Origin of the sequence: Coprococcus sp. RTP21204st1_G4_RTP21204_210225, from assembly GCF_040915385.1 — a bacterium.
Taxonomy (GTDB): domain Bacteria; phylum Bacillota; class Clostridia; order Lachnospirales; family Lachnospiraceae; genus Allocoprococcus; species Allocoprococcus comes.
The window spans coordinates 114,011-170,468 of record NZ_JBCPDP010000006.1 but is presented as its reverse complement, the minus strand read 5'-3'; the positions used below and the strand labels follow the sequence as shown (position 1 = coordinate 170,468).

Here is a 56,458-nt window from a genome sequence, read left to right as displayed (position 1 = left end):
TGAAAGTGAATTTAAATATGCGGCTGTCTCTCTTTCATTTACCCCCACATATTCTCCCATACGGTAGAGATAACGCAGATCGGAAAGATCTTCATTCATGATCATATTCACAATGAAGCATCCTCTTTCCGGATCGATCTGGTCTTTGATGCGGTCTGCCGCAAATACATCACAGTAATCACTTGCATACCAGTAAAAGATTTCCTTCAGGCTTTCCGGCTGCGGCTGCTTTTCTTCTTCAAATTTGTTGTAGATTTCAATCAAAAGCTCTGCTCCGATCACAACATACTCCATACGCTGTTCCTGAACATAAGAAATGCTTCCGCGAATCTCGGTGTAAACCGCAGACAAAAAGCTTCCCAGTTCTCCTCCCAGCACCAAAACCGCATAAGCCGGATTTGCATAAGATTTCTCATAGTTTGCTTCCAGTTCGTCTGCATAAAGATCCTTCATCTCTTCCTGCAGCTCTTCTTCTGACATCTCTTTCTGCTTTCCGCTTTCCACATTCTGTTTCAGCTCATCAAGCTTTAAAATAAACCGAGCCACATGCTGGAAATACTCCCGATATGGCTCTGCTACTGTTTTTTCTTCTATTATTGCTTTTATTCTGCCAATTGCCAGATTATATCTTTCTTCCATTTATACACATCCTCTTATAAATACTAAGATCAGGGCAAGTAAAATAAATCCGTTTACAACAATTCCGATCTTGCAGGTCAGATAATTTTTATCTCTTTCTTTAAATCCTTTTACACCTGTTACAATACCGATGCAGGCAAGAATCATATCGAAAACCCCAAAGCTTCCTACCATTGCTGCTGATTTCCCTTTATTCATAAATGCCATTACAATCAATCCCGCTATCACTGCCGTAACAAGTACTGCCATCACACAGGACCAGATTCCCTTGCGGGAATGCTTTCTTTTTATCTGACCATACTTCCGGCTTCTTTTATTTCGATCTCTTTCGCGTGCTCTTTTTTTATCTCTCCTGCTTCGCATCGTGCCATCTCCTTATCATATTACAAATCGCGAAGACGATATACCCGATCACACCGCCAAAGGTGTTGAGCAGCATATCATCCACATCAAAACTCCCCACTCTTGTTACCAGCTGAAAGCACTCCACAAAGAAGCTCACTCCAAAACTGTAGAAAAGGGTAAGAAAAAAGCTGCGATACCGGCTTGCCATCGGCATAAAAAATCCAAATGGTATGAAAATCAGGACATTTCCGAACAGATTTGCATAAGATACCCATCCTAAAACATCTCGATACAGCCAAAATCTTTTTATTTCACAGAAAAGAACCAGGTTATAATGATATTCCCCGGTTCCTTCCCGTCCATACCAGTCAGAAAAAATCAGAAAGTAAAATAAAAATCCAATATACAGGACAAATAAAATCTTCCCAAGAACCCGAAGTCTTTTTCTGTTCTTTGCTTTCAACTTAAAGCGCCCTTCCTAAAATGTCAGTCCCTTTTTCGCACCAAGCAGCTTTCCACCGCTGACAAGCAAAATGATCCCGGTTGTCACACCAACAACAATAGAAATAATTCCGATCGCAATATTGGCACCGCCGGCAAGTCCCATCACCTTATATGTCTTTTCTGTCACTGTAACTCCTCCTTATTTTGCACCATACTGCTCATAGTATGCGTCGATTGCAGCCTTGATGTTGTCATCGATAACAATTTCACCATTGCATGGTTTGTTGTACAGATGCTCTACTACATCCTTCATGGTTACGATTGCATTAGTTTCAAATCCGTAAAGATCCTTTACTTCATCGAGTGCGCATTTCACACCGCCTTTTCCTACTTCCATACGGTCAAGGGATACCATCAGTCCAACAATTGTTACATCAGCGGCTCCTCTTACCTTCGGTACAGTCTCTTCCATGGATTTGCCGGATGTGGTAACATCTTCGATCATAACCACGCGGTCTCCGTCCTGAAGCTTGCTTCCGAGGAAGCTTCCCTTATCTGCTCCGTGATCTTTTTCTTCTTTACGGTCTGAGCAGTAACGGATCTCTTTTCCGTATAATTCACTGTAAGCGATCGCGGTTACAACTCCAAGCGGGATTCCTTTGTAAGCAGGTCCGAATAATACATCAAAATCATCCCCGTATTTGTCATGGATTGCTTTTGCGTAATATTCACCGAGTCTTTTGAGCTGTGATCCTGTCACATAAGCTCCTGCATTCATGAAGAAAGGGGACTTTCTTCCGCTTTTCAGTGTAAATTCTCCAAATTTAAGCACGTGGCTTTCTACCATAAAATCAATAAATTCCTGTTTGTAGCTTTCCATTTTATTTATCCTCCATCTCTTATATGTTCTTTATTTTACAATTCCAACCATATCTTTCACAGACTCAAAGCCATTCTTCTTCATGTAGGCTTCAATTCCATCGATCACTTCCATCGTCACTGCCGGATTGTGAAAGTTGGCTGTTCCTACAGATACGGCACTTGCTCCTGCAAGAAGGAACTCGATCGCATCTTCTGCGCAGGAAATACCGCCCATCCCGATGATTGGGATGTTCACTGCCTGTGCTACCTGATATACCATGCGGACAGCGATCGGTTTGACGATCGGTCCTGATACACCTCCGGTCTTATTTGCCACCGCAAATGTCTTACGATTGATATCAATCTTCATACCGGTCAGTGTATTGATCAGGGAAACTGCGTCCGCACCGCCTGCTTCTGCCGCTTTTGCTATCTCAGTAATATCGGTTACATTCGGTGTCAACTTCATGATAATCGGCTGCTTTGCGATCTTCTTGATCTGTCCGGTCAGCTCTTCTACATGCTTTGCATCCTGTCCGAAAGCAAGGAATCCTGCATTGACATTCGGGCAGGAAATGTTGATTTCCATCATATCGATCGGTTCATCCGCAAGGCGTTCTACCACTTCAAGATACTCTTCCGGTGCATGTCCGCAGACATTCACAATGATCTTGGTATCATAATTTTTCAGATACGGAATATCTCTTTTACAGAACAGATCGATTCCCGGATTCTGAAGTCCTATGGCGTTCATCATTCCGCCGTAAACCTCGGCTACACGCGGAGTCGGATTGCCCGGCCACGGTACATTTGCCACACCTTTTGTTGTCACAGCTCCAAGCTTGTTCAGATCTACAAATTCAGAAAACTCTTCTCCTGATCCGAAGGTTCCTGATGCCACTGTTACCGGATTCTTCCATTCTACTCCGGCAATATTTACACGCATATCCATTAGATTTCCACCTCCGTAGAAAGAAATACCGGTCCGTCTTTACAGATACGTTTGTTGTGCACATTGCTGTGCGCATCCTTTTCCTTTGACTTGCACACGCACGCAAGACAGGCACCGATTCCACATGCCATTCTCTCTTCCAGAGAAATATAGCATTCGATTCCGTTTGTTTCTGCATACTGTTTGATCGCACGGAGCATCGGAGTTGGTCCACAGGCATAGATCATATCTGCTTCCAGCGCATTCTCACGGATTGCATCCATGACATTTCCTTTTGTTCCGACACTGCCATCTTCGGTTGAAATATAAAGCTCTCCTGCCTGTTCAAATTCTTCTTTCAGGAAGGTATGTGCATCACGGTATCCAACCACAATCTGCTTTTTCTCACATTTCATCTGTTTTGCAAGCTCCAGGATCGGCGGCACACCGATTCCTCCTCCCATCAGAAATACATTCTTTCCTTCGGCCTTCTCAAATGGGAATCCATTACCAAGTGGTCCGATCACCGGAATGGTATCTCCTGCCTTCATCTGTGAAAATTCTTCTGTTCCGGTTTTTTCCCCTGTTACACGGTAAACCACACGAAGTTTTCCACCTTCTTTATCGATCTCACAGATACTGATCGGGCGTGGAAGAAGCTTGCTTCCATCATTGGTATACATGGAAATAAACTGCCCCGGTCTTGCACTCCCTGCTGCTTCTGTCTGGATCCACATACTGAAGATTCCATCTGCAAGCTGCTCCTGCGATACAACCTTTGCCTGTTCTTTTTTCTTTGTAGTCATCTTCTATTCTCCTATAATCCGGATTTGCCGGTATGTCAGAAGCTTCTGTCACACCGGCTCATTCTTTTCTCTTATCTGTTCTCAAGCGCGCCTTTGATATCTGCTACCATGGCTTCTACTGCTGCACGGGATGCATCTCCAAAGTTCTCTGCACCGTATTTTGCATAAGCTTCCTGCTTATATGCTGCAATGATTCCTCTGGATGAGTTTACGATTGCTCCAAGTCCATCTTCATTGAAGAAATGAACCAGATCTTTTCCTTTTCCACCTTGTGCACCGTATCCCGGAACCAGAATGTAGGATTTCGGCATTACTTTACGAAGGACTTTTCCCATCTCCGGATAAGTAGCTCCCACAACTGCTCCGATGTAGCTATAATCATCACCCATGCAGTCTGCTCCCCACTCGGCAACCTTTTCTCCGACCAGTTCGTAAAGCGGACGGCCATCGATCAGCCGATCCTGAAATTCTCCACTGGATGGATTGGATGTCTTAACAAGGATAAAAAGACCTTTCTTCTCTTCTTTACATACTTCGATAAATGGCTTTACTCCGTCAGATCCAAGATACGGATTCACAGTAGCGAAATCTTCATCGAACGGTACATAGGATTTGCTTCCTACCTGAACTCTTCCAAGATGTCCAACAGCATATGCTGCTGAAGTAGAACCGATATCACCTCTCTTGATATCTCCGATAACAACAAGTCCCTTTTCTTTACAGTAGTCTACCGTCTTCTTGAATGCCTGAAGTCCCGGAATTCCGAACTGTTCGTACATAGCGATCTGCGGTTTAACTGCCGGGATCAGATCATAAGTCTTATCCACGATCTCTTTGTTGAACTGCCAGATAGCTTCTGCTGCTCCTTCCAAAGTCTCTCCATACTCTGCAAATGCCTTTTTCTGTACCTGCTCTGGTACATAGGAAAGCATCGGATCCAGTCCGACAACGATAGGTGCTCCTGTTTTTTTAATGTTAGCGACTAATTTGTTAATCATCTTATTCCCTCCAGTTTTCTATTTATATTTTTGCTGTAACAGAAAGTATTGTCCTTTTGTTACCTGAAAAAAAATATTCTTTACTTATGATATCATATTAAAAACTAAAAGGGAATGCCGTTTTCGGCATTCCCTCCGGATTTCTGTTATTGATTGATTTTATTTCTCACCTGTTCCAATGCTGCATCAAGCTGATTATCTGCATTCGGATTATTCTCATCCTGCTGATATTCAACTTCTACGTCCGGCGTAATTCCTTTTTTGTGAATATTTCTTCCATTCGGAGTATAGTACTCAGCCATTGTCAGCTTCACACAGGTTCCGTCTCCAAGATCAAAAATCTGCTGAACGATTCCTTTTCCGTAAGTTGTGGTTCCGACGATCGATCCAAGTCCGTAGTCCTGGATCGCTCCGGCAAAAATCTCGGAAGCACTTGCACTGTTGCCGTCAACAACAACCGACATCGGCTTCGTAAACTGGTGTTCATCATCCGATGAGATCACCTCTTCGTGACCACTCTTGTCTTTTGTTGACACGATCGTACCTTTTGGCAATAACAGATCCAACATCTGTGTGACTGTCGCAAGATTGCCTCCCGGATTCGCCCGAAGATCAACCACAAGTCCTTTCATCCCCTGGTCCTCCAGACTGCCGAGTGCACTCTTGAACTGGTCATAGGTCACACTGTCAAATTCCGTAACCCGGATATAACCGATCTGGTCATCCTTCATTTCAGACTTAACTGTCTCCACCTGGATTTTTCTCCGGGTAACCGTCATTGTCACTTCCTTCGCATCATCCCCACGCAGGACTGTGATATCAACAGTCGTATTCTCTACACCGCGGATCAGCTGTACAACATCGGAAAGATCCGTTCCACTTACATCCTTATCTCCAACCTTATACAGAATATCATTTACCTGGATACCTGCTTCATTCGCCGGGCTGTTCTCATAAACCTGAACTGCAGTGATCACCTTAGTTTCCTGATTCTGTGAAAAAACAACTCCGATTCCCGAATACTCTCCCGAAGTTGATTCCTGCAGGGATTTAGTCTGTTCTTCATCATAGTATACGGAATATGGATCTCCCAGTGCATTAATGTATCCACTGTAAAGTCCGTTCTCCAGATCTTCTTCTTTCAAATCATCTGTATAAAGATAATTTTCATCAATCAGCTTTTTCAGTTTATTCAGTTTTTTCTCTTCCTGCGCATTTACAACCTTTTCCTGACTGGTTCCAAGGTCTACACCTGCAACATTCATAATTCCAAGTGCCGCAGCACCTACCATAAACATGGCGAGGGCGCCTGCAAGCGCCCCCTTCCAAAAATTCTTTTTATTATTTTCCATCATTTACTCTTTCATACCTGTTATGTATTATCTTACAGATAGTTCAGTGGATTGACCGGTACACCACCTACATGAACTTCAAAGTGAAGATGTGGTCCTGTGGAAATTCCGGTCGTACCGACATTTCCGATCACCTGACCTCTTGCCACCGTCTGTCCCACGGTAACATTCATCGAACTCAGATGCTGATACCATGTCTGCATTCCATTACCGTGATTGATTACGATGTAATTTCCACGTGCACTGTTGTACTGTGCGGTAATAACGGTACCGGAATCAGCCGCATAAACTGCTGCTCCGTATCCTGCACCATAATCGATTCCGTCATGACCGGTTGTTGCACCTGCAGTCGGTGCCACACGTCCGCCAAAGCCACTGGTAATCGCTGCTCCCGGTACCGGATGTGTAAGTGATCCGGTTCCCGATGCACTTGCATTGCTGCTTGTATTGCCTGAGCCGCCTGAACTGCTTGTGCCTGACGAAGCTGATGCCTGAGCTGCCGCCGCTGCCTGTGCAGCCTGAGCAGCTGCCGTTGCTTCTGCTTCTTTTCTGCGGGCTTCTGCCGCCTCAGCTGCTGCAATCAGCTGCTTCAGCTTGTCAGCATTACTGCTGATCTCAGATGTCAGGTTATCGATCTGAATATTTTTATCAGCAAGAAGCTTTTCTACATTTGCCTGTTCTCCCGCAAGTTCATCCTGCAGGCTTTCCAGCTCTGCATACTCTTTTTTAAGTGCATTTTCTCTGTTCTCGACATCTTTTCTTGTATCTTCGTATTCTACAAGAAGTTCACGGTCGCATTTGGAAATCTTATTGATGTATTCTGCTTTGTTCAGCAGATCTGCAATACTGTTAGCTTCCATCAGGATCTCCAGGAATTCATTGCTCCCGTTCTCATACATATACTTGATACGCAGCTTCATCGTCTGGTACTGGTCATCTTCGTTGGCTTTCGCAGTTACCAGCTCTGTCTCTGCATCATTGATCTCAGTCTCTTTTGCAGTCAGATCTGACTGTGTCTTCTCCATCTTTGATACAATGGAATCCAGTTCCGAAGAAAGTTCCGACTTCTCCGCCTCAGCCGTATTCTTCTGCTGTTCCAGCTCCTGCTGCTTCTTTTTCGCATCCGAAATATCATCAGCCTGTGCCGGAATTACCATACTGAAGCAAAGCGTAAACGCCAGTAACGCCCCAAGTATCTTTTTCCCTCTTATCATATTCGTCTCCCTTAAATATTATGCGACTAGACTCTTAAGTGCTTTCTAATCGTAAAGAAACTTCCCACAAAACCAATTCCGATTCCCAGTAAAAGTCCGACCGGAAGCAGTGTCTTGTATACCTGCCCCACCGGAAGGAAATCCAGAATATTATTCAGCAGACTGAATTTTGTAAGAATATAAGTAATTGCTCTATTATAAAGTACATAAAGGATACCAAGCGGAATCGCCGCACCGACAAGACCGATCAGGATACCTTCAATGATAAACGGTGCCCGTACAAAACCATCCTTCGCACCGATATATTTCATGATTGCAATCTCTTCCCTTCGGACAGTAATACCCATTGTGACCGTATTGCTGATCAGGAAAATGGATACTGCCAGAAGAATCGCGATGATAACAACCGATACATACCATACCAGCTTGTTCACGCTGTTCAGTGTATTGGCTACGGTATCTGATTTGTTAACCTTGCGAACCCCGTCAAGGCTTTCCGCAAAGGAAACCAGCTTCTTCTGTGAAGCCACATCTGTCATATATACTTCATAGTTGTCAGATCCTGCCAGAGGGTTATCATTTTTAAATCCTTCTGCAAGGTCACTTGATTCGCCAAAATACTGATCTTTAAATGTCTCCCATGCTTCGTCCGCAGACACATACTTGATATCTTTTACACCATCCTGCTTTTTAAGCTGTGCGCCAATATTATCAATCTGCTCCTGCGTTGCATCATCATTAAAAAATACAGTGATTGCCACGCCTTCTTCTGCTTTGTGTACAATATACTGGAAGTTCATAATAATTGAGAAAAACAGTCCGAACACAAAGATACATGCAGCCATAGTTGCAACAGATGCCAGTGAAAACATCTTATTTCTTCCAATATTCTTAACTCCCTGTTTCGCGGAGTATCCAACTGTACTAATCCTCATGCTTATACCCACCTTCTTGTTCGTCGCTGACAATGACACCCTTCTTCATCGTAATAACGCGCTTTTTCATCTCGTTTACAATTTCCTGGTTGTGAGTAACTACCAGAACTGTAGTTCCTCTCTCGTTTGCTTCTTCAAGAAGTTTCATGATCTCCCATGAGTTGGTTGGATCCAGGTTTCCTGTCGGCTCATCAGCCAGCAAAATAGCAGGCTCATTGACAACTGCTCTGGCAATTGCAACTCTCTGCTGTTCTCCACCGGACAATTCCTTCGGGAACGCTTTGTACTTCTGTGCCAGTCCGACAAGTGACAGAGCCGCCGGCACTTTCTTTTTGATGACACGGGTTGATTTTTCTGTAACCCGCTGTGCAAATGCAATATTCTCATAAATATTGCGGTCTTTCAGAAGTCTGAAATCCTGGAATACAACGCCGATTCCTCTTCTGTACTGCGGAATCTGGCGATGTTTCATACGATTCAGATTCTGACCGTTGACAATAATCGTACCTGACGTTGGTTCGATCTCCTTCATCAGAAGACGTATCAACGTAGACTTTCCGGAACCGCTGTCTCCAACTACGAATACGAACTCTCCCTGTTCGATCCGAAGGTTGATACCATTGAGTGCAGCAATACCCTTCGAGTATTCCTTGGTAACTTCTTTAAGTTCTATCATATGCTCCTCCTAATTATCCATACTCCGATATAACTTAATACTCCAGTGTTTCCATGTATTTCATATATTTGACTACCATCAGCGCGATCTTAAATGTGATTGCGTCCTCAAATACGCGCAGATCCAGTCCTGTGCTCTTCTGCAGTTTGTCAAGACGGTACACCAGTGTATTTCTGTGAATATACAGCTGTCTTGATGTCTCGGAAACATTCAGGCTGTTCTCAAAGAACTTATTGATGGTCGTGAGCGTCTCTTCATCAAATTCGTCCGGAGATTTCCCCTCAAAAATTTCGCGGATAAACATCTTGCAGAGCGGAATTGGAAGCTGATAGATCAGTCGTCCGATTCCAAGCGCACTATATGCAATAACTTCCTTCTCGTCGAAGAAGATCTTTCCTACATCGAGCGCAAGCTTCGCTTCTTTGTAAGACTTGGATACTTCTTTGATGTCATTGACGATCGTACCATATGCGATACGGACATTCTCTTCTCCTTCTGCTTTCAGAAGATCAAGAATCTCATGTGCAGTCTTGTCCATCTCCGGATATCCATCGCCAGGACCTAATTCTTTTACTACGATGATGTTCTTCTCATCAACAGCTGTAATAAAGTCCTTGCCCTTTCCACCCAGAACAGAACGGAGACTGTCAAGCGCACTGACATCTCTTTCCCGAGAAGTCTCAACTATAAAGATATCACGTTTTACCTCTGTGTCAATATGTAATTTTTTGGCGCGATTATAAATATCCACCAGAAGAAGGTTGTCAAGAAGAAGGTTTTTGATGAAATTATCCTTGTCAAAACGCTCCTTATATGCTACCAGAAGATTCTGGATCTGGAAGGCTGCAATCTTGCCAACCATATAAACATCTTCACTGCCGCCATTGGCGATCAGAATGTACTCCAGCTGGTGTTCATCATAAATTTTGAAAAACTGATACCCCTGAATCACCTGACTTTCTGCCGGAGATTCTACAAACGAAAGAACGGCATTCTCATAATCTCCAGGCTCCGGAAATGTTGTCGCCAAAGTCTTTCCATCTGTATCCATCACTCCAAGATCAATCCTTGTAATTGATTTCAACCCTTCAATCGTATTCTGCAGTATCTGATTTGATATCATATTCTCTCTCCTCCATCCTCCGTGGTTCTATACACTTTGTACAATCTTCATCCCCCGCAACTGTGGACTTAGCCATATACATATAATACTTTAATACATATTACCAAAAAAATAAAGAGGAAATCACATTTTTTTATGCATTTCCTCAATTGAGTTTATTATAAAATTTATTCTATCAAAAAAGATTTTTTGATTTTTTTTATTATTTTCAGTCTTTTGTCGCTTCAATTATACTTCTTTTCTTTTTTGCTCTTTTTTGATCTCCCGTTTTAAAATCCTTTTACCGATAAAATTTTTCAGGTGATCTGCCCAGTTCTCACCATTTGCAAAGGAAGCAATACTATGTCCTGTTCCAAACCACATTCTGGTATTCAGCTGCTCTTTGCACCGGTAAACAAACTGTTCCTGCCAAGGGAAATCCATGCTGGCAATCACACAGTCTACTTCTCCGCCGTTGACCAGATTGGTGATCCTGTCATCCTCACTTTCGTCTGCCGGTACTGCTTTCATACCGACAACCTGAATCCCACTGTATGCCTCATGCAGATAGCCCTGCAGTCTGTCTCCTTCTTCCTCAGATCCTGCCAGTATAAATATCTTACAGCGGTTCTTATGAAAATAATGGAATACCATCTTCAGCATCGTCTGATCCTCCATCTCCTGGATCCGCTTTCTATCTGTGATCTTTGCAGCTTCAAGAATCGCCATATCTCCCGGAAGCAGAAGATCCAGTTTCTCCAGCTCTTCCTTCATACCGTCAAGCTGTGTCGCTCTCATCAGGGTATCCACCGTAACAATATCTACTGTGTTAAGTTCTTCTGTCTGCATATATTCTGCAATGATCTTCATCGCATCTTTTGCCGTACAGTTATCAAGCTGTACGTCCAGTACGTTCATTTTTTCATTCATTTGCCTCACCCGTTCCATTTTCTCGGTTTTTGCGGTCAAGCGATTATATCAAACATACAGTGCTTTTTCAACAAACGTTGCAAAATATTCACATTTTTTAAAATTTGTAATATTATTGTAAATTCCCAGTCTCATTCTTCCTGGATTTTTTTGAAATGATTCCTCCGATCCGCCCGGTTTCTTTTGATGACAGACTCTTCCAGCCATCTTCCAGAACCTTATCGAGAAGTCCAAGCTCCTCAGCAATCTCGTATTTTACCCGCTCACTTGTTTCCAGATTGGGGATATCTTCGCGTCTGATTTTCTTTGTCTTTGTGCTTTTCATACCTTTCAACTCCTTTTTCAGAGTGTTTCCCCAATTACGGATTTTATACATTTATACCTGATTATTATAAAAGAAGCCGAAAACATTACTTCCGACTTCTTCTCCTTCTGCCTTTTCTTTATCGGCAAAGCTCTCTTATTTTTTATTCTGGATCCGGAATGATAACTGCTGCAACAAAATAGGCAACCACGGCAGTCCCACAGCTTACGCAAGCCAGCAAAACACCTCCAAGCCGGATCAATGTAGGATCGATATTAAAATATTCTCCAAGACCTCCACATACACCGCAGATCTTACGGTTTGTTACGGATCTGTATAATCTTTTCTGTTCCATAAAAATTCCTCCTAAAAGTTTCTCCTATTTTTGTGTTTCTTCTATTATATATGTGTTTCATCTGATAGATTTTTCTGTCTATGTTAATTCTAATGGAAACGGATCTCCACGCTGCCTGCTCCGTTCGATATCTCAATCGTGCGTTTACTGCCATTATCGATTGACTTCTCTGTGCTTAAGCCGCCAAGATCTATATCTTCTCCAATTTCTATCGAACCGGCACTACTATCCAGTTCATAATTATAATCCTCCACTTTTCCTTCCAGATTCAGTGTGACGCTTCCAGCACCACAGTCAATGTCCACTTCTTTTTCCACTGTTCCATAAAAATCCAGACTTCCGGCACCTGTTTCTACATCTAACTCCTCTATATCTGCATTTTTTATTGTACAGCCTGATGCCCCGCTTTCAATCTTAAGGCTTTTCGCATTTAGTCCATCGATCTCTGCTGTTACTGCACCATATTCCATGTCCACCTGATCGAACTTGTAATCTCTTGGAAGATAGATCACAAGTATTCCCTTTACGTTTCTCACATTTTTGAAATCGAAACTGCTGCGCATTTTCATTGTTATTTCCAGAGTTTTCCTGTCATCGGACAGTCTTTTCTGCACTGCATTTTCCGTTTTCATCCTGGAATCATCCACATGGATCTTATCATCCGTCCCCGTCTTGATCTGTACCTCACTTGCACCGATATCAAGCTTCAGATTCTCTACGTTCGAAAATGTCTCCTCTGATACAACATTTTCTGTCTCTTCCGGCTCATCATCGTCGTCATCATCATCCCAATCTTCCTCGAAAGAAACGTAATCCTTTCTTATAATACCAATTCCATTCGGATATGCTTTTTCAAACTGTGAAAATGTGACTCCAAGACATAACGCAATGATACAAAATACAACTCCTGCCCCTGTCAGGCTTATAATAACTGTCCAGAAAATCTTCCATCCTTTTTTCATCTGCATTCACCTCTCTTTTTCTGAAATGGTATGCGACAAAGATTTACAAATCCACGGAACATCATTGGAATCAGTTTGATGCATCCCCATCCGATCAATACTGTAAATACTGCCCCAAGTGCCAGCAGCAGGCAGCCGACACCAAGCATTCCGATTCCAAGAGCCGGGGAATAAAACAGCTGACCAAATCCGTGAATCCCCAACAGAATCCCTACGGCTGCGGTTGCAACTGCTGCCACCCAGATCGCTATTGCTGATATTGCAAGTACGACCAGAACTCCAAATGCCGCCAAAAGAAGACCAAGTGCTGTCGGAACTACAATTGGAAGCCCAATCAAAAGGATACAGATGATCAAAATGATCTTGCCGGCACTGGATTTCTTCCGTGGCATTTCTGTCGTCTGACCCGCACCATATCCCTGATTTCCCGCATATGTATATCCCTGATTAGAATTGGCTGTATAAGAATACTGTCTTTCTGAAAATGGATTCCTGTCATTCTGTGACTGGCTTTCTCCACATGTCTCCGAATAGCTGTCTTTATAATAGCCATCTTTTCCCGCCGGATACTCACTGGTATCAAAACGTCTGTCCTGATATCCTCTCTCTCCGTACTCTCCATAACTTTCCGCCTCATCGGTATTGCCATTTATCCCGGCACGGATCGTTTCTGCAAGCTTTGCAGGACTTCCCAGCTCTTCGATTACTTTTTCTTCATTCTCGCTTCCGGCGTCATCAAAATAATCATTGTAATACTGCATTGCTTCTTCTCTTTCTTCTTTCGAAATTCCATGAAGCAGTGCATCTAATTCCCTCATATACTCTATACGGTTCATTCGGCTGCACCTCCCTCGAACATCTCTGTAATCTTCCTTGTGTAGTTCTTCCATTCGACTTTATATAAATTAAGCTGTGCCATTCCTTTTTCTGTAACTTTATAGTATCTGCGGTTTCTTCCGTCAAACTGCATATCGTAGACTTCCAGGCATTCATCTTTCTGAAGTCTTCTGAGTACCGGATACATCGTTGATTCCGATACATCCAGAACTCTCCGGACATCCTGTGTGATCTTATATCCATAGGTTCCTTCCTGTTCCCGTGATACAACGGCAAGCACGATTGCATCAAGAAGGGCAGCTCCGGTGTTAAATACCATATGATTCACATCCTTTTATTGTTTGTTATATTGTTTTGTTAAGCATATTATACGTTATATAATATAGTGAGTCAATATAATATTGTATAAGACTTTCTGAAGATTTCCTAAAGAAATGGGTGGGAGACGGATGGTGGGAGGGAGGTTGTGACAGCTTGCGGATAGAAATAAAGTCCCCCTCTTCCCACGGGGCGAAGGCATTCCGATGAGCCTCTGAATGCGAACATTGTGTCAGCAATGGCTTCCACAATGTTTGAGTCTCATCTCCATTGCCCCTCAAGGGAAGTGGTGGACTTTATTTCTATCTGCAAGCCGCTCAAGGTTATCGAATGACCAACCATCCGCTTGGGCGGGCTGCCAGGGCTGATGCTGGGGCGAAATTTGAAGGATTGTGAAAAGGGGACACACAGCGCCTGTAAGGCGACTGTGCTGGGGGATCAAATATTTTAAATATGGGGGTAAAGAAAATATGTAATTACTATTTGAATGATTAGAATAATAGGGATTCCTAATTTGAATTTCAGGTGGCGGGTTTTGTGGTGGTAGTGTTTCATGGCGAGGAGGGCGGCTGGGGAGCCGCCCAGAAGGGCCAGGAGGATGAGGGTGCGTTCGGGGATTCGCCATTTGTTTTGGCGGGCTTTGGTTTTATCGGCGGCGTAGGTGAAGTAGGTGATGATGTTGATCAATAGCAGGTATGCAAGGAGTATTATTTTAATCATTTTTGTAGTCCTCCAGGTGGATTTCTTTGCGAAGGGTGAAGGAGTAGATGATCTGTTCTTTTACTTTTTTCCGAATGATCTGTTCAAGGGCTTTGGTGTAAAGGCGGAGCTGTTCCCGGTAGCGGTCTTTTAGTTCGGCTTCGGTTTGTACACGGTCGGTTTTATAATCGAGTACGATGATTTCTCCGTCTTCTTCAAAGTAAGCATCAATAATTCCCTGGATCAGTACCATTTCACCCTTTTTCTGATCCGGATAAAATTCTTTTGCATCTACACCGAGAACAAACGGCTGCTCGCGGTAAAGTGTTTTTGCCCTGGCTGCATTTTGCATTCTTTTTCCCACATTCGTATTAAGAAACTCCATAATTTCTTTTTTTTGAATACACCCGGCTGTTCCCGCATCCAGGTATCCTTCGTTTTTCAGATTCTCTATGTTTTCCCGCAGTAAATCCATCGTATATATTTTCGAAAAATCGAGAAGCTCCATTACTTTATGATAAGCTGTTCCTTTTGTTGCTCCTTTTACCTCTTCTTCCTCTTTCATAAAATTCGGAAGGATTGGAACAATCTCCTCTTCCGGAATCAGTATTTCTCCATCTTCTTCTTCCGAAGCTGCCGCATATTTTTTCAGCTCTGACACGGTGTACTTCATTTTCAGCTGATCTTCACCCTGATACGGATATCTGTAGGAAAATGCTTCCTCGATTTTTGCCCGAAAACGTTCATCTGTCACAGACATCGGATGTTCTTCTGCTTCTATTTTTTCAAGGAACACCTCTTTTTCCAGATAATCTGCTGCTTCCTTATCCACTTCACCTTCTACAAGCGTATCAACACCAATCACTTTTAATTCGATTGGAACTTCTTCTGTTTTACGCACTGCCGCCGGAAGGATCCAGTCATAATAAGACGTTGCACGTGCAAGTTTTGTAAAGTCCAGTGTTTCTTTCTGACTATTTTCCTGTTCCAGCTGACAGGCTTCCAGTTTGTCTGCCGCATGTGGAACCGTTCCGGTAAGAATCAGCTTTTCCTTTGCACGTGTAAGTGCTACATAAAGCACACGAAGCTCCTCACCAAGATTTTCCAGACCGATTTCATTTTGAATAACTTTCTTTAATAGTGTCGGAGATTTGGTTCGCCGCTCCAGATCGATCGCATCGATTCCAAGCCCCAGATCCGGATGGATCACAACGCTTGCCGTGGTATCCTGAATGTTGAACCTCTTTCCCATTCCGGTCACAATCACAACCGGGAATTCCAATCCTTTACTCTTATGGATACTCATCAGACGAACTGCATCCGTCTGCTCATCGTAAAGCCCGGCTTCCCCAAAGTCTACATTATATTTCTTGAGCTGATCAATATAACGGACAAAATGATACAGTCCCTTATAACTGGTTGCCTCAAATGCCTTTGCCCTGGTGATCAGCATATCAAGATTCGCGCGCCTTCCTTTTCCTCCTGGCATTGCCGCGATATAATCCCGGTATCCTGTCTTTTTCATGATCTCCCACAGGAGATCATGGATTGCCGTGTACGGTATCCTCTCCCGGAAATAAAAGAGCCATCCAAATACATCGCGCACTTTTTTCAGAATGCCCGCCGGAAGATCTGTCTTTTTTTCCGGATCCGCTGTTTCCAGTACATTCTGATAAAATGGTACTTCTGCATTCAATTCTCTGATCTGTGCCAGTTCCTCATTTGTCATTCTTCCAAACGGAGATTTCAGCACCGCAACGAGTGGAATGTCCTGACGAAAATTATCAAGTACACGCAGATAGTCCATCATCCATCCAATTTCCAGAGTTTCAAAATACCCATCTGCCGATTCAGCCAGAACCGGTATTCCCTCATCCTGCAAAATTCGTGTAACAGTATCGGTCCACCCTGCAGGGCTTCTTGTCAGGATTACAATATCCTGATAGCGTATCGGTCGCAACATTCCCGTTTCTTTATCTACAATCTGCTGATTTTCCATCAGCTCTCCGATTCTTTGTGCGATCAGACGGACTTCCAGCTCTTTTGCCGTCTGGCTTCCGCTTCGCACAGAAAGCCCGGTATCTTCTTCCTCACTTTTTGTATCCAGAAGAAGGATTTCTGTCTCATTCTTTTCGGATTCCGGGTAAGAAGCTCCCACATAAAGTGCAGCATTCTCATCGTATGTGATCCTTCCAAGCTCTTCGGTCATGATCTGTCGGAAAATGAAGTTTACCGCATCCAGCACTTCTGCCCGGCTTCGGAAATTTTTGTGCAGATCGATTCGCCTGTTTCCTCCGTCCGTCAGACTGTAGGTATTGAATTTTTCCATGAAAAGCTCCGGCCTTGACAAACGGAAACGGTAAATACTCTGCTTCACATCTCCTACCATGAAGAGATTATTTTCCCCTCTGCTGATCCGGGACACACTGGTCAGGATCGCCTCCTGAATCAGGTTACTGTCCTGATATTCATCGATCATTACTTCCTCAAATGTATTCTGATACTCCTTTGCCACCTCAGAAGGCACTCTTTTTCCGTTTTCTTTTCTTGTCAGGATCTGCAAGGCAAACTGTTCCATATCCCGGAAATCGATCAGATTTTTTTCTGCCTTCTTAGCTGCAAGTACCCTCTGGTATTCTTTTACCAGACTAACCAGCTCATGCATCACCGGAATGCAGATTTTCCGGTCTGCTTCCATCTCAGATGGCGACTGGAAAAAATAATTGTTTCGAATATCATCGATAAGTTTCTTCCAGGTATCCCGATAGGCTCTTACCTGCTCTCTTTTTGTCGGATCTACTGCGTCATCTTTCTTTCTGGACAGAGTTTTCCATGCCGGCTTTTCTTTCAGTGCCTCATACATTTCTTCATAGCTCTTTGCCGCAAAAAGCTTTCTCAGAACTTTCTGATCCGCTTCCAGCATTTCTCCATACATATACGGTCCGTCCGGTTCCATGCAGATCTGGTCCGCTTTTTCCATCAGCATCTGCATATCCGCAACTGTTCTCCGGATATACTCCATCACCTTTTCAATATAAATGGCTTTTTCCCCGCTCTCTTCGTACATCCTTGCACAGTCATCCAGCCACTCCTCCGGATCCGGATAACTTCCGGCAAATTCATACAGTCTGCTGATGATTTCTTCCACCTGCAGATCTTCCCTTCCGGTTGCAAAAGTCTCCACAAAACGCAGGAAATCCTCGTTTCCTTCTTCATATTTTGCTTCCAGAAGCTCTTTCATCACGTCCTGCTTCAAAAGCTTTAATTCTCCTTCTTCCGCAATACGGAATCCCGGATCCAGATCGATCGTGTGAAAATACTCCCGGATCACAGACAGGCAGAAGCTGTGGATCGTTGTAATCTTTGCTGTATGGATCAGGGCAGACTGCCGCTTCAGATGTTCACTTGACGGATCCTCCTCCAGCTCCTTCTCAATCGCAGCACCGATCCTTTCTTTCATCTCAGCAGCCGCCGCCTCAGTGTAGGTCACGATCAGCATATGATCGACATCCACCGGATTTGCATCCCTTGTCAGCCTCGCAATAATCCGCTCCACCAGAACAGCAGTTTTCCCGGAGCCAGCGGCTGCTGACACCAGAATATTATGATCGCGCAGGTCGATCACCTGCTGCTGTTCTTCGGTCCATTTTACTCCCATGTCTGCTTCTCCTCTTCCAGCTTCGCCATAATTTTCTCCATTACAATTTCCTTCGGAAGCTTCTCAAGCTTCCGGTATTCATATCCTTCGATCTGCTCATCAAATCCGCAGATATCCCGGTATGGGCAATACGTACAGCCATTTTGTGTACCCATCTCATACGGCAGTGCCTCCGCCTTTCCGCGGTACATTGCTCCCTGAAGATCAGTCCGTCTTTTCTGTGCATAAGTCAGCACTGCATCAAACTCTTCCGGCAGGAGCATTTTGGATGCTTTGGAATAGCCGCTTTTCGTCTTTCCTGCCGGAATCACAAGCGAATTCCCCGAAAAATCCGCATCCAGTCTCTGAATCACGGCATCCTCCTGACGGATGATTCCATCCAGCCGAAGCTCCTTTAAAATTGCCTCTTCCAGTTTTTCTTCATCCAGCTCTTTCCCGACGATCGGATCCTTCATCCGATAGTAGAAAATGCCTGCCGGCACAATCTTTTTACCCGGATGTTTTCTTTCCTCCAGCCGGACTGCTTCTTCCATATACACCACCAGCTGCATCTGCAGACCATGATAAAAAGCTGCCATATCAAAACTCTTTGCCCCGGTTTTATAATCCAGGATCTTCACATAGACCTGATCTTCCGTCTCACATGTATCGATCCTGTCAATCTTTCCGCTTCCAAAGCTTACCTCATAGCCCTCCGGTTTAAAGCTTCCCTTCCGAAGCTGCTTTGTCATCGCCCAGACCGTCCGGTTCATCATACGTTTCATACGTGGCACGATATACGCGTTCCGCGCACTGCTGTAGATTACGGTATTGCTGTAATCTACGATACTCTCATCCACGCTTTCCGACGCAAACTGTTCCTGCTGCTCCTTTGTAACCTCAGTCCATTCCAGGCCTTCCCGTTCTACCCGTCGGGCATATTTTTCCAGTGCTTTATGAAAAATATTTCCAAAATCAAGAGCAGCAAATTCATAGACCTCTCTCTCCTTAAGGCGAAGTCCATAGGTCAGAAAATGCGCACAGGCACAGGCAGCAAATTTCTCCAGTCTTGAAATGCTTGGTGCCCAGTCTCCATAAAGCTTCCGTGCGGTCTGCAAAGTCAGATTGTCCTCCGGCCTGCGGTATCTGCTGATCCTTGCCAGATCGTGCACCTTTTCGTTCCAGTCCTCCTGCGCACAATACCAACGGTACAGCTCCTGCCAGCTGCCTTCCTCCATCTTTTTCGGGTTCTGTAATCCTTCGATCAATGACCCGATCCCGGTCTGTGGAAGCATTTCTTTTGTCTCCATCCCATACTGATCCATATTAAATACAGGAAGCTTTGTATACATCCGCTTCAGATCCCCGATCAGATATGCCGCCCTCCTGCTCTTTCCATCGGCCGATACTTTACTGTAGGTCAGCATCAATTCTTCCGTCGGCTTTGTCATGTGCAGATACAGATAAAATTTCTGGATGTAACTTTTTTCTCTTGTTCCCGGTGCAAGCGCAATTCCTCTTTCTTCAAAACGCTCCCGGTCTCTGTCTGAAATCAGTCCACCTGCGGATGCATTTCCCGGAATCAGAGAATCATTGACTCCCAGAAGGATCAGCGCCCGGATATCTTTCAGTCTCGTTCGCTCAATATCTCCTGCCATCACTTCATCCAGACTTGGCGGAATTACACCGATCCTTGCCTCTTCCATTCCGGCATCCAGAAGCTCCCTGTACTCTTTGAGCGCAATCCGCTCATCTCCAAGAAGACTTACAAACTTGTCAAACAGCTCCATCACCACACGATAGATCTGTGCATATTCTTTTGCAAGTGCAAGCTCTCCTGCTTCTGTAAATTGATTCTCCAATACTTTTACCTGCTTCTGGATTTCTTCTTTTTCCAGAAATTCACAGATTGCAAGCGTCACATCCCGCACTGTCTTCTGACGCTGCTTTAAGACAAACACCAGCTCTTCTGTTTTTTCCACAAAGCATACCCGGAGATGATTCAGTACCTCCAACTCTTCCTCGGTCGTATCCTTCGCTCTGCGGATCCATTTTTCCTGCCATTTTTTGTAACCACGGATGCCCAGCGCAAGTACATAATTTTCCAGAAGATCCAATTCCTCACCGGTAAATCCGACCAGATCCGTTCTTAAGAAACGGAACACACTTTCTGCAGAAAAATTCTGTTCTGCCATCGCAAGAAGACTCCGGATATACTCCACAAAAGAATTTAAAAGTACATTCCGCTTATAATCCATGAAAACCGGAATCTCATACTCCCGGAAAGTCTTCTCGATCTCATCCGCATAGAGATTCATGTCACTTGCGATCACCGCGATCTCCCGGTAACGATATTCTTTCTTACGAATTAAAAAACGTATCCTCTGGGCAGCGCATTCTACTTCCATCCTGGGATTTGCCGCTGCATAAACCCGCACATTTGACTGCTTTTCCCTGTAAGTCCTGCCACTGTAACGGAACAGTTCCTTCTCCAGAAATGCAAGTGCCGGCGCATTTCTAAAACGCCAGACCGGCTCCTGGTACAGACAGACCGGCTCTTCGACCAGCACCTTTTCCTCCCCTGCAATCTTCACAAGAGACGTCACCATCTGCTTACTCAGCGCAAACAGCTGATACTTGTCTTTCATCACGTAAGGATCTTCCCTCTTATCCATCGTGACAGTAATCATCACCTTCTGACAATGATGCAGCATTTCCCCCAGTACCTTGTTCTGAAGCGGCGTAAATCCGGTAAACCCATCCAGCGCGATCACACTGTCCTTCAGCATTCTCGATTTGTCCATCACATTGCAGAGAATGTCCAGAATTTCTTCTTTTGTAATATATTTATCTGCAAGATATTCTTCAAATGCCTGATACATCACCTGGATATCCTTCAATTTCCAGGCAAGATACGAAGACTCATCTGCCTCCGTGATCATATCATCCATGCCATCCGGGGAAATGTTGTACTGCGTCAGCTCGGAAATAACGGATTTCACCTCACTGATGTAACCTGGCTTTTTGATATTTCCTTTTAAAACCTTTAGCGAATCTTCTTTTTTCCCCGCGAGTCGCCTGAGAATCAGATTCTTTCCTTCATCATCCAGAATCTCCCTGCTTCCATTCCCTGTTTCTTCCAGAACACGAAAAGCAAGACGTGCAAAACTCAGCACGTCTATGTTCATAATTCCATGTCTCGGATGCCGCAGGACCAGTTCCTTCTGCGTCTGCATCGTGAACTGTTCCGGCACCAGAATAATATAATTAATATCAGGATGTTTCATTGATTCCCGAATGATATGTTCATATAGATAATGTGACTTGCCCGAACCCGGATTTCCAAAAATAAACTGTAAAACCATCTGTTATACCCTCCCGTCAAGCTCTTTCGGCACGTATGCAGATACATGGATTCCATCTTCTTTGTATTCTTCCTCCAGCAGTTCTCCATACTTCCGGATGAGCTGGATTTTCCCGGATTCCTGATAGGAATAAACTCGTTCGATATAAATTTTCTGCTCCCGCAGGATCTCTTCTATTGCCTGAAGAAGCGCCTCCAGACCTTCTCCGGTCTTTGCAGACACCTGTACGATCCGGTCTGCCTTAAAGTCACGTACCGTCAGGCTTTCCCCGATCCTGTCCATCTTGTTAAATGCCGTGACCACCGGTTTGTCCATTGCCTCCAGACGCTGCAGTGTCTCATACACCACATACATCTGCTCATCCATCTGTGGATTGGATGCATCGACTACATGCAGGATCAAATCCGCATACTTCGCTTCTTCCAGCGTACTTTTAAATGCATCGATCAGATGATGAGGCAACTTCCGGATAAAGCCTACCGTATCTGTCAGAAGAATCTCCTGCCCACTTGGCAGCTTCCGGCTTCTTGTCGTCGGATCAAGAGTTGCAAAAAGCTGATCCTCCTGCAGCACACCGGCTCCGGTCAGTGTGTTGAGAAGCGTGGACTTTCCGGCATTGGTATAACCGACAATTGCCACGACCGGGATCCGGTTCTTCGTCCGCTGTTCGCGTGTCAGTTCCCGGTGTCTCTTCACCTCCCTGAGTTCACGGTTCAGCTGTGCGATCCGGTTCTTGATGAGTCTCCGGTCCATCTCCAGCTTCTTTTCTCCCGGTCCTCTGGTTCCGATTCCACCTCCCAGACGTGACATCGCCCTTCCTGCCCCAGTAAGCTGTGACTGCCGGTACTTAAGCTGTGCCAGTTCTACCTGGATCTTTCCTTCACTTGTAGAAGCCCGTCCTGCAAAAATATCCAGAATGACCATCGTCCGGTCCATTACCTTCACATCCAGAATATCCGTCAGATTGTTCATCTGTGCCGGAGACAGCTCATCATCACAGACGATCCCGGTTGCGTCAAGCTCCCACAAAAGCTCCCGGATTTCCTCAATCTTGCCTTTTCCGACATAAGTTCCCGGATGGACAAGCTCTCTTTTCTGGATTACCCGTCCGACCGCTTCCGCACCTGCGGTCTTCACCAGATCCTTTAACTCATCCAGAGAATCTTCCGTGTCATCGTTCTCCCTTGTACTGACACCGACCAGAATTACCCTTTCCTTTTCTTCTTTTATTTCATAAAGTGCCATATTATTCTCCCCTGCCAGATTTCTTTCCGTCCCGGATCAGATCTGCTCATCCGATCCGCTCTACTGCTGATCTCCTTCCGAAATCTGTGTATTTAAAAATTCCTGCTCTTTCAGCGCTTTTTTGTCATCTGGATTTGCTTTCAGATAACTGTCCAGCTTCTCTTTTGCAGACTGGTAATCCCCTGCTTTTTCATAGGCAACTACCAGATTATATGCCATTTCTTTTAGCAGCTCTTTTCCTGCGCCTGAAAGCTCCTGCCCATTTTCGAAATAATACACTGCCTTTTCCGGTTTATCCAGTTCCAGATCGCAGATTCCCAGAATATTATAAAGAGTTGCTGTCTCTTCCGTTCCATTCTTCAATGCTTTTTCCAACGCCTTCTCTGCCTTTTCATACTTTTTCTGTTCCCAGTAGCAGAGTCCGAGTCCGCGATAAGCCTCTCCCAGATTCTTCTTTTTGTCTACCGCATCCTGGAATTCCACCTCTGCATTTTTATAATCTTTTTCTTCCAGATACTTCGTTCCTTTTTTTACAGAACCAGCACATCCCGTTACTGTCATACAAAGTGCTACAAGGATCCCTATGATTACCTTTTTCTTTCTTCCTGCTGTCACTGTTATCGTTTCCTTCCTTCTATATTGATATATCATCTGTTATTCCAGAATATGCTCCATTCCCTGGTTCATGATGGTCTGGATATGATCATCAGCAAGGGAATAGAACACCGTTTTTCCTTCCCGTCTGTTCTTCACAAGCTTCATCTGCTTGAGCATCCGGAGCTGATGGGAAATCGCGGACTGCGTCATTCCAAGAACTTCCGCCAGATCACAAACACACATCTCAGACTGAAAAAGAACACATAAAATCCGGATCCGCGTGGTATCTGCAAATACCTTGAAAAAATCAGCAAGATCCTTCAAAACCTCTTCATCCGGTATATGCCCCTCTGCCTTATGTACAAGTTCTTCGTGTATACAAAATGTATCACAACATTCTACTTCTGTCTTTTTCATAGTTACCCCTTTCATATGAACAAGTATTCATATATCTATTATGCCAAATGATCTCTTTACGGTCAACTGTTTCCATTGATTCCGGCATGCAAAGTAAAAAAGAAGTTACTGTTCACTCCCCAATGTCATTTAGTTAAGTTACAGGGTTAGCCCCTAATTGTGGGTCTAACCCAAATTTTTTCAAAAAAGCTACCCAAAGGGTTGACATAGGGTGCAAAATGTGCGGCCGCTCTCGCTACTGATAAATTTGTTGAGGTAGCGAGAGCGGCCCTTGAATTAGTGGTATATCACTTTCTCAAGGAGGCACATGATCATGATCCATCAACAAATCAAAGAACTGTTTTTTTCTTCTGTGGAACACATTGTTTCTGATATTTCACAGTATGCTGTCCATCCCGATTCCGATTTCAAGAGAAGCAAAAAAATCCCTGCCCAGAAACTTATTTCCTTTCTCGTTTCACAAAGCTCATCTTCCACCAGGGTTGAAATGTTTTATCCCCAATTAGGTGTAAAACTCTGCTCGATGGCGGGCGGCGGCGTACAAAAAATCTATATGGTGTTTTTAAGAGAACCGTCCCGGCGGGACAGGTCAGGCAGTGACCTGTTCCACCTCCGGGATGGGTTTGAGATTAAAATGAATTTCGATAGAAATGTGTCTTGTTTTATCTTCGTCAATGCGCTCATGCACGACGATTTCTTTGATTAAGCGGTTGAGGGTGGCTGCGTCCAGTTCTGTAATGTTGGCGTATTCCTGAATGGCTTCCACCCATTGTTTTGCGTCATTGGCAAGCTGGACTTCATCGGACAGCCGCTTTCTGCCCTCGGACACTTTTGTTTTAAGTTCCGTCTGCTCGGTCTGTGTCTTTTCCAGCATGGTGTTGAAGTTCTGCTCACTGATACGCCCTGCAATCATATCTTCATAAAGCCGCATTACCATTTTGTCCAGAACCTCAATCCGTTCCTCGTCCCTTGTAAGGGAGCGTTCCATTGCTTCCCGCTGTTCCCGCTGCTCGGCTTCACAGGTATTGGTCAGGCGGTCAGCAACCGCTTTCCCGTCCATCAGGGCGGCTCTGGCACATTCCCGGATTTTCCGCAGCACATGGCTGTAAAGGGTGTCATAGTCAATCCGGTGCTGGGTGCAGTGGTTCTTTCCAAAGGCATTGTAGGTCTTGCAGGAATAAATCCGCTGGGGATGTTTTGCGTTTGTGTAGCGTATCGTCAGAGATTTCCCACACTCGCCGCATTTTATCAATCCGGCAAACAGGCTGATTTCATTTGTCTGCCCCGGACGCTGGCGGGATTTCAGCTTGTTCTGCACAATGTCAAAGCTCATGCGGTCAATCAGCGGTTCATGCTGTCCCTCCACCACAATCCAGTCCTCCGGCTTCTTTTCCCCAATCGTTCCGATTTTGAAACGGTAGTCTTTTTTCTGGGAAGCAATCGCCCCGGTGTAGACGGGATTCATCAAAAGATCTTTGATAACGGAGAAGTCCCACATATACCGCCCGTTTTCCGGGTCTTTCTTTTCCCATTTGGTGCGGGTATTGCGAAACCCCCGTTCCCGGTTCCACCATGTAGGGCAGGGGATTTTTTCTTCCTCCAGCCGTCTGCGGATATAGTTCGGACCATGACCGTTCAGGGCATATCCGAAAATCAGCCGCACAATCGGGGCTGTTTCCTCGTCAATGAGCAGATGGTTCTTGTCCTCCGGGTCTTTCCGATACCCAAACGGGGCAAGACACCCGGTAAACTGTCCTTTCTGCGCTTTCAGAAGATAAGATGAATGGACTTTCTTGGAAATATCCTTGCTGTACATCTCGTTCAGGATATTCTTGAACGGGGCAATATCGTTGTTATCCCGCAGAGTGTCGATACCGTCATTCATGGCGATATAGCGGACACCGTTTCTTGGGAAAAAGTCCTCAATCAAATGCCCTGTTTGCAGATAGTTACGCCCCAGTCGGCTGAGGTCTTTCGTGATGACAAGGTTGATTTGCCTGCGCTCAATGGCTCTCAACATTCTCTGTAAATCAGGACGCTCCATGTTAAGACCTGTGAAGCCATCGTCCTGATAGACTGCCACAACCTCCCATCCCTGCTTTTCGCAGTATTTTTCCAGCATATCACGCTGGTTTGCGATACTGGCACTTTCGCCTTGCAGGTCATCGTCCTTTGACAGCCTGCAATAGACCGCTGCACGATACCCTCCGGCAAGTGCCGAACCGATTGTTCTGTATTCCATTTCGTTCATCATAGCCATTTACCCACACAATCCAGACGGTATCTGGCTCTGTTGAACCTCATCTTCATTATACTTCAAATCTTTCTTTTTAGCAAGATATTCTTTTGTATTTGTTTTGCCGTATTTCTGGGAAATCAGGCTGACGAACACATCGGTGGCGTCCAGTTCCCCGTCAAATACGGTTGTCACTTCAATCTTGGTCTTATTTTTCGCCATAGGCAGTTATCCTCCATACATGAAAATAGCCAGACAGAGAACGGTCGGCAACGAAGTCCGGCAACGGGCTTCAAAAGACCTTGCAAACAATCTCAATCTGGCGTTGATTACTATTTATACTTTTCTTTTATTTTTCTGTTGTTTTGGTTGTCAGAGAGGGAAAAAGCCCGGAAATAAGGGATTTTCCCCGGCAACCGGCTCGGCAACGGGATAGCAACGAAGTCGGCAACGGGCTGTCATTTTCAGAATGGAAGCTCCATCTGCTCTGTGACCTCCACAAAACCGTCCATAGATTTTTCGGGCGGGTTGTCGGTGTCCGTTGCCGGGATTTCACGCTCCCAGCCCTTTTGTCTGCCGTATTCCGCAAACATCCTCGGATTGGAAAAGTAGTTCCACCCGGTAATGCACTGGTTCATTATCTCGTTGATTTCCCGGATTTCCCATTGCTTCGGCTCATCAAAGGTGTGGTTTAAGGCTTCCTTGTAGAGCTGCTTGGAGCAGACCGTTTCCCCGGTGTACTTATCAAGGTAAGCCTGTATCATCCCGGCTTTGGTGTCCTCCGGCATAAAATCCCGCTGGTGTTCTTTGAGATACCGCTGCATGGCTGGGCTGAATGACAGCTTGAACATGCCGCTTCGGTAAATCTCCATTGCTTCCGCCCACATCTGGCTGATATAGGCTCTGGAAGCGGCTTCGTCCTCCAAAATGTGAACCTCGGCTTGCTCCGGGTACACCATGACCGGGATAAATCGGCGGTTGCCGGAACGGTCAAGGGGGAGAAAGTCAAGGGCGTTGGAAGTGCCGCCGAACACGCATTGACGGGGGCGGTCTGCCGGGTGAGTTTCATAGGGAATTTTGTAAACCTCTTTCTGGCGGCTTAGAAAGGACTTGATTTCCTCAATGCTCTTGGCATTGGCGGTTGCCATCATTTCCGACATTTCAATTATCCAGTGACCTTGCAGCTTGCGGTACACGTTATCATCGTCCAGCTTCCGCAAATCATCGGAAAACCACTCGTCCCGGACTGCCAGCAGCCGGAAGAAGGTGGATTTGCCAGCCCCCTGACCGCCTACCAGACACAGCATGATTTCAAACTTGCTTCCGGGCTTAAATGCCCTTGTAATCGCCCCCAGCATGAACAGCTTCAAGGCTTCATAGGTGTAATCGTCCACATCAGCTCCCAGAAAGTGCCGCAGACAGAAGCGGATGCGCTCAGTCCCGTCCCATGCAAGGCTGTTCAGAAAATCCCGGATGGGGTGGTACTTATTCTCATTCGCCACAATCCCGATGGCGGTTTCAATCTTTTTCTCACTGGTAAGCCCGTAGGTTTCCTCCAGATAGAGAAGCAGATACTTCATGTCCGTATCGGTCAGGGCTGTGCTTTCTCTGTGAAAACCGATGGGCTTTATGATGTCCTTGCGGTCGGTCAGGATGTTGTAGGCGATTGCCCCGGCAAGCACAGGGTCACGCTGGAATACGGTCAGGCAGTTCCGTATGCTCTGGCGGACGCCGCCTTTCTCGGTGGTTTCCAGAGTTGCCTTTACTTCCTCAACGCTCTGGGGCGGCTGCATGGCGTTCATGGTGTTTTTTAGTTCTTGCTGCGTCTGCGGCTGCAAGCTCTGCCATTCGCTGTTCAAGCTGTATCACATCCTTTCCGTAGTCCATAATCAAAACCGCTTTTTCCTCTGTCTCCCCGAACAGCAGCACATCCAGCAGATATTCCACATGGGCTTGCTTCTGCAAGGCTTCCACGAACCGGGGATGAAACGCTTCCTCCGGGGAGTGCGGGGCATAGTCGGTTTTCCATACCCGTAAGAGGTGTAGATAATCGGCAAGGACACGGAAGCAATGTGCCTTTGCTTCCCGGAACTGTTCTTCCGGGGATTTCTGCCGGGGCTTGGGCTTCCTTGCCCTGCCCGGTGGCTTCCAGTCCTCATAGGCAAGCCCGAAGTCACTCGCCAACTGTGCGGCGGCTTCCTTTTTCCCCAGCCCGTACAGGGCAGCTACAAAATCAATCACATCCCCATCTGCACCACATCCGAAGCAGTGGAAACGCTTGTCCAGCTTCATGCTGGGGGTCTTATCGTTGTGGAACGGGCAGCAAGCCATCCCGTTTCTGTTTACCCGGATTCCGTAATGCTCCGCAGCCTGTCTTGTCGTAACGGACTGCTTCACAGCTTCAAATACATTCAAATCAATTCCTCCTTGTAAAAAAGAAAAGGCACTTATCATTCTCAATCTGAAAATGACAAGTGCCTGTTAAAGTTCCATATCCTGTTGTTTGTGTTTCGTCTGCGCCGGGGCGTTTTTCTGTGCTTTCTTCTCGTCAGCCTTATCCTGCAAGACTTCTTTGAGGGGCTGCTTCTTGGGCGGCTCTTTGCTTTCCTCTGTGCCGGGTGTGGCTTTCCGTACCCAGTAGCGGATGTCCCGCAGCTTCTTCAAATCTTCCTGCACCTCGGTCAACGGTACTTTCAAGTCTGCGATTTCGCCCACAAGCTTCGCCTGTTCCTGCAAAAGCTCCTTTTTCGTGCTGTCCTTATCATCCGGGTGCTTGGCAAGGTAGGCACTGGCTTTCTCAAACCGGGCAACCTCCGGGTGTTCCAGCTTGAATTTTTCCTTAGTTTTCTTGAAAAATATCTTCTGGTATTTCTCATAAACGGGCTTACATTCCTTACAGTCCGTCCGGGCGGCAAGGATAGCGTCAATCACGTTGCTGCGGGTTTCCTTTGGCTTCATCTGCTTTCGGTAGTCGGCGGCAGATTTCCCGGACGTTTCTATAAAGTTTTCCAAATCCTCCACGGTGGAAAGTCCCTTTCTCTGAAGATAGGACAGGGCTTCGCTGACTGCCTTTAAGTCTTTGGAAGTTCCACGGTTTTGTCCCGCCCGTGTCCAGTCGCTCCGTTCTGCCTTTCGTACCTCCATGTACTTCATCAACAGATTGGGAAGAAATACCGCTTCCTCCGCAGCTTTTTCCGCAAGCAGTTCTTTTCGTTTTTCACTAAGCTCGATAATCCAGCCTTTGAGATTTTTAATAAGCTGCCGGATAGACTTCATCAGGCTGTTGGCGGCTTTGATTTCCCGGTTCAGATTTCCGATGTTGGTCTGAATCCCTCGCTTTTCCATCTGCCGGACAGCAGCACCCTCATGGACGGTAGGGATAATATCAAGCCCCTGTCTTTCATAAGAACGGAGATCCACCCGCTCCGGGCGGTTGTTGGCTTCCAGATAGCGGTTCTGGATGATCTCCCATTCATGCCGCCAGATTTCACAATACTTGCGGTCGTTCCAGTCAACCGTATCTTCCTTGTGACTTTTCCATCTGCCGGACGGAAGTTTTATCCGTTCCCCGTTCTCGTCAAGGTCATAAACCTTGCGGCTCTTGGGAAGCCATTTCCCATGTTCATCCATTGCCCGCATAGTCAGCATGACATGAGCGTGAGGGTTTCCGTCCCCTTTGTCATGGATGGCAAAATCCACGCACATTCCTTTGGAAACAAACTGCTGATTGCAGAAATCCCGGACAAGGGCGGCGTACTGGTCGGGCGGTATCTCTCTGGGAATGGAAAGCACCCACCGCCTTGCAAGCTGGGAGTTCCATTGCTTCTCAACAGCTTCGGCGGCGTTCCATAAGGTATTGCGGTCTGCATACTCTGGCGGGGCATTTGCCGGGAGCAGGATTTCATTATGGACGATACCACGCTTTTCTGGGTAGTGCTTCACTTGCTGGTCGTATTCACAGAACAGCTTTTCGCCGCTTTGGTAAGCAGCGGCGGCAACAGCAGACTGGCGGTTGCTACGCTGGACGATGGAGATTTGATTGTGTGGACAGGGCATTTAGTGTTCCTCCTTTCCGATTTTAGGTATAAAAAAAGCAGGAGACCTTTTTCAGATTTCCTGCTTGGTGTGCCGCTGGGGGCGGCGGGTATTTAGTTAAAATTCAAGATTACTTAACTTTATAATAGTTTTCTATTGCCTGTGCAAAGAAATCAGAAGCCCCTTCACCGTATTTTTCGTCTATCATTGGTTTGATTTGTTCATTGCGGTAATACTGCGTCTGTGCCATCATAAAGCCTTTTTCTTCTTTTATCTGGGCAAGCTGTTTCATAACAAAGCCATATTCTCCAACAAGCTCTTTTACTTCAAAAGAATCTATGTCACAATTCTGTTTTGCAATCAGTTTTTGCAAAATCGCTTCTATCCGTTTGTTATAGCTTTCTGCAACTTCTTTGCTGACGGGAGTTCGGGCAACAGACAGAAACTTGTCCTTTCCACCATACCATTCAACTACCTTTGCATAGCCTTTCTGCATTTCTTCCGAAGATACGACTTCCATATAATGCTTTTTCCATTGTTCAATGCTACCAAATTCTTTAATTGCAATGTTTCTCATATTCTCCGGCATATGCTCAAGCATGGTTTGGAACATTTCTTCTACTTCTGTTTTGGTAAAAATTGTAAAATCCATTTTGTTCTCTCCTTTCAGAATGTCATCAATGCTGGCAATCAGACGTTCCATTCGTTCTTTCTTTGTTACCAACATTTTTCGCTGTACTTGTAGAATCTGATTTCTTTCAAGAGCCGGATTGTCCAAAACAGCTTTGATTTCTTTCAAGGAGATATCAAACTCACGGAAAAATAAAATCTGTTGTAATGTTTCCAGTGCCTTATCGTCATAAAGCCGGTATCCCGCATCACTTTTTTCTGTTGGCTTTAACAACCCGATTTCATCATAATAGTGAAGCGTGCGAACGCTGATACCTGTTAAATCTGATATTTCTTTTACTGTCCTCATAGCTGCTGACCTCCTGTTCCTGATAAGGTAACTTTAATCTATGACGTTCCGTGAGAGTCAATAGGCATTTTCATTTTTTAGTATAACATTTTTCATTTCTTCTCAAAAGACAGAAAACTGATTCTGTAAAACTTGTCGGCTGGGAACAGCTTGCAACGCAAGGTGTCCCCAGATGGCAAGTCCACAAAAGGGTAGCTGGCGAAAGCCAGCGCAGGGGAAGTGTAGCGTCCCCTGTTTGATTTGGAGCAGTCCGTGGCTGCGGAAAATCACAGCCCTCCGGCGAGGAGCCTTCGGAGAACGCAATGCACCAACCTTTGGGTGGTGTATAATTGCGCCCTTAGTAAACTAAGGGGTTTCCAGCTTCTCCCGTTCCAGCAGTTTTTTCAATAGTTCCTGCGTGTCCTGCCTGTGAAAAATGAGTTTCAACAGCAGCATGACATCATCATCTGTCAGGCGTTCCGGCTCTTGCAGAAAACTTTCCAGCATACCGCCACGAGTACAGAGCCGATGCGTCCGTTCCTTTCGGGTAAGCTGCTTCAACTGGTGCTGCAATGCCTTTTCATCATTGATGGCTTTCCGCAGTTTCTTTTCGCTTTTTTCCAACTCCCGGTTGAGCTTTTCCAGTTTTGAGGTATCAGGCAAGGGCAGCGTCCTCCTTTCCCGGTATCAGCACATAAATCCTGTTTGGTTCTCCAATGCCCTGACGCACCCGCATGATAAGTCCGGCGGTTTCCAGTTCATTCAGAGAACGCTTGACCGTCATGGGGCTGCGGGACAGGACTGCGGCAATGGCTGTGATGGGGAAGCAGACAAACAGGATTCCGTTCTCGTCCTCCTTCCCTTTGGATAGCATAGCGTCCAGCATCCGGCAGTACATGACCTTTGCGGTGCTGCTGACTGGAAATCCTGTCAACGCTCTGGGAAATGGCATACAGGGCGGTAATGGTGTGTCTATCGTCATAAATTCAAAATTCATTCGGTGTGTTCCTCCTTTTTCTTTGCTCGTTTGGATAAATAACAGGGGCAGTCAATCACAACCGCCCGGAAGCTCTGCTTGCACCCATGCTGGCATTTCCGGCATAATTCGTTGTAAGTGACACGCCCCCGGTCATTGAGGTAAAAGGAAAGCTCATGCTTCCTCTTTTTGCTCATTCTCGGCATATTGTGTTTCCTCCCGTTTTAGTGTATGGTCTCGGGGCGATTTTCGGCAAAATTACAGCCATAGAGCCGCTTAAAATCTCCCGAAGTATCAGCGATAGGGTAGACTATCCCCCTATCAGATTGTCGTGTTTCGGTATCATTTCGGTGTCAGTTCGCCAGTTCTCCCCGGTGTCGTTCCTCCCCTGAATCTCACAGCGGCGTATCGCTCCCTTTGGTACGCTCGTTTCGGTCAGGGTTCCTCCATATCCCTGCCAAAATTCATGGCGCTACATCGCCGGGGAAGCATATCCCACACAGGCTGGTCATTCGATTGGAATAATCCATCGATGAACTACCTGTATCATAGAACATTTTTGTGCCCTGTGCCGTATGTCCACAAAGTAGGAATTAAGGGTAAAAATCAGAAATTTCCACGATTACGGAAAGTGTGATATAATCCAGATAAGCGGCAGCAATGAAACCGTTGGAAAGGAGCGTGTGCCCATGAAAGGAGCAACAAGCATACAGGAACGCCTTTGGGAACTCCGCAAGGACAAAGGCTTAAATCTGGAAGAACTATCAAAACTAACGGGTATTTCTAAATCAGCCCTTGGCAGTTATGAAAAAGAAGATTTTAAGGAAATCAATCATGGCAACCTTATCACGCTGGCAGACTTCTATGGGGTTTCCGTCGATTATCTGCTGTGCCGGACAGAGAACAGGGAGCAGATCAACACGCCACTGACGGAGCTGCATTTGAACGATGAAATGGTTGCACTTCTGAAAAGCGGACGGATCAACAACCGTCTGCTCTGCGAACTTGCCACCCATAAGGACTTTATCAAGTTTCTTGCGGACATTGAGATTTATGTGGATGGGATTGCCACCATGCAGATTCAAAACCTCAACACCCTTGTCGATACTGTCCGGCATGAAATCATAGAACGGTATCGCCCTGGCGAAGATGACCCACATTTGAAAGTGCTGCAAGCCGCCCATATCAGTGATGATGAATATTTCAGCCACATGGTTCTGGATGACCTAAACCTGATTATCCGGGATATTCGGGAAACCCATAAAAAGGATAGTGAGAGTGCGCCCCAGACCACTGTTGCCAATGAACTGAAAGAAAATCTGGAAGCGGTCGAAAATTTCAAGGGCAGCCGTTTGGAAAAACTGGCAGTGCTTTACTGCAAGCAGCTCGGTATCAACTACAAAAATTTATCGGAAGAAGAATTTCGCTGGCTTATTCGGATTCTCCAAAAATCAAAGAAAACGGGAACGCCTATCAACCAGAGGAAAAAACGGTAAAGGAAAACCGCTGTTGCATGGTTTGTTGGATTCCATGTAGCAGCGGTTTGTGCTGTGGTTATTACTTCATTCGTTTTCTTAATATTCGGCGATAATTTGTTTCTCCCTTTGGTGCGTCCTGTATAATTTCCAACACACCATCTTCAAGCATTTTATCAATGCGATTGGAAATCCATACATCACTAATTCCAAGTTGATATTTTCCTAAAACATTACCTATGACAATAGCCATTTTGAATTGCTCTGGCTGTTCCGCAATTTCACGAAGAATGAAACTATCATATATATCTTCTGAAACGCTTTGCAATTTACCATTTAACATTGCACGCAAAGGTGCATTTTCATTTTGAAGTTGATTCCATTTCATAGCACAAGCTGAAAGAAATACAGGATTAGCTTTCTCTTGTAGAGTTATATAGTTTCCCCATTCGCCAGGAGAGACCTCGCCCCATGCTATTTTGGATGTCATAGTATTTTCTTTTCCATATTCCCATGTAGGTAACTTAACCAAATAAATTGTTGTCTGGCAGTTTAAGGGTTGAAGTTGTTTCATAAGCCAATACATACCACAAAGCTCATCTGGATTATAGCTATACCAAATGCGAATTTCTTCCCCAGCTACATATCGTTCAATCACTGAGGTCAATGTAGTTTTAATTTTCTGTATTTTTTCTTCAACCTGATAATCTAAATCCTCTACAAAGCAGACAGACAGCATTTTCTTGAAAACATTTTTCCGCTGTTCGCCAATTCCATTATCAGAAATATCTCCCACACTAAGAGCCATATCAAAACAATAAACATCACAGCTCTTGCCTCCCAATGGAATAGCATTCTCCCAAGCAATGCGTTCTTGTTCCTGTGCTTGAAGCTGTGCTTTTTTCATTTCATCTGAAGATGGAACACTCCCGTCTTCATGCCTCATAAATATTGAAACAGCACTTCCTCTATACTTTCCCTTGCCGTAAGTTTGGGCAATTTTCAAACTTCCACAGGCACTTTCACCAAATACAATTTCAATCATCTTATATACCTCCGATTTAATTGCTCCCGTTATGAATAAATCATCTCATGCAAAACAATTTCTTCTGCCCGGTTATGAATGTTATTGCAACGCTGCACCCATTCCATTTGGTGGGTACGCTTCAATTCCTCGGTTACGCCCTCGGCAGTTTTCATCTGCTCCATGATGGTGTCTAACCGTTCCTGTGCCTGTTCGTTCAGGTCTGCAAGATATGTCCACAATTCCCCGGTCAGTATCAATGTATTCAATCTGGCTGGGTGGACTTCCCTTAAATATTCCCGGTGCATCCGTCCGTACTTTCCGATAGGGCGGTGTTCCTCCGGCAGTTTCAAGTCCGGGATGTAATAATCTCCGACAAGGATATAATCAATTCCGTTTTCCGTTATTCTTGGTTTCAATTCGCTCATGTTCCTTACCTCCTGTGGAAGCAGGCTCGTCTGGTACTAACTCAATCACATCGGTAATCTCACAATTCAGCGTTTCGCAGATACGGGCTAATGTATCCATGCTGATGTGCTTTCCCTCTTTGCTCATGTTGGCAATCATATTTGTTGTCATACCAGCGGCAAGCCTTAAATCCTCTTTTCTCATATCACGCTCTAACAGTGTGTGCCAGAGTGGTTTATAGCTGATGTGCATATTGTTTTCCTGCCTTTCTATCCATACCACCGGGGCGGCTGCCCCGGCAGGAACTTTTCTCTTATTATAGCACCAATCTTGTGAAATCACAATTTATTCTTGTAGCCTGCCGCTGATACCGTCTGGATTGTGCTCTTCCTTTCGTTTTTTGTTCCAACTAATTAGCCATGAACTGCTTGATTTCTGGGGACTGGATTCTTCCATACCAACCGCTTCTGCTCTCAGCCAGCAGCGCGCAAAGCTTAAACCTGATGCGCTGGAAGCTGTATTCCGGCACTTTAATTCCACTTCCATGGAATTGCCGCCCGCTTCCTTTATGGATTCGCATTACCGTTTCCTGGCTGCCGATGGCTCTACCTGCACTTTTTTCAGCACTCCGGCTTTCTCATCACCAGACTACTACTGTTGACCGGCACGATGTTTTGGATGGAATAAAAAATATCTATATCGGTGACCGCGGCTATTGCTCTTATAACAACATGGCACATGTTGTGGAACAGGGACAGTATTTCCTGTTCCGTACCAAGGATATCCATTCCAAAGGACTGGTCGGCAATTTTAATTTTCCAGATGCGGAATCCTTCGATATTGATGTCAGCGTCATACTGGTTCGGAGCCATTCGAAAAAAGTTTTGGCAGACATCCACACAGAAGGTTACATACGCTTTGTTGATCAGGCAGCTGCTTTCGATTACATTGAATATGGAAGTTATGATACATATGAGCTGTCCTTCCGTATTCTACGCTTCCCTATCAGCACTTCTACATACGAGTGCATCGTGACCAATCTGCCACGTGATGAATTCCCTGTGGAACGTATCAAAACCTTGTACAATGCCAGATGGTCTATTGAATCCTCATTTAGGAAACTGAAATATACCATTGGGTTGAGTAATTTCCATGCGTATAAACCCGAATACGTGAAACAGGAAATATGGGCAAGGCTACTTGCGTATAACATAACCGAAACAATGATAAACTACACACTACTGGAAAAACATAGGACAAAACATGAATACAAAGTCAATTTCACTATGGCTGCCCATATCTGCAGAGCCTTTCTCCGTCTGACCACGGAGAAAGACCAATATGATGTGATGTCCCTGCTGAAAAAGGAATTGATCCCTATCAGGAATGAACGCCAATACCCAAGACTCCAAACGGCTCATTTCCGAAGACCGCGATATTTTATATATCGGGCAGCATAGACACCTATATCATTATAATCCGTTTTGAGGCAGATTTGCAATCTGTCTTCTTGTCATGCTTTCCTTCATGAGTAAATCGTAAACATATCTGTAAAACGGTTCCACTAAGGCTCATCTGTAATTTGTTCTGTAAGAATTCACTTCCTGATTAAACGTTAACTAAATGACATTGTACTGTGAACAGTAACAAAAAGAATGTGCATCTCCGACACGTAGTGCCTTTTGTTTCATAGGAAGTTCCTATGAAATAAAAAAGGAAAAACAGACTGCAAATAAATCTTCACAGTCTGCCCGAAATCTCTATTTTTTATTCTTTACAGTTCATCAATCTGCCAGTCGATCGGCTCTACACCATGCGCCTCAAGGAATTTATTTGTCTGGCTGAACGGTTTGCTTCCGAAAAATCCACGATACGCAGAAAGCGGACTCGGATGCGGTGCTTCCAGGATCAAATGGTTCGGATTGGTCAGCATTCTCTTTTTCATCTGTGCCGGTCTTCCCCACAGGATAAATACGATCGGCCTGTCCTGGATATTGAGTACACGGATTGCTGCATCTGTAAATTCTTCCCAGCCAATTCCACGATGTGAATTAGCCTGATGTGCTCTTACCGTAAGAACCGTGTTGAGAAGAAGTACTCCCTGCTCCGCCCATTTCACCAGATTGCCGTGGCTTGGGATCGTACATCCCAGATCATCATGCAGTTCCTGATAAATATTCACCAGTGACGGTGGAATATCAACCCCTGGTTTCACAGAAAAGCTTAACCCCTCTGCCTGTCCATCTCCATGATATGGATCCTGACCAAGGATCACAACCTTGACATCCTTAAGCGGTGTCAGATGAAATGCATTGAAAATATCATCTGCCGGAGGATATACCCGGTGTGTCCGGTATTCCTGATTCACTGTTTCAAACAGTTTCTTATAGTATGGCTTGGAAAATTCACCTTTCAGTGCATCCAGCCAGTCATTGTTAATTGCTGCCATATTCCCCACCTTTTCTCTACAGACGTACCGATACGCCTTTTTCTCTCAAATATTCTTTTACTTCTCTGATCTCCAGCTCTTTATAGTGGAACAGGGATGCCGCAAGTGCCGCGTCTGCCTTCCCCTCTTCACCGAGTGCTTCGTAGAAATGCTCCAGATTACCTGCTCCTCCAGATGCGATTACTGGAATTGATACATTTTCCGCGATCGTCCTTGTCAGCTCCAGATCGTATCCGGCCTTCGTGCCGTCACAGTCCATACTGGTCAAAAGAATCTCTCCTGCACCAAGTGCTTCTACTTTCTTCGCCCACTCGACCGCATCAATTCCCATATCAATGCGTCCGCCATTTTTATAGATATTCCACCCACTGCCGTCTTCTCTTCTTTTCGCATCAATCGCGACAACCACGCACTGGCTTCCAAACTTCTCCGCTGCTTCCCGGATCAGTTCCGGTCGATTGATTGCAGAAGAATTGATGGAAATCTTGTCCGCACCTTCCCGAAGCAATGCCTTAAAATCGTCAACGGTCCGGATTCCACCACCTACCGTAAATGGAATAAACACACACTCAGCAACTTTACGCACCATGTCAACCACCGTGCTTCTGTCGTCCGAAGATGCCGTGATATCCAGAAATACCAGTTCATCCGCACCTGCCTTATCATAAGCCTTCGCAATCTCAACCGGATCTCCTGCATCTTTGAGATCCACAAAATTCACACCTTTTACAACCCGTCCGTTCTTCACATCAAGACATGGGATAATTCTCTTTGTAAACACTGTCTGCCCTCCTACAATTCTACAAAATTTTTCAGTATCTGAAGTCCTGTATCACTGCTCTTTTCCGGATGGAACTGGCAGGCAAATACATTTCCCTGTTCAACCGAAGCATGAATATGCATGCTGTACTCGGTTGTCGCTTTTACAATACTTTCATCTGTTGCTTTCAAATAGTAGGAATGAACAAAATATACATACGGCTCTTCAGGTAAATCTTTAAACAATCTGCCGTCATTCTGAAGCTTCAGAGAGTTCCATCCCATATGCGGGATCTTAAGTCCCGGACAGTCCGGAATTCTAAGGATCTCTCCTTTTAGAATACCAAGCCCCTCCACACCTGGCGTCTCGTCACTTCTTTCAAACAAAAGCTGAAGCCCAAGACAGATTCCAAGAAGCGGGATTTGTCTCTTTGCTACTTCGCGAAGCACTTCATCCAATCCATATTTTTTCAGATTGTACATGGCATCGCCAAATGCACCGACTCCCGGAAGGATCACTTTATCGGCAGAAAGTATCTCTTCTCTGTCTCTTGTGATAACCGCATCCTCACCAAGATATTTTAACGCTTTTTCTACACTTTTAATGTTTCCTGCATCATAATCAATAATCGCTATCATCCGCATATCCTCACGATTTTTATATTCTTGTAGTTATTCAAAAGAGCTTTTTCCGCTCATGTCACAATCTTCTTCCCTGTGTCAATCAGTAATAAGCTCTTTTATAATGTACCACGTTACAGTGTGAATTGCAAGATTTGCGTTTATTTCATGTCCAGTTCAAACCAGAACTCAACACCATTTGTATGATTGATCGCACCGTATCCTTTTCCAAAGGAGTCCATGATCGCCTTCACAATGGAAAGCCCGATACCATTTCCACCGTATTCTCTGGTCCTTGCCTTATCAACCTTATAGAATTTCTCCCAGATATGTGGCAGATCTTCCTCCGGAATCGGCGTTCCGGTATTGAATACGGTAATTTTTGCCATATCATTTTCCTGGGTGATCTTGATCTCGATCACCTTCTCACCATCGATATGGTTCAGTGCATTGTTGACATAGTTCCGGACAACCTGCTCAACCTTAAACTCATCTGCCCAAACATAAACAGGGTTCTTGTGGCGGAAAATCACCTGTGCTTCTTTCTGCTCGATCAGAATATCCAGACTCTGCAGGACACCCGAAATCAATGAAGTAATATCAAACCGTTCAAACTGTACATCATCCTCACCAAATTCCAGCTGGTTCAGGGCAAGTAGATTCTTCACCATCCGGTTCATCTTTCCTGCCTCGTCCATAATGACTTCACAGTAGAACTCCCGGCTCTCCGGATCATCATTGACTCCTTCTTTCAGACCTTCTGCATATCCCTGGATCAGGGCAATCGGCGTCTTCAGTTCATGGGAAACATTCCCCAGGAATTCGCTTCGCATATTTTCTCGTTTTTCTTTCTGCTCAATGTCTTTCTGCAATTTATAGTTGGCTTCTTTCAGATTGGAAATCGTCTGCTCAAGTCTTTCTGACATCCGGTTAAAGTTCTCTCCCAGTACACCGATTTCGTTGCTTCCGCCGCTGGTATATTTTGCATCAAAATCCAGATCGGCCATCTTCTGTGAAAGTGTTGCGAGCTCCATGATCGGCTCCGTGATCCTTTTTGAGAAATACCACGCAAGCAATACACTCACAAGAATCACACTTCCGCCGACGACTCCGATAAATCTGTTAAAAATCGTGACTGCCGAACGAATACTCTCCAGCGGGCTTCGCATGATAAAGATATCACCATTGTCAAAGTTTCCCCACATGGTCAGGTACTCTGTATTATTTTGCGGATCAACCGACTTGCAGATATCATAACTGTCCGTTTTTTCCAGAACCTCCTGATGATTCTTATCGTACAGATATCCGAAAAGCTGTACGACCATCATCTGTTTTTCTCTTACATTAGTATAAACCACATTGTATTCTGAATCGATGACTGCAATGGAAATATTATTTTTCTCTGTAAATCTTCCCAGGTCTTTTTCCGGTGTCTCAGAATTGATTGTCCCGTTCTCCACACCTTCCTGCACCATTGTATAGGCCTTTATAAATTCTGATTTCTTATTGGAAATATAATACTTCTCCAGAAAGCTTCCGTTGACGATCATAAATACAACGATCATAAACAGAATCAGACCTACAAAAACAGTCATCATCTGTCTTTTTATTGAATATTTCATGACTGTACCTCGAATTTATACCCCATACCCCAGATAGTCTTAATATAATCTCCTTTATCACCAAGTTTACTTCTCAGCTTCTTTACATGGGTATCAATGGTTCTGGCATCCCCGAAATAATCGTAATTCCATACATTGTTAAGAATCTTCTCTCTCGATAAAGCGATCCCCTGATTCTCCACAAAATAAGTCAGAAGTTCAAACTCTTTGTAACTGAGTTCGATCGGTTTTCCATCGATCTTCACCATATGTGCTGCTTTATCAATCTCGATCCCGTCCGCATGAAGCAGATCATCCGAAGCAAGCGCATTGGTTCTGCGCAGAATCGCAGTAACTCTTGCAACCAGGATCTTCGGGCTGAACGGTTTGGAAATGTACTCATCTACACCGAGTTCAAACCCCTGAAGCTCGTCCCTCTCTTCACTTCTTGCGGTCAGCATAATGATCGGAACCTTTGATTCTTTACGGATCTCACGGCAGGTCTGCCAGCCATCCATATGCGGCATCATGACATCCAGGATGATCAGTGCAATATCTTTTTCCTCATAAAAAATGTCCATTGCTTCCATACCGTCTCCGGCTTCGAGTACAGCATATCCTTCTCTTTCCAGGAAATCGCGCACCAATTTGCGCATACGGCTTTCATCATCTACTACAAGAATTTTCAGTTTATCCATAACTCTCACGGGCTCCTTTTATCACTTTATTTCTAATTATACACCAGAATAGCAGATAATTGTGTTCTTTATGTGAAAGAAGAACAACAGGATCGTAGTTTCGTATTTATTTTTATCCCAAAAAGCCAAGATGCTCTAACAAAATCTTCAGACCAAGCAGAATAAGGATGATCCCACCGACAATTTCGGCTTTGTTCTTATAGCGGGCTCCAAAGACATTACCAATCTTTACTCCGGCAAAGGAAATAATGAAGGTCACGATTCCGATAAAACAGACCGCCGGAATAATATTTACCTTAAGAAATGCAAAGGTAATTCCTATAGCGAGTGCATCAATGCTGGTTGCTACTGCGAGAAGGAACATGGTCTTCACATTCAGGCTTGCATCGGCTTCCTCTTCGTCATTGTCCAATGCTTCGTGAATCATATTTCCACCAATCAGCGCAAGTAATACAAATGCGATCCAGTGATCTATAGAAGCAATGGCTTCCTGGAACTGCGCTCCTAAAACATAACCAATTGCCGGCATCAATGCCTGAAATCCGCCAAACCATAAGCCAACAATAGCCGCCTTTTTGAAAGTGCACTTCGGCATAGCAAGTCCTTTACAGACAGAAACTGCAAATGCATCCATGGACAGCCCTACTGCAATCAAAAACAATTCAATTAAACCCATAATTTTTCTCCTTTTTAAAGCTAATCATCTTATCCAATGTGAAAATAATTGTCTGCGGCAATGCTTTGCCTGCACTTGGCTCATCGTATATAATCGAGCAGGCTGACTCCTACTCGATTTGTATACTTTGTACACCATCTCGCTTAACAGCTTGATGATGTACATTCGCCAAATGCAGATACTTGTGCAAGCACAAATCTGCACTTGGCTCATCGTATGCACAAAAAAAGACTTATTCGTAGCATAAAATACTACGAATAAGTCTCATTATTTAAAGCTATGCCAGACAGCCATTGCTGTCAGTATGTTGACAAAGCTACGTCATCGCGCCAACTACTCCCTTATCGATAAAAATTATTATATCGGCCAGGTTCTTTTCTGTCAAGCCTGATTCTCTGCAAATTCAGATCAGACTCATTCTCCAAAATCAGCTTTTGACTGCTACGCCATGATCGGCTTTAACGCTTCTGCGAATTTGTCTTTCTTTGCCTGTGCTTCTTCCAGATCTTTTCCAAGTGTTGTGTAATAGATCTTAATCTTCGGCTCTGTTCCTGAAGGACGAACAATAACAGTCTCGCCATCTTCCAGTTTGTAGATCAGTACATTCGCAGAAGGAAGTCCGGTTTCTTCCGGTTTGGTGTAATCTGTAACAGATGCAACTTTGATTCCGGCTACTTCTGTGAGTGGATTCTTACGAAGATTTTCCATGATACCTGCCATCTTGTCCATTCCGCTAAGTCCCGGGAATTCAAAGCTGTCTACTTTGTTCAGATAACGTCCGTACTGCGCGTAGATTTCTTCCAGTCTCTGCTTCAGTGAGCTTCCGATGCTTCTGTAGTAAGCTGCCATTTCGCAGATCAGCATAGATCCGATAACAGCATCTTTATCACGTACATACGGTCCTGCAAGGTATCCGTAGCTCTCTTCAAATCCAAAGATGAAACGGTCTACTTCTCCGGCTTCTTCAAGCTGTGCGATCTGGTCACCGATCCACTTGAATCCGGTAAGTACGCTTCTGAGTTCTACACCGTAATGCTCTGCAACTGCATCTGCAAGCGGAGTAGATACGATTGATTTTACAGCAACTGCTTTCTCAGGCATGGTTCCTTTTTCAATACGTCCTGCGCAGATGTAATCGAGAAGCAGAACACCGACTTCGTTACCACTTACCAGTTCGTAAGAACCATCCGGGCACTTCATTGCAATACCTACACGGTCTGCATCCGGATCTGTTGCAAGCATCAGATCTGCATCTGTCTCTTTTGCAAGGTTAAGTCCAAGCTCCAGAGCTGCAAAAATTTCCGGGTTCGGATAACTGCAGGTCGTGAAGTATCCGTTTGGATATTCCTGTTCTGGAACGATTGTGATATCTGTGATTCCGATGTCTTTTAATACCTGTGTTACCGGAACAAGTCCTGAACCATTGAGTGGGCTGTATACCAGCTTCAGTCCTGCTGTCTTGCAAAGTCCCGGTCTTACCTGACGTGATTCGATTGCTTCATAAAGTGCCTTCTTGCAGTCATCTCCTACAAAACGAATCAGCCCTTTTTCTACACCTTCTGCGAAAGATATGTATTTTGCACCTGTGAGGACATCTGTCTTCTGGATCTCAGCATATACGATTGCTGCTGCATCATCTGTCATCTGGCATCCGTCCGGTCCATATGCTTTATAACCATTGTATTTTGCCGGGTTGTGGGATGCAGTTACCATAACACCTGCATTGCAGTTATAATAACGTGTCGCAAATGAAAGTGCCGGCACCGGCATCAGCGCGTCATAGATTCTGACATTGATTCCGTTTGCTGCCAGAACACCTGCTGCTGTCTTTGCAAATACATCACTCTTCAGACGGCTGTCGTAGCTGATTGCCACAGTCTGTGTGCCACCCTGTGTCTTAACCCAGTTCGCCAGTCCCTGTGTTGCCTGACGTACTACATAAATATTCATACGATTCGTTCCTGCTCCGAGAACTCCACGAAGTCCGGCTGTTCCAAACTTCAGAGCTACAGCGAAACGATCTTTTATCTCTTCGTCATTTCCTTCAATTCTCGCTAATTCCGGACTCAGATCGGCATCTTCCAGATCTGCTTCCAGCCAACGTTTGTACTCTTCCTGATACATCTTGACCACTCCCTACTATAATTTGTTCTTATTTTTGTACATTTTGACAAAAATATACTTTAAATATACCATATCTTTTACTAACCCGCAATGATTTGGGTAAGAAAAGTCCGTTAAAACATTCTTCATTTTCATCTTCCTCCATAACTAAATTGTTCTCTCACCATCATCAAAGCATATCCAAGTAAGTTCTGACCTTTCCACTTATCCAGATCAAATCTGTTCTCGTCTTTCATGGATAACCCAATTCCCCATATCTGATCTTTTACCGCACATTCTGATAAATACCAATTCCTAAATATCCATTTTCTTCATCTGGATTATGAAAACAAATAATCTCCATCAATCTTCACCCAACCTTTCACTACAATCATACCAGATTTATATCTTTCCTGCCACCGCAACAAACACTTTCATCACCCCGGCCAGCAACATCACCCAGATTGGATTCATCTTCACCTTCCTGAGCAAGATCACACATACCACAAATATTCCAACCATCAGCCAACTGGTATCAGATATCACCATTTTCCCGGAAACTCCCCAGAATGCTGTCTGCAAAATGGAAATTCCCGCCGATCCGATCAGTGCGACCACCGCCGGTCTGATCCCTCCAAGTATTCCCTGCAGCATGTCCATTTCCCGGTATTTTAGGTACAATTTTGCAATGATCGTCACGATAATGCAAGATGGTGTGATATATCCAAGTGTAGCCACAACCGCTCCCGGCATTCCGGTCAGTTTCATCCCAACAAAGGTTGCTGCATTGATCGCAATCGGTCCCGGAGTCATCTGGGAAATGGTGATCAGATCCGTAAATTCCGTCATGCTGAGCCAGTGATGCACATTTACGACCTGCCCCTGGATCAGTGGAAGTGCCGCATATCCACCTCCAAAGCTGAACAAGCTGATCTGAAAAAAGCTTAAAAATAATTGTATATACATCATACTCTTTTCCTCCATCTGTTCCAGATTGTCCGGATTACACCAAAAACTCCACTTGCAATCACAATATAAATCACATTGATTCCCAATACACAGGCTGCTATAAAGGCTGCAATCATAACAATCGTTGCCACATTATCTTTCTTTTTTATAATTCCACATCCCATTTCATAAGTGACCGAGGCAATCACAGCTCCGACACCTGCCTGCATCCCTTCCAGCATCTGACTCACCAGATAATTATCCCGAAATGCATGATAAAAAGCAGAGATCAAAGAAATGATCACAAACGGTGGAATAATCGTTCCAATAATTGCAACCAGTGTTCCTGTAAGGCCGGCAAGCTTATACCCAACCACGATTGCCCCATTTACCGCAATCGGTCCCGGTGCTGACTGCGCGATTGCCACCAGATCCAGCATTTCATTTTCTTCAATCCAATGATAATCATCCACAAACTTTTTCTTCATCAGCGTAACGATCACATAACCGCCGCCAAATGTAAATGCACTTAGATATAATGTAGATAGAAAAAGTTTAACCAACACTTCTCTTTTATTCTTCATAATTTTTATCCTCCACCCATTAGTATATCTTTGCTTTATACAGATGTAAATTAAAATCCAGGTAAATTTCAAAACCTTTCCGAAACCTTTCCAATACAATTTTACCTCTTGACTTTTCCAACAATCTCATTTATCATATATAACATATCAATTTAGTAGGTTTATAAAGGAGTGACACAGAATGAACATCTTATGCTTTGGCGACTCAAACACATATGGCTACAAACCGGACGGAACCGGCAGATTTGACACCGACACCCGATGGACCAGTCTGCTTCAGAAGAAGCTGGGTGCTGACCACCGTGTGATCGAAGAAGGTCTTTGTGGAAGAACCACTGTATTTCAGGATGATCTTCGTGAGGGACGTCGTGGACTTGATCTGATCGGTGTCACGATGGAAATGCATAACCCCATCGATCTCCTTATCGTTATGCTCGGAACCAACGACTGCAAAACAAGATACAATGCGTCCGCAGGAACCATTGCCAAAGGATTGGCTCAAGTCATCCAAAAAGCCCGAAAAAACGCTTCCCAGCCTTTTGATCTCCTCGTCATTTCACCGATTCATCTGGGTGAAGGTGTTGGCGATCCTGGCTTTGATCCGGAATTTGATGAAAAATCCGTAGAAGTTTCAAAAAAGCTTGCTGAAGAATATCACAAAGTGGCACTTCTGCATCATGCAGCATTTCTGGATGCCTCCGCATTTGCATCTCCAAGCACCACAGATCGCGAGCATCTGGATGCAGCCGGTCACGCTGCACTTGCTAATGCAATCTATGAAAAAGTTATCGATATGCAAAAAGAACTGGAAAAAGCGGTATAGATTTTTAACGTCTATACCGCTCTTCGTATTCTTCATTAAATATAAATCCGCATGATATTGATCACAAATCCAATCGCCCCAAGTGTCATAAACACAAGCGCAGCTCCTGCTGCCTTTTTTCTTGTTTCAATCTTTTCCTGATCTTCGATGCTCATATTCTGGACCGGATATTTTCTTCTACCGATCAGATAAAGAATCAGTCCACTTGAATTATTTCCATTCATCGCCCAAAATCCCCAGAATTTCGGGTGCTTTAAGCCTCTTGCTTTTGCATCTGATACCGTCATCTGATAAATCTGCCATGCGGTGCAGATTGCTCCTACCAACGCAATTGCTCCGCTTGCTACTGCTGCTATTTGATTCCATCCCATAATAATCTGCCTCCTAAATCCGTTTGATAATCTGATAAAGCAATGCCGATGAACTCATGATTACCACACAAAATACAATTACCAGATAATAGGTTCCTTCCGGCAACAGCATGTTCAGCGCAATCAACAGTATCATCAGTATAATATTTAAAAGAATTGCTCCAGTCAGTTTTTTGTTGCTTTTTACAACATTTGTACTCTCTTCCAGATGTTCTGCCATCTTCTGATCTCCTTTCAACAGTTCATCAAGACTTACGGAATATAGTTCACTAAGTGCAATGACACTGATAATATCTGGATACGATTTTTCATTTTCCCAATTGGAAATAGTCTGGCGGGAAACATCGATTTTCTCTGCAGCCTTCTCCTGGGTAAGCCCGGCTTCTATCCGTGCATTTTTTAGTTTCTTCCCTATTTCCATAATTCCTGTTTCTTCCTTTCACGGACATCATTCCATATAGAACACCAAAAGTCTATCAAACATCTTTTACAAATGGCATTTTTGCCTGTCAAAATTCTTTTACACCGGCAAATATACCTGTATCTTACCATCCGGAGAGATTTGTATCAAGAAAACTATGGCACTTTCTCCTCGCATCTGTTAAAATAGGATTTCAGAAACGGAGGTTTTGAAATGCTAAAATCCTATGTCTGTTTTGACCTGGAAACAACCGGGCTTGACCCACTATATAATGAAATTATTGAAATCGGAGCACTGAAAGTCCGTGACGGAAAGGTTGCCGAACGTTTTATGGAATTCATTCATCCACAGGAAGAGATTTCCCCGATGATCACGAATCTCACCGGCATTACGAATGAAATGGTTGCAAATGCCAGACCTGCCGATGCTGTGATCAGTGATTTTCTTGAATTCTGTGAAGATGATGTCCTGATCGGCCACAATGTAGGCTTTGATTACAGCTTCATGAAATCAGGTGCTTCCAATTTAGGACTTACTTTTGAAAAATTTGGAATCGACACATTTAAGATCGCCCAGCGCACCTTAAAATCACTTCCCTCCAAAAGTCTCTCCAGTCTGTGTGAATACTACCAGATTGAAAATAAAGCTGCGCACCGCGCCTACTATGATGCGCTTGCCACAGCAAAACTGTATCAGACATTGGCACACTATTTCGAAAATGAGGATCCTTCTCTTTTCAAGCCACAGCAGCTTACATACAAAATAAAAAAAGTGCAGCCTGCCACAGCAAAACAGGTTGCACTTTTACAGAGACTGTGCAGCCAGAAGAAAAAAGTACCGGAATGGAATCCGGATACGATCACGCGCAGTGAAGCATCTCGGCTGATTGACACTTTATTAAAGGCATAAGCAAAAAGATAGAATACGTCTTAAAGAATCTCCTTTCTTATAAACGTACTCTATCTTTTTCTTATCTCAGAAAGATCTGCCCCGTCAAATATAATTCCTTACTGATCTTTCGCATATTGTTTCACCTGCCCGAAAATAATCTCTTCCGGATCTTACTTATTTACTTTCCAGTTTTCCAGAAGTTTTAATTCTATTTTCGTTCCATTCGGCAATGAAAACCAGTGGTCATTGATTTCTTTTACCGGATAGACTTTAATCTTTTCCATTGTCTCTTCCACAGAATCTACAGCAATTGAAATATGGTCGTAACCATTTTCTCCTTCTGTATCGATTTCTTCCCTTTCACAGAGCTGGATTCCTTCTTCGTACCAGCATTTTCTTTCCGGCTTTTCACCGATTTCTCTCCACATATGCATTTCAAATACATCTTCAAAGAATTTCTGCGCATCCTCATAAGACGCCGTTCTAATTGCTGCATGATCGATCTTTGCCATGTTCTATGTCCTCCTGTTTTTCGCAATTTGTGTTCCATTTTAGGATAATTCATTTTGTGAGAGGGTGCAAGGAAAATAATGGCATGAGGGAATAGATAAAAGTTATTTGACGAATAAGGCTGTGACACCAGTCTTCATGCAACTGACGTTCAAGGTTATTGGTTGTGGGGATATTCGTTATTGTATATGTAGAAGTTCTAAGACGTTAGATAATGTAAAACTTTCTGCTATGTAAAAAAAGAAGCCCTCACACAAGGACTCCTTCGTAAGTAGCGGGAACTGGATTTGAACCAGCGACACCGCGGGTATGAACCGCGTGCTCTAGCCAACTGAGCTATCCCGCCATATGAAATTTACAACTTATGTTGTAGTGGGACCAATAGGGCTCGAACCTATGACCCTCTGCTTGTAAGGCAGATGCTCTCCCAGCTGAGCTATGATCCCTCATCACATTTATGCGACTTGTTTAGTCTACTATTATTTTCTACAAATGTCAATACTTTTTTTAGTTTTTTTACAGATTTTCTCTTTTTCCGTCAGCATATCTCCCCCTTACTTCCTGCTTTCCAGACCATTACCTGTAGATTTCTTCCCAATGCTCTTTTGTCATAACATTCGTATGCTCGACCCGCACCTCATGTAAAAGCGGCACAGGAACTTCATTACAGGTATGATGATAAACAAATCCCAGCTTTTCCTGCACTCTTTTTGATTTCAGATTGCCATCATAATAAGCACACCAGATTGTTGTCATGCCAAGATCTTCAAATCCATGTCTCAATAACTCTCTGGAAGCTTCCGGCATATAGCCTCTTCCCCAGAATGGCTGTCCAAGCCAATATCCAAGCTCGCACTCATCGTCACGCTTTGTTTTATTCGTGTATCCATTCAGTTTCAGTTCCACAGCACCTATCGCAATATTCTTTTCCTTTTCACAGATTGCGTAGCACTCTGCTCCATCAAATACATTTTTGATGACAGCTCTGCTTTCCTCCACACTCTTATGCGGCGGCCATCCTGCAGCAGGTCCGATCTCCGGATCTTTTGCATATTCAAACAGACTCTCCGCATCTTCCTCTGTCCATTTTCTCAATATTAATCTTTCGGTCTCCAGCATACTCTTCCACCTCAGTCTTTATATTTTAATTTTTAATAAATTTGTTTTCTTCAATTTCTATTCTATACGTTAATCTGTTGTCTCAGTATATCATAAGGATTTTATAGTTTCAACATTCCACATTTGCATGGTTATACGTAAAACGTATTTCAATAATTCATTTTTTCTATATATCGTCCTATTTATAGTTATTTTACACATTTCACCATATGCATTGACTAACTCATTCGTCATTTTGTACAATATTTTATATGGATAGCGACAAAATATATGAATACTAACAAATCGTCATTGTATAAAAGGAGGAAATGAAATGGCTGATTATGAAAAAATGTGGGAAGACCTTGGGATGGATGTCAAAAATCATGACAATCTCTGTCAGGTTCTTCCGACAGCAGTTGGGGATGTATTTATGACACAGGAAAACCGTCCGAAAGCAATGGATTTCTGGGATATGGTCATTGCTGAGGTTCACGGTATCCGCCCGGCTGAATTACTTGAAGAGCAGAAAAAAGGACGTAAAGTATTCGGAACATTCTGCGTTTATGTACCGGATGAAGTAATCATCGCTGCAAATGGTATCGTAACCGGACTTTGCGGCGGTTCCCAGTTCTGGGTTCCGGACGGCGAAAAAGTCCTTCCGAAAAATGTCTGTCCGCTTGTAAAAGCTTCTGTAGGAGCAAGACTTGGACGCACCTGCCCATTCTTCCGTATCGCAGATATGTATATCGGGGAAACTACCTGCGACGGCAAGAAGAAAGCTTACGAAATCCTTGGAAAAGACGTTCCAATGCATATTATGGACGTTCCACAGATGAAGCGTGAAAAAGATATTATCAAATGGAAAGAAGAAATTACAGATTTTGCAAAGATTGTAGAAGAATTTACCGGAAACAAAATCACACCGGAAAACCTTGCGGAAGCGATCAATATCTGCAATGAGAAACGTAAAGCTCTTCAGAGAGTTTATGACTGCAGAAAATCAAAATGTCTGCCGATTTCCGGACGAGATGCTCTGCTCATGACCCAGATTTCCTTCTTCGATGATCCGGTACGCTGCGCCCAGATGTGTAACCGTCTGGCTGACGAACTGGAACAACGAATCAAGGATGGTGTATCTGTTGTACCAGAAGGCACAAAACGTATCCTGATCACAGGAACGCCTCTTGCAGTTCCGAACTGGAAATTACATAACATCATCGAGACAAGCGGCGCTGCTGTTGTCTGCGAAGAGATGTGTACAGGAACAAGATATTTTGAAAATCTTGTAGACGAATCCGGTGAAACACTGGATGAACAGTTCATGAATCTGTCCAAACGTTACATGAAGACAAACTGTGCATGCTTCACACCAAATACGGGACGTATCGACGATATTCTCCGTATGGTCGACGAATATCAGGTGGACGGCGTCATCGACTGCAGTCTGATGTTCTGCTGCCTGTACGACACAGAAAAACTTGCAGTTTCTGAAGCACTGAAGGCGAAAAATATTCCGGTACTCTCTCTGGAAACAGATTACACCGATAAAGATGCTGAACAGCTTCGTACAAGAATCGGAGCATTTGTGGAGATGCTGAATCAGTAAAATGGAAGAAAAAAATAAACATATCCGCTATTATATTCTCTTTGACAATCACACACAGGGCATGATGCTCCATGAGCTTCTGGATAAGCAAGGCCTTCCTAACCGTATTGCACCTGCCCCGCGTGACACTGACGGCAAAGCTGCCTGCGGAATGGCGCTTCTGATCCATCCGGATGACATTGATGCCGTCAGGACATGCATCGAAGAGAATCATGCCGAATATGTAAACATCGTTCCATTGGAAAATCAGTTGCAGAAAAAGAGAGACCGATATTGTTAAATGCAGAGTATATGATAAATGAGGAGAGAGCAAAAAGCTCTCTCCTCATTTTGACTCATCATATTCAAAAACCGCTGAATCATCTCATTTTCAGCGGTTTTACAGGTATGGACCTGAGGGGAATCGAACCCCTGTCCGAAAGCTCTTCCATAAAGGCATCTCCCATCACAGTCATTCTTTTGACATTTCCTCCATAAGCCGCCGAACAACAGGCTGCTTACTTTAGTAGCTTCATAAATTCTTCCATTCCCTCAAAGCTTTGGAAACGAAGTGCCTCATCTGGTCGAAGCCGGTTACTTAAGCGATGAGAGACTCAAGGCCGACTGCTGCAACTAGGCAGCGTACGCTAAATTTTCGTCTGCGTTTATATTTAGTTGGAACTTTTAACGTAGTGTCCCGCTACGGATGGCTTCCTTGACTTCCGTGCCCCCGTCGAAACCAGTACAAGCCCTGGTTCTTGGAAGCCGTATCATCAAAAATACGCTTCTGCAAACAAGATCCGTTCAGAAGTCAACCTTCTGCCCTCCCATTTGCTCTATATATTATATGCGGACATCCAAGCTCATGTCAAGGCATCTCCGCATATAATTTACTCAATCTGTCATTTTACGCTTCTTTTGTCTTCCCCACTTTCAGCATTCCGCTCTTTGCAAGTGCCGGTCGCAGTGCATTGTAGATGATCACTACAACGATTGTAGAAAGGATTGCATTTACAAAGGTAGCAGCTGCGCTCCATTTTGCAAGAACCTCTGCCATCTGCTGCGGCTGTCCCAGAATGTACTGTTTGTAAAAGTATCCGACGATCGGATCTGCAATGACATTAAATGCAAGTCCGGCTACAGATGCCAGCAGGCTCCATTTGAAAATGTATTTCTTATCGGTACTTTCATTGATCTTTGCGATCTTATGCGCTACAAGTCCTGTGATCAGTCCGATGCAGAGCTTCAGGATAAATGTCTTCGGTGCTCCGGTAATATAGATCGGATCCATCACATCCGCGATTCCCATTCCGATCGCTCCTGCAAGTCCGCCGTACCAGCCGCCCAAAAGAAGTGCGGCAAGCACACAAAACGCATTTCCAAGATGGATTGATGTTGCATCTCCTCCCGGCATCGGTATTTTAATCTGCAGATACGTAAAGATTACGTAGCAAAGTGCAGCAAACAGCGCTGTCTGTGCAATTTTCATAACGGTTGAATTTGTTTTCATAGTCTGTCCCATCCTTTCTTATTCCTTGTGAAACACTATAGTACATTGATTCATCAGGTTATTGAACATTGTACCGCGTCACTGTCTCTGTAAAAATATACAATTTTCACTTTTTTCAAGGGGACAGTTTTGTTTTATCCGAAATTGCGGATCTTGAATTCTCTTTCTGCCTCACGCTTCTGGTCTTTTTTCGCGATATCATCACGCTTATCGTATAGTTTTTTACCTTTTGCCAGTCCGATCTCTACTTTGACAAGACTCTTGCTGAAATACACCTTCAGTGGCACGATCGCCATTCCTTTTTCCTTTGTCTTACCGATCAGTTTGTTAATCTCCGATTTGTGAAGAAGGAGCTTTCTCACACGCAGAGGATCTTTATTGAAAATATTTCCCTTTTCGTATGGGCTGATATGCATTCCATAGATGAACACTTCCCCATCCTCAATACGGATAAAGGATTCTTTGATGCTGCATTTTCCCATGCGGAGGGATTTTACTTCCGTACCTGCAAGTGCAATTCCCGCCTCATAAGTATCCAGGATAAAATAGTCATGATACGCCTTTTTATTGTTCGCAATCATCTTGCCCTGCGCTTTTGCCTTAGCCATCTTCTCTCTCCTCTTTTCTTTCCTTTACAAGTCTAAAATCAATGGTTCTTGATATCTCATCACAATCGATCATCTTCACACGCACCTTCTGCCCCAGCTTGTAGGTCTTTCTGTGATGGGAACCGATCATCTGATAATGTTCTTCGTCGTAATCATAATGATCGTCCGTCATATTGGTAACATGCACCAGACCTTCTACGGTATTCGGAAGCTCTACATAGATTCCCCACTTCGTGATACCCGAAATAACTCCTTCAAATTCCTGTCCGAAGAAATTCCGCATATACTGTACCTTCTTCAGCTTCAGCGTCTCTCTCTCTGCCTCATCCGCACGGCGCTCTAAGGAGCTTGTCTCCATCGCCACCTCCGGCAGGATTTTTTCATAATGATGCCTCTTTGCATCGTTCATCCTGCCTCGAAGATTATCTTTGATGATCCGGTGGATCTGCAGATCCGGATAGCGCCGGATCGGTGAAGTAAAATGCGTATAATACTGGGTCGCAAGTCCGAAATGTCCGTCATTATCCGGCGAATATCTCGCCTGCTTCATCGAACGGAGTGCAAGCCTTGAGATCATGACTTCTTCCGGAGTCCCCTCGATCTTATCCAGAAGCTTCTGGACTTCCTTTGGACGGATCTCCTGTCCTCCCTGCATATGCATGGTATATCCGAAATTCTGCAAAAATGTCACAAGTTTCTTCATCTTATCATCATCCGGTGTTTCATGCACACGGTATAAGAATGGAATCTCCTGCCAGAAATAATCCTCTGCAACCGTCTCATTTGCAACAAGCATAAAATCCTCGATGATCTTCGTTGCCACGTTGCGGTCGTAAGCCTTAATATCCACCGGCTCACCGCTTTCATTTAAAATAATCTTTGCCTCCGGAAAATCAAAGTCGATTGCCCCTCTTCTGTGGCGTCTTTCTCTCAAAATGTGTGACAGTTCTTTCATCAGTTCAAACATCGGGATCAGATCATGATATCGTTCGCATTCTGCCTCATCCCGATCCTCAAGAATCTTTTTCACACTGGTATAGCTCATGCGTTCATCCACATTTACCACAGTTTCTGCAATCTGGTGATCGACTACATTTCCCTTCACATCAATGGTCATGATACAGCTCAGTGCCAGCCGGTCCTCGCCTGCGTTTAATGAACACATTCCATTAGACAGAACTCTTGGCAGCATCGGGATCACACGGTCTGCCAGATAGACACTGGTACCTCTTTTCAGTGCTTCCCGGTCAAGAGCGCTGTTCTCCTGCACATAATTGGTCACATCAGCGATATGCACGCCCAGAATATAACGGTCTCCCTCTTTTGTCAGAGTGATCGCATCATCCAGATCCTTCGCATCCTCGCCGTCGATCGTCACGGTCTGCCAGCTCCGCACGTCCTTACGTCCTGCCATATCAGCGGTCGTCACTGCCTTTGCCACACGCTCTGCCTGATTCAGTACCTTCTCCGGAAATTCGGTTGGCAGATCATATCCTTTGACAATCGACAAAATATCAACTCCCGGATCGGTCACATGCCCCAGGATCTCTACAATCTTTCCTTCCGGCTTCTTTCCATTCTCCCCATAAGAGGTCAGCTCTACCACAACCTTATGCCCGGTCACAGCTCCTTTAGAGCGCTCTGCCGGTACGAAGATATCCTGCAGGAAACGCTCATTATCCGGCACAACGAATCCGAAATTCTTCCGGCTCTGATAATAGCCGACGATCCGCTGGGTTCCCCTCTGTACGATTTTCGTGATCTTTCCTTCTCTTCGCTTTCCTTCCGGTGCTTTGGTGATGACAACCTCTACCTCATCTCCCTGCATGGCACCGTTCATATCATCTTCTGAGATAAAGATATCTTCGCTCTCACCTTCCACAGTGACAAAGCCGAAGCCTCTCGCGTTTGCCTGGAACATTCCACGCAGCTGCTTTGCCTCACCTTTGATGTATTTTCCTTTCTGTGTGACATGTACCTTGCCTTCTTTTTCCAGGCTGTCCATGACAGCTTTGAGTTCCCCTTTCTGATCTTTCGGGACCTGAAGCAGCATCGACAACTCTTTCAGCTTCATCGGCACATAAAATTCGTCACAGATAAATTCATAAATAATTATCTTTCTTTTTTCAAATAATTCGTCCATCTCTTCTCCTGTCAAAAAAGGAACACCCTATAGATACTATAGAGTGTTCCTCATCTTCTTTCAATCATTCGTTATGCAAAAACTTTCAGGTTCAGGACTGCTGCAAGTACAATAAACAGAATTGCTAAAAACTTGGTAGACTTAACAAGTGCGCCTTCCATAGAACGTCCTTTGTTCTGTCCCCAATAAGAATCTGCCATACCTGCGATTGTCCCAAGACCTGCTGACTTACCTTCCTGCATCAATACGATTACTGTCAATGCGATACAATCTATTGCAAATAAAATTAAAAGTACTGTTTTTAAAATTTCCATTACTAATCACACCTCCTGATGGTTAAACCACTCATGTATTTTACCATAAATCTACTTCCGATTCAAGCAGATTTCATGGATTTCAGTCTTTATTTTACCAGTTTGCTTCCTTTCAGCTTCACAACACGGTCAATTCGGTTAATGGATGACATCCGGTAGGCATAAGCCCCCGACTCGAAAAGTGCATAAATGCTGCCACCGTCCTGATAGATCTGTTCCAGCCTCTCCGGAAACTTGATCGTCTTATAAGCTTCGGAGGTTGACAAGATTCCATATCTGGAATAGTTGAAGATCTGTACCTCCGATGGCAGGATCCCCCAGGATCGGGTAAGCAAGATCTTATTGTTGTAAAATGCCATTCCCTGCACCTTACCGGAAATTACCTGCATACTGACCGCATAGGCAACCGGCTCCGTCACGCCGACCGTCCGTTTCAGGTTCATGTCTTCTTTTTCATACAAGGTGCCGTCTGCATTGATCAGATATTTTTCAATGACACTGGCATTATCCTGTGTAAAGAATCCGACAAACAATGCGCCGTCATGATACGTCATAAATGACGCCCTCTTGATCTTATAAAGGTTGTAAGACATATCGAATTCAATCGGATGATATCCGTCATCAAAGGAATAATTTTCCAGATGAGACAGTGTGATCGCAT

The 56,458-nt window shown here is 44.4% G+C and carries 62 protein-coding genes, 2 tRNA genes, 1 other RNA gene and 1 pseudogene (2 of these 66 cut by a window edge); 6 read left to right on the top strand and 60 right to left on the bottom strand.

Annotated features, from left to right (window positions below):
* The 34 genes from AB5213_RS07990 to AB5213_RS07825 all read right to left on the bottom strand — a co-directional run.
* On the bottom strand, positions 1-639 hold the 5' end (the start) of the coding sequence (locus tag AB5213_RS07990; protein WP_368276579.1) for an aminopeptidase. It extends 1,398 nt beyond the left edge of the window; 639 of the gene's 2,037 nt are visible here — the first part of the coding sequence; it begins with the start codon at positions 637-639; its stop codon lies off the left edge, out of view.
* A complete protein-coding gene (locus AB5213_RS07985) occupies positions 640-1,002 on the bottom strand; it encodes a DUF6142 family protein (RefSeq protein WP_055156367.1) in 363 nt (120 codons plus the stop codon). It abuts the gene before it with no gap.
* Complete coding sequence (locus AB5213_RS07980) at positions 983-1,447, bottom strand: VanZ family protein (protein WP_055156365.1); 465 nt, start codon at positions 1,445-1,447, stop codon at positions 983-985. Before AB5213_RS07980 ends, AB5213_RS07985 begins: the two co-directional genes overlap by 20 nt.
* A 15-nt stretch (positions 1,448-1,462) precedes the next feature.
* On the bottom strand, positions 1,463-1,615 hold the full coding sequence (locus tag AB5213_RS07975; RefSeq protein ID WP_008372918.1) for a hypothetical protein: 153 nt from the start codon (positions 1,613-1,615) through the stop codon (positions 1,463-1,465).
* A gap of 12 nt (positions 1,616-1,627) precedes the next feature.
* The gene (gene pyrE / locus AB5213_RS07970; RefSeq protein ID WP_055249006.1) at positions 1,628-2,308 is read right to left on the bottom strand and encodes an orotate phosphoribosyltransferase; all 681 of its coding nucleotides are present in this window, start codon (positions 2,306-2,308) and stop codon (positions 1,628-1,630) included.
* Positions 2,309-2,338: 30 nt separating this feature from the next.
* On the bottom strand, positions 2,339-3,241 hold the full coding sequence (locus AB5213_RS07965; RefSeq protein ID WP_008372915.1) for a dihydroorotate dehydrogenase: 903 nt from the start codon (positions 3,239-3,241) through the stop codon (positions 2,339-2,341).
* Positions 3,241-4,026 carry a dihydroorotate dehydrogenase electron transfer subunit gene (locus tag AB5213_RS07960; protein WP_368276578.1) on the bottom strand — a complete coding sequence of 262 codons (786 nt, stop codon included), beginning with the start codon at positions 4,024-4,026 and terminating at the stop codon, positions 3,241-3,243. The genes AB5213_RS07965 and AB5213_RS07960 overlap by 1 nt, the downstream gene beginning before the upstream one ends.
* Positions 4,027-4,097: 71 nt before the next feature.
* Complete coding sequence (gene pyrF, locus AB5213_RS07955; protein WP_008372910.1) at positions 4,098-5,024, bottom strand: orotidine-5'-phosphate decarboxylase; 927 nt, start codon at positions 5,022-5,024, stop codon at positions 4,098-4,100.
* A 146-nt stretch (positions 5,025-5,170) separates the two neighbouring features.
* Positions 5,171-6,376 (bottom strand): S41 family peptidase, encoded by a 1,206-nt coding sequence (locus tag AB5213_RS07950; protein ID WP_175305343.1) that lies wholly within the window; start codon positions 6,374-6,376, stop codon positions 5,171-5,173.
* Positions 6,377-6,408: 32 nt separating this feature from the next.
* Positions 6,409-7,590, bottom strand: a complete 1,182-nt coding sequence (locus AB5213_RS07945) for a murein hydrolase activator EnvC (RefSeq protein ID WP_055156361.1) — start codon at positions 7,588-7,590, stop codon at positions 6,409-6,411.
* Between the two features lie 26 nt (positions 7,591-7,616).
* Complete coding sequence (gene ftsX, locus AB5213_RS07940; protein ID WP_173692316.1) at positions 7,617-8,525, bottom strand: permease-like cell division protein FtsX; 909 nt, start codon at positions 8,523-8,525, stop codon at positions 7,617-7,619.
* A complete protein-coding gene (gene ftsE / locus AB5213_RS07935) occupies positions 8,515-9,201 on the bottom strand; it encodes a cell division ATP-binding protein FtsE (protein WP_008372900.1) in 687 nt (228 codons plus the stop codon). Before ftsE ends, ftsX begins: the two co-directional genes overlap by 11 nt.
* Before the next feature lie 34 nt (positions 9,202-9,235).
* Positions 9,236-10,324 carry a CdaR family transcriptional regulator gene (locus AB5213_RS07930; protein WP_055156356.1) on the bottom strand — a complete coding sequence of 363 codons (1,089 nt, stop codon included), beginning with the start codon at positions 10,322-10,324 and terminating at the stop codon, positions 9,236-9,238.
* A 228-nt stretch (positions 10,325-10,552) separates the two neighbouring features.
* Complete coding sequence (locus tag AB5213_RS07925) at positions 10,553-11,233, bottom strand: WecB/TagA/CpsF family glycosyltransferase (RefSeq protein WP_022220992.1); 681 nt, start codon at positions 11,231-11,233, stop codon at positions 10,553-10,555.
* 112 nt (positions 11,234-11,345) lie between these two features.
* Positions 11,346-11,558 (bottom strand): small, acid-soluble spore protein, alpha/beta type, encoded by a 213-nt coding sequence (locus tag AB5213_RS07920; protein WP_022220993.1) that lies wholly within the window; start codon positions 11,556-11,558, stop codon positions 11,346-11,348.
* 142 nt (positions 11,559-11,700) lie between these two features.
* Complete coding sequence (locus AB5213_RS07915) at positions 11,701-11,892, bottom strand: PspC domain-containing protein (RefSeq protein ID WP_008372894.1); 192 nt, start codon at positions 11,890-11,892, stop codon at positions 11,701-11,703.
* A gap of 89 nt (positions 11,893-11,981) precedes the next feature.
* On the bottom strand, positions 11,982-12,854 hold the full coding sequence (locus tag AB5213_RS07910; protein ID WP_173810800.1) for a DUF4097 family beta strand repeat-containing protein: 873 nt from the start codon (positions 12,852-12,854) through the stop codon (positions 11,982-11,984).
* Positions 12,851-13,690 carry a DUF1700 domain-containing protein gene (locus AB5213_RS07905; RefSeq protein WP_368276576.1) on the bottom strand — a complete coding sequence of 280 codons (840 nt, stop codon included), beginning with the start codon at positions 13,688-13,690 and terminating at the stop codon, positions 12,851-12,853. The genes AB5213_RS07910 and AB5213_RS07905 overlap by 4 nt, the downstream gene beginning before the upstream one ends.
* Positions 13,687-14,010 carry a PadR family transcriptional regulator gene (locus tag AB5213_RS07900; protein WP_008372886.1) on the bottom strand — a complete coding sequence of 108 codons (324 nt, stop codon included), beginning with the start codon at positions 14,008-14,010 and terminating at the stop codon, positions 13,687-13,689. The genes AB5213_RS07905 and AB5213_RS07900 overlap by 4 nt, the downstream gene beginning before the upstream one ends.
* 446 nt (positions 14,011-14,456) lie before the next feature.
* A complete protein-coding gene (locus tag AB5213_RS07895) occupies positions 14,457-14,729 on the bottom strand; it encodes a DUF1294 domain-containing protein (RefSeq protein WP_082424231.1) in 273 nt (90 codons plus the stop codon).
* Positions 14,722-18,366, bottom strand: coding sequence for a helicase-exonuclease AddAB subunit AddA (gene addA, locus AB5213_RS07890; RefSeq protein WP_175305338.1), 3,645 nt, complete (start codon positions 18,364-18,366; stop codon positions 14,722-14,724). The genes AB5213_RS07895 and addA overlap by 8 nt, the downstream gene beginning before the upstream one ends.
* Positions 18,357-21,710, bottom strand: coding sequence for a helicase-exonuclease AddAB subunit AddB (gene addB / locus AB5213_RS07885; RefSeq protein WP_368276575.1), 3,354 nt, complete (start codon positions 21,708-21,710; stop codon positions 18,357-18,359). The genes addA and addB overlap by 10 nt, the downstream gene beginning before the upstream one ends.
* Before the next feature lie 3 nt (positions 21,711-21,713).
* Entirely contained in the window at positions 21,714-22,955 is a 1,242-nt protein-coding gene (gene hflX, locus AB5213_RS07880) for a GTPase HflX (RefSeq protein ID WP_022220997.1), read from the bottom strand.
* 60 nt (positions 22,956-23,015) lie between these two features.
* A complete protein-coding gene (locus AB5213_RS07875; protein ID WP_049938179.1) occupies positions 23,016-23,570 on the bottom strand; it encodes a tetratricopeptide repeat protein in 555 nt (184 codons plus the stop codon).
* Positions 23,571-23,609: 39 nt separating this feature from the next.
* Entirely contained in the window at positions 23,610-23,969 is a 360-nt protein-coding gene (locus AB5213_RS07870) for a metalloregulator ArsR/SmtB family transcription factor (protein WP_022220999.1), read from the bottom strand.
* Positions 23,970-24,558: 589 nt separating this feature from the next.
* Positions 24,559-26,229 (bottom strand): recombinase family protein, encoded by a 1,671-nt coding sequence (locus AB5213_RS07865; protein WP_154259478.1) that lies wholly within the window; start codon positions 26,227-26,229, stop codon positions 24,559-24,561.
* On the bottom strand, positions 26,230-26,427 hold the full coding sequence (locus AB5213_RS07860; RefSeq protein ID WP_002595176.1) for a hypothetical protein: 198 nt from the start codon (positions 26,425-26,427) through the stop codon (positions 26,230-26,232).
* Positions 26,428-26,669: 242 nt separating this feature from the next.
* Complete coding sequence (locus AB5213_RS07855) at positions 26,670-28,007, bottom strand: virulence-associated E family protein (RefSeq protein WP_008394605.1); 1,338 nt, start codon at positions 28,005-28,007, stop codon at positions 26,670-26,672.
* Positions 27,976-28,620 (bottom strand): CHC2 zinc finger domain-containing protein, encoded by a 645-nt coding sequence (locus AB5213_RS07850; RefSeq protein ID WP_025544160.1) that lies wholly within the window; start codon positions 28,618-28,620, stop codon positions 27,976-27,978. The genes AB5213_RS07855 and AB5213_RS07850 overlap by 32 nt, the downstream gene beginning before the upstream one ends.
* A gap of 66 nt (positions 28,621-28,686) precedes the next feature.
* Positions 28,687-30,261: a MobQ family relaxase gene (mobQ, locus tag AB5213_RS07845; protein WP_025544159.1), complete on the bottom strand. Its 1,575-nt coding sequence runs from the start codon at positions 30,259-30,261 to the stop codon at positions 28,687-28,689.
* Between the two features lie 109 nt (positions 30,262-30,370).
* Positions 30,371-31,219 carry a MerR family transcriptional regulator gene (locus AB5213_RS07840; protein ID WP_025544158.1) on the bottom strand — a complete coding sequence of 283 codons (849 nt, stop codon included), beginning with the start codon at positions 31,217-31,219 and terminating at the stop codon, positions 30,371-30,373.
* Positions 31,220-31,564: 345 nt separating this feature from the next.
* The gene (locus AB5213_RS07835; RefSeq protein WP_117628259.1) at positions 31,565-31,861 is read right to left on the bottom strand and encodes a DUF3847 domain-containing protein; all 297 of its coding nucleotides are present in this window, start codon (positions 31,859-31,861) and stop codon (positions 31,565-31,567) included.
* Complete coding sequence (locus tag AB5213_RS07830) at positions 31,854-32,195, bottom strand: DeoR family transcriptional regulator (RefSeq protein WP_005924748.1); 342 nt, start codon at positions 32,193-32,195, stop codon at positions 31,854-31,856. Before AB5213_RS07830 ends, AB5213_RS07835 begins: the two co-directional genes overlap by 8 nt.
* Positions 32,192-32,380 (bottom strand): hypothetical protein, encoded by a 189-nt coding sequence (locus tag AB5213_RS07825; protein ID WP_117536679.1) that lies wholly within the window; start codon positions 32,378-32,380, stop codon positions 32,192-32,194. The genes AB5213_RS07830 and AB5213_RS07825 overlap by 4 nt, the downstream gene beginning before the upstream one ends.
* A gap of 483 nt (positions 32,381-32,863) precedes the next feature.
* On the opposite strand from AB5213_RS07825, the gene AB5213_RS07820 reads away from it, so the two are divergent.
* On the top strand, positions 32,864-33,670 hold the full coding sequence (locus AB5213_RS07820) for a helix-turn-helix domain-containing protein (protein ID WP_117814525.1): 807 nt from the start codon (positions 32,864-32,866) through the stop codon (positions 33,668-33,670).
* Between the two features lie 61 nt (positions 33,671-33,731).
* Here AB5213_RS07820 and AB5213_RS07815 read toward each other — a convergent pair whose 3' ends face one another.
* The 4 genes from AB5213_RS07815 to AB5213_RS07800 form a co-directional block, all read right to left on the bottom strand.
* Entirely contained in the window at positions 33,732-34,694 is a 963-nt protein-coding gene (locus tag AB5213_RS07815; protein ID WP_005927687.1) for a DUF3658 domain-containing protein, read from the bottom strand.
* A gap of 29 nt (positions 34,695-34,723) precedes the next feature.
* Positions 34,724-35,101, bottom strand: a complete 378-nt coding sequence (locus AB5213_RS07810) for a TnpV protein (RefSeq protein WP_005927690.1) — start codon at positions 35,099-35,101, stop codon at positions 34,724-34,726.
* Positions 35,061-35,333, bottom strand: a complete 273-nt coding sequence (locus AB5213_RS07805) for a helix-turn-helix transcriptional regulator (RefSeq protein WP_002593556.1) — start codon at positions 35,331-35,333, stop codon at positions 35,061-35,063. Before AB5213_RS07805 ends, AB5213_RS07810 begins: the two co-directional genes overlap by 41 nt.
* 93 nt (positions 35,334-35,426) lie before the next feature.
* Complete coding sequence (locus tag AB5213_RS07800; protein ID WP_368276573.1) at positions 35,427-35,627, bottom strand: hypothetical protein; 201 nt, start codon at positions 35,625-35,627, stop codon at positions 35,427-35,429.
* Between the two features lie 128 nt (positions 35,628-35,755).
* On the opposite strand from AB5213_RS07800, the gene AB5213_RS07795 reads away from it, so the two are divergent.
* Positions 35,756-36,541 (top strand): transposase, encoded by a 786-nt coding sequence (locus AB5213_RS07795; protein WP_349096146.1) that lies wholly within the window; start codon positions 35,756-35,758, stop codon positions 36,539-36,541.
* A 314-nt stretch (positions 36,542-36,855) separates the two neighbouring features.
* Here AB5213_RS07795 and AB5213_RS07790 read toward each other — a convergent pair whose 3' ends face one another.
* From AB5213_RS07790 to AB5213_RS07745, 10 genes and pseudogenes are all read right to left on the bottom strand, one after another.
* Positions 36,856-37,530 carry a uracil-DNA glycosylase gene (locus AB5213_RS07790; protein WP_368276572.1) on the bottom strand — a complete coding sequence of 225 codons (675 nt, stop codon included), beginning with the start codon at positions 37,528-37,530 and terminating at the stop codon, positions 36,856-36,858.
* Between the two features lie 16 nt (positions 37,531-37,546).
* Entirely contained in the window at positions 37,547-38,311 is a 765-nt protein-coding gene (gene hisF, locus AB5213_RS07785) for an imidazole glycerol phosphate synthase subunit HisF (RefSeq protein WP_008372815.1), read from the bottom strand.
* An 11-nt stretch (positions 38,312-38,322) separates the two neighbouring features.
* A complete protein-coding gene (gene hisH / locus AB5213_RS07780; RefSeq protein ID WP_368276571.1) occupies positions 38,323-38,928 on the bottom strand; it encodes an imidazole glycerol phosphate synthase subunit HisH in 606 nt (201 codons plus the stop codon).
* Between the two features lie 143 nt (positions 38,929-39,071).
* Entirely contained in the window at positions 39,072-40,532 is a 1,461-nt protein-coding gene (locus AB5213_RS07775; protein WP_368276570.1) for a sensor histidine kinase, read from the bottom strand.
* Positions 40,529-41,209 carry a response regulator transcription factor gene (locus tag AB5213_RS07770; protein ID WP_022220129.1) on the bottom strand — a complete coding sequence of 227 codons (681 nt, stop codon included), beginning with the start codon at positions 41,207-41,209 and terminating at the stop codon, positions 40,529-40,531. Before AB5213_RS07770 ends, AB5213_RS07775 begins: the two co-directional genes overlap by 4 nt.
* 112 nt (positions 41,210-41,321) lie before the next feature.
* Complete coding sequence (locus AB5213_RS07765; protein ID WP_368276569.1) at positions 41,322-41,885, bottom strand: manganese efflux pump MntP family protein; 564 nt, start codon at positions 41,883-41,885, stop codon at positions 41,322-41,324.
* 441 nt (positions 41,886-42,326) lie between these two features.
* A complete protein-coding gene (locus tag AB5213_RS07760) occupies positions 42,327-44,009 on the bottom strand; it encodes a phospho-sugar mutase (RefSeq protein WP_195255717.1) in 1,683 nt (560 codons plus the stop codon).
* Positions 44,010-44,140: 131 nt separating this feature from the next.
* Positions 44,141-44,293 (bottom strand): annotated as a pseudogene (locus tag AB5213_RS07755) (NADAR domain-containing protein); the annotation flags it as partial.
* A gap of 97 nt (positions 44,294-44,390) precedes the next feature.
* Positions 44,391-44,957: a chromate transporter gene (locus AB5213_RS07750; protein WP_368276568.1), complete on the bottom strand. Its 567-nt coding sequence runs from the start codon at positions 44,955-44,957 to the stop codon at positions 44,391-44,393.
* Positions 44,954-45,520 carry a chromate transporter gene (locus AB5213_RS07745; RefSeq protein WP_368276567.1) on the bottom strand — a complete coding sequence of 189 codons (567 nt, stop codon included), beginning with the start codon at positions 45,518-45,520 and terminating at the stop codon, positions 44,954-44,956. Before AB5213_RS07745 ends, AB5213_RS07750 begins: the two co-directional genes overlap by 4 nt.
* A gap of 181 nt (positions 45,521-45,701) precedes the next feature.
* Between AB5213_RS07745 and AB5213_RS07740 the strand changes: the two genes are divergently transcribed.
* Positions 45,702-46,343 (top strand): GDSL-type esterase/lipase family protein, encoded by a 642-nt coding sequence (locus tag AB5213_RS07740; protein ID WP_270223630.1) that lies wholly within the window; start codon positions 45,702-45,704, stop codon positions 46,341-46,343.
* Between the two features lie 35 nt (positions 46,344-46,378).
* Here the strand turns inward: AB5213_RS07740 and AB5213_RS07735 are convergent, their stop codons facing one another.
* Both AB5213_RS07735 and AB5213_RS07730 read right to left on the bottom strand, forming a co-directional pair.
* Positions 46,379-46,714: a hypothetical protein gene (locus AB5213_RS07735; protein ID WP_055261784.1), complete on the bottom strand. Its 336-nt coding sequence runs from the start codon at positions 46,712-46,714 to the stop codon at positions 46,379-46,381.
* A gap of 13 nt (positions 46,715-46,727) precedes the next feature.
* Positions 46,728-47,135, bottom strand: coding sequence for a helix-turn-helix domain-containing protein (locus AB5213_RS07730; protein ID WP_368276566.1), 408 nt, complete (start codon positions 47,133-47,135; stop codon positions 46,728-46,730).
* A gap of 213 nt (positions 47,136-47,348) precedes the next feature.
* On the opposite strand from AB5213_RS07730, the gene AB5213_RS07725 reads away from it, so the two are divergent.
* Positions 47,349-48,044, top strand: a complete 696-nt coding sequence (locus AB5213_RS07725; protein WP_055261782.1) for a PolC-type DNA polymerase III — start codon at positions 47,349-47,351, stop codon at positions 48,042-48,044.
* Positions 48,045-48,196: 152 nt separating this feature from the next.
* Here AB5213_RS07725 and AB5213_RS07720 read toward each other — a convergent pair whose 3' ends face one another.
* The 4 genes from AB5213_RS07720 to AB5213_RS07705 all read right to left on the bottom strand — a co-directional run bounded on the left by AB5213_RS07720 (position 48,197) and on the right by AB5213_RS07705 (position 49,655).
* Positions 48,197-48,538, bottom strand: coding sequence for a VOC family protein (locus AB5213_RS07720; protein WP_022220136.1), 342 nt, complete (start codon positions 48,536-48,538; stop codon positions 48,197-48,199).
* A 270-nt stretch (positions 48,539-48,808) separates the two neighbouring features.
* A tRNA-Met gene (locus AB5213_RS07715) sits at positions 48,809-48,882 on the bottom strand.
* Between the two features lie 27 nt (positions 48,883-48,909).
* A tRNA-Val gene (locus AB5213_RS07710) sits at positions 48,910-48,982 on the bottom strand.
* A 130-nt stretch (positions 48,983-49,112) separates the two neighbouring features.
* A complete protein-coding gene (locus AB5213_RS07705) occupies positions 49,113-49,655 on the bottom strand; it encodes a GNAT family N-acetyltransferase (protein ID WP_173825388.1) in 543 nt (180 codons plus the stop codon).
* Positions 49,656-49,968: 313 nt separating this feature from the next.
* Here AB5213_RS07705 and AB5213_RS07700 point away from each other — a divergent pair, with 313 nt between their 5' ends.
* Both AB5213_RS07700 and AB5213_RS07695 read left to right on the top strand, forming a co-directional pair.
* Positions 49,969-51,243 (top strand): double-cubane-cluster-containing anaerobic reductase, encoded by a 1,275-nt coding sequence (locus AB5213_RS07700; RefSeq protein ID WP_368276565.1) that lies wholly within the window; start codon positions 49,969-49,971, stop codon positions 51,241-51,243.
* Position 51,244: 1 nt separating this feature from the next.
* Entirely contained in the window at positions 51,245-51,523 is a 279-nt protein-coding gene (locus tag AB5213_RS07695; RefSeq protein ID WP_055156326.1) for a DUF3343 domain-containing protein, read from the top strand.
* Positions 51,524-51,628: 105 nt separating this feature from the next.
* Here AB5213_RS07695 and ssrA read toward each other — a convergent pair.
* The 6 genes from ssrA to AB5213_RS07665 form a co-directional block, all read right to left on the bottom strand.
* Positions 51,629-51,974: a transfer-messenger RNA gene (gene ssrA / locus AB5213_RS07690) on the bottom strand.
* 155 nt (positions 51,975-52,129) lie between these two features.
* On the bottom strand, positions 52,130-52,732 hold the full coding sequence (locus AB5213_RS07685) for an ECF transporter S component (protein ID WP_055261818.1): 603 nt from the start codon (positions 52,730-52,732) through the stop codon (positions 52,130-52,132).
* 134 nt (positions 52,733-52,866) lie between these two features.
* Positions 52,867-53,340, bottom strand: coding sequence for an SsrA-binding protein SmpB (smpB, locus tag AB5213_RS07680; protein WP_055156322.1), 474 nt, complete (start codon positions 53,338-53,340; stop codon positions 52,867-52,869).
* Positions 53,333-55,483 (bottom strand): ribonuclease R, encoded by a 2,151-nt coding sequence (rnr, locus tag AB5213_RS07675; RefSeq protein WP_368276564.1) that lies wholly within the window; start codon positions 55,481-55,483, stop codon positions 53,333-53,335. The genes smpB and rnr overlap by 8 nt, the downstream gene beginning before the upstream one ends.
* 71 nt (positions 55,484-55,554) lie before the next feature.
* A complete protein-coding gene (gene secG / locus AB5213_RS07670; RefSeq protein WP_008372776.1) occupies positions 55,555-55,797 on the bottom strand; it encodes a preprotein translocase subunit SecG in 243 nt (80 codons plus the stop codon).
* Between the two features lie 89 nt (positions 55,798-55,886).
* A protein-coding gene (locus tag AB5213_RS07665) for a YncE family protein (RefSeq protein ID WP_008372774.1) crosses the window boundary here: on the bottom strand, positions 55,887-56,458 show its final stretch. It continues 619 nt past the right edge of the window; the window shows 572 of its 1,191 coding nt (coding positions 620-1,191); the start codon falls outside the window, past its right edge; the stop codon is at positions 55,887-55,889.

What these genes read in the sequence shown, in the direction of transcription:
- AB5213_RS07765 (WP_368276569.1), bottom strand. Translation starts at nt 41,885, where the DNA reads ATGGGTTTAATTGAATTGTTTTTGATTGCAGTAGGGCTGTCCATGGAT.
- AB5213_RS07985 (WP_055156367.1), bottom strand. Translation starts at nt 1,002, where the DNA reads ATGCGAAGCAGGAGAGATAAAAAAAGAGCACGCGAAAGAGATCGAAAT.
- secG (WP_008372776.1), bottom strand. Translation starts at nt 55,797, where the DNA reads ATGGAAATTTTAAAAACAGTACTTTTAATTTTATTTGCAATAGATTGT.
- smpB (WP_055156322.1), bottom strand. Translation starts at nt 53,340, where the DNA reads ATGGCTAAGGCAAAAGCGCAGGGCAAGATGATTGCGAACAATAAAAAG.
- addA (WP_175305338.1), bottom strand. Translation starts at nt 18,366, where the DNA reads ATGGGAGTAAAATGGACCGAAGAACAGCAGCAGGTGATCGACCTGCGC.
- AB5213_RS07740 (WP_270223630.1), top strand. Translation starts at nt 45,702, where the DNA reads ATGAACATCTTATGCTTTGGCGACTCAAACACATATGGCTACAAACCG.
- AB5213_RS07965 (WP_008372915.1), bottom strand. Translation starts at nt 3,241, where the DNA reads ATGGATATGCGTGTAAATATTGCCGGAGTAGAATGGAAGAATCCGGTA.
- AB5213_RS07930 (WP_055156356.1), bottom strand. Translation starts at nt 10,324, where the DNA reads ATGATATCAAATCAGATACTGCAGAATACGATTGAAGGGTTGAAATCA.
- AB5213_RS07925 (WP_022220992.1), bottom strand. Translation starts at nt 11,233, where the DNA reads ATGAATGAAAAAATGAACGTACTGGACGTACAGCTTGATAACTGTACG.
- AB5213_RS07775 (WP_368276570.1), bottom strand. Translation starts at nt 40,532, where the DNA reads ATGAAATATTCAATAAAAAGACAGATGATGACTGTTTTTGTAGGTCTG.
- AB5213_RS07815 (WP_005927687.1), bottom strand. Translation starts at nt 34,694, where the DNA reads ATGATTGAAATTGTATTTGGTGAAAGTGCCTGTGGAAGTTTGAAAATT.
- AB5213_RS07695 (WP_055156326.1), top strand. Translation starts at nt 51,245, where the DNA reads ATGGAAGAAAAAAATAAACATATCCGCTATTATATTCTCTTTGACAAT.
- AB5213_RS07920 (WP_022220993.1), bottom strand. Translation starts at nt 11,558, where the DNA reads ATGAAAAGCACAAAGACAAAGAAAATCAGACGCGAAGATATCCCCAAT.
- ftsX (WP_173692316.1), bottom strand. Translation starts at nt 8,525, where the DNA reads ATGAGGATTAGTACAGTTGGATACTCCGCGAAACAGGGAGTTAAGAAT.
- ftsE (WP_008372900.1), bottom strand. Translation starts at nt 9,201, where the DNA reads ATGATAGAACTTAAAGAAGTTACCAAGGAATACTCGAAGGGTATTGCT.
- AB5213_RS07750 (WP_368276568.1), bottom strand. Translation starts at nt 44,957, where the DNA reads ATGATGTATATACAATTATTTTTAAGCTTTTTTCAGATCAGCTTGTTC.
- AB5213_RS07840 (WP_025544158.1), bottom strand. Translation starts at nt 31,219, where the DNA reads ATGAGGACAGTAAAAGAAATATCAGATTTAACAGGTATCAGCGTTCGC.
- AB5213_RS07800 (WP_368276573.1), bottom strand. Translation starts at nt 35,627, where the DNA reads ATGGAAGTGGAATTAAAGTGCCGGAATACAGCTTCCAGCGCATCAGGT.
- AB5213_RS07770 (WP_022220129.1), bottom strand. Translation starts at nt 41,209, where the DNA reads ATGGATAAACTGAAAATTCTTGTAGTAGATGATGAAAGCCGTATGCGC.
- AB5213_RS07865 (WP_154259478.1), bottom strand. Translation starts at nt 26,229, where the DNA reads ATGGCTATGATGAACGAAATGGAATACAGAACAATCGGTTCGGCACTT.
- AB5213_RS07790 (WP_368276572.1), bottom strand. Translation starts at nt 37,530, where the DNA reads ATGGCAGCAATTAACAATGACTGGCTGGATGCACTGAAAGGTGAATTT.
- AB5213_RS07725 (WP_055261782.1), top strand. Translation starts at nt 47,349, where the DNA reads ATGCTAAAATCCTATGTCTGTTTTGACCTGGAAACAACCGGGCTTGAC.
- AB5213_RS07905 (WP_368276576.1), bottom strand. Translation starts at nt 13,690, where the DNA reads ATGAACCGTATAGAGTATATGAGGGAATTAGATGCACTGCTTCATGGA.
- AB5213_RS07810 (WP_005927690.1), bottom strand. Translation starts at nt 35,101, where the DNA reads ATGAGCGAATTGAAACCAAGAATAACGGAAAACGGAATTGATTATATC.
- AB5213_RS07700 (WP_368276565.1), top strand. Translation starts at nt 49,969, where the DNA reads ATGGCTGATTATGAAAAAATGTGGGAAGACCTTGGGATGGATGTCAAA.
- AB5213_RS07705 (WP_173825388.1), bottom strand. Translation starts at nt 49,655, where the DNA reads ATGCTGGAGACCGAAAGATTAATATTGAGAAAATGGACAGAGGAAGAT.
- AB5213_RS07730 (WP_368276566.1), bottom strand. Translation starts at nt 47,135, where the DNA reads ATGGAAATAGGGAAGAAACTAAAAAATGCACGGATAGAAGCCGGGCTT.
- AB5213_RS07825 (WP_117536679.1), bottom strand. Translation starts at nt 32,380, where the DNA reads ATGCCGAGAATGAGCAAAAAGAGGAAGCATGAGCTTTCCTTTTACCTC.
- AB5213_RS07895 (WP_082424231.1), bottom strand. Translation starts at nt 14,729, where the DNA reads ATGATTAAAATAATACTCCTTGCATACCTGCTATTGATCAACATCATC.
- AB5213_RS07860 (WP_002595176.1), bottom strand. Translation starts at nt 26,427, where the DNA reads ATGGCGAAAAATAAGACCAAGATTGAAGTGACAACCGTATTTGACGGG.
- AB5213_RS07805 (WP_002593556.1), bottom strand. Translation starts at nt 35,333, where the DNA reads ATGCACATCAGCTATAAACCACTCTGGCACACACTGTTAGAGCGTGAT.
- AB5213_RS07960 (WP_368276578.1), bottom strand. Translation starts at nt 4,026, where the DNA reads ATGACTACAAAGAAAAAAGAACAGGCAAAGGTTGTATCGCAGGAGCAG.
- AB5213_RS07820 (WP_117814525.1), top strand. Translation starts at nt 32,864, where the DNA reads ATGAAAGGAGCAACAAGCATACAGGAACGCCTTTGGGAACTCCGCAAG.
- addB (WP_368276575.1), bottom strand. Translation starts at nt 21,710, where the DNA reads ATGGTTTTACAGTTTATTTTTGGAAATCCGGGTTCGGGCAAGTCACAT.
- AB5213_RS07870 (WP_022220999.1), bottom strand. Translation starts at nt 23,969, where the DNA reads ATGAAAAAGACAGAAGTAGAATGTTGTGATACATTTTGTATACACGAA.
- AB5213_RS07855 (WP_008394605.1), bottom strand. Translation starts at nt 28,007, where the DNA reads ATGAACGCCATGCAGCCGCCCCAGAGCGTTGAGGAAGTAAAGGCAACT.
- rnr (WP_368276564.1), bottom strand. Translation starts at nt 55,483, where the DNA reads ATGGACGAATTATTTGAAAAAAGAAAGATAATTATTTATGAATTTATC.
- AB5213_RS07745 (WP_368276567.1), bottom strand. Translation starts at nt 45,520, where the DNA reads ATGAAGAATAAAAGAGAAGTGTTGGTTAAACTTTTTCTATCTACATTA.
- AB5213_RS07915 (WP_008372894.1), bottom strand. Translation starts at nt 11,892, where the DNA reads ATGGAACAGAAAAGATTATACAGATCCGTAACAAACCGTAAGATCTGC.
- AB5213_RS07910 (WP_173810800.1), bottom strand. Translation starts at nt 12,854, where the DNA reads ATGAAAAAAGGATGGAAGATTTTCTGGACAGTTATTATAAGCCTGACA.
- AB5213_RS07735 (WP_055261784.1), bottom strand. Translation starts at nt 46,714, where the DNA reads ATGGGATGGAATCAAATAGCAGCAGTAGCAAGCGGAGCAATTGCGTTG.
- pyrE (WP_055249006.1), bottom strand. Translation starts at nt 2,308, where the DNA reads ATGGAAAGCTACAAACAGGAATTTATTGATTTTATGGTAGAAAGCCAC.
- AB5213_RS07950 (WP_175305343.1), bottom strand. Translation starts at nt 6,376, where the DNA reads ATGGAAAATAATAAAAAGAATTTTTGGAAGGGGGCGCTTGCAGGCGCC.
- AB5213_RS07900 (WP_008372886.1), bottom strand. Translation starts at nt 14,010, where the DNA reads ATGGTATTTAACACCGGAGCTGCCCTTCTTGATGCAATCGTGCTTGCC.
- pyrF (WP_008372910.1), bottom strand. Translation starts at nt 5,024, where the DNA reads ATGATTAACAAATTAGTCGCTAACATTAAAAAAACAGGAGCACCTATC.
- AB5213_RS07760 (WP_195255717.1), bottom strand. Translation starts at nt 44,009, where the DNA reads ATGTATCAGGAAGAGTACAAACGTTGGCTGGAAGCAGATCTGGAAGAT.
- AB5213_RS07720 (WP_022220136.1), bottom strand. Translation starts at nt 48,538, where the DNA reads ATGGCAAAGATCGATCATGCAGCAATTAGAACGGCGTCTTATGAGGAT.
- hisH (WP_368276571.1), bottom strand. Translation starts at nt 38,928, where the DNA reads ATGATAGCGATTATTGATTATGATGCAGGAAACATTAAAAGTGTAGAA.
- AB5213_RS07945 (WP_055156361.1), bottom strand. Translation starts at nt 7,590, where the DNA reads ATGATAAGAGGGAAAAAGATACTTGGGGCGTTACTGGCGTTTACGCTT.
- hflX (WP_022220997.1), bottom strand. Translation starts at nt 22,955, where the DNA reads ATGGCACTTTATGAAATAAAAGAAGAAAAGGAAAGGGTAATTCTGGTC.
- AB5213_RS07830 (WP_005924748.1), bottom strand. Translation starts at nt 32,195, where the DNA reads ATGAATTTTGAATTTATGACGATAGACACACCATTACCGCCCTGTATG.
- AB5213_RS07685 (WP_055261818.1), bottom strand. Translation starts at nt 52,732, where the DNA reads ATGAAAACAAATTCAACCGTTATGAAAATTGCACAGACAGCGCTGTTT.
- mobQ (WP_025544159.1), bottom strand. Translation starts at nt 30,261, where the DNA reads ATGCCCTGTCCACACAATCAAATCTCCATCGTCCAGCGTAGCAACCGC.